This is a genomic window from Actinotalea fermentans, from assembly GCF_007991475.1.
Classification (GTDB): Bacteria; Actinomycetota; Actinomycetes; order Actinomycetales; family Cellulomonadaceae; genus Actinotalea; species Actinotalea fermentans.
The window spans coordinates 1-57,545 of the sequence record NZ_BJYK01000004.1; the positions used below are offsets into that span (position 1 = coordinate 1).

Consider the following 57,545-nt stretch of genomic DNA (forward strand, 5'->3'; position numbering starts at 1 on the left):
CCCGCCGGCGGGCCGCGACCGCCCGCGACGCCGCGGTCACGGCGAGGAAGACCGTCGCGTCGAGCGGGCCGACGACGCCGTCGCGCACCGCGCGCACGAGCGCACCGAGGCCGTTGCGGCCGGCGTCGCGGCCGCCGAGCGCGCCGTCGAGGTTGCGGTTCCCGTTGACGATGCGGGCGCGCCGGGCGACCAGGGCGTGCACCGACCGCGCCGCGTAGGACGTGAAGGTCTCGGGCACCACGACGCGCTCGTGGGGGGCGAACCGGCGGCGCACCCACCCGTCGTCGTTCGTCACCTCGGGGAGCTCGCCCAGGCGCTCGAGGGCGGGCGCGTTGAGCGCGAAGACGCCCGAGCCCACCATCGACCGCGCGACGTACGGGAGCGCCGTCCACGCGCGCACGTAGCGACGCACCACCCAGGACGCGGCGGACGCGTCCACCGCGAGCGTGGGGGCGGCGACCACGGGCCGGTCGGAGGCGAGCGCGGCCGCGACGGCGCGCAGGGCGCGGGTCGGCACCTCGACGTCGGCGTCCACGACGGCGACAGCCCCCTCGGCCCGGGCGACGCCCGCGCGGACGGCCGCGATCTTCGACGGCGCCGGCAGGTCGAGCGTCTCGACCTCGTGCCCGAGCGCCCGCCCGGCGGCGCGCGCGACCTCCAGCGTGCGGTCGGTGGTCCCGTTCGCCACGACGACGACCTTCAGCTCGCCCGGCTCGGCCTCCCGGAGCATCCGGTCCAGGCACCGGCCGATCACGGCCTCCTCGTCATGTGCGGGAACCACCACCGTCACGCTCATCGTTCGTCTCCTCGCGCGTCGCCTCGACCACCTCTGGCAGAGGGACGTCGGCCGGAGCGGCCATCGCGCCTGCGGCCATCGCCGCAGCGGCGACGGCCTGCGCCAACCCTGTCCGGAGCGGCGACCGCGCGTCCCCCTGGTCCGCCGTCGCACCGTGACCCCCGGCCGGCTCGTCTAGGACGAAGGTCCCGGTGATCGTGGCTCCAGCATGGGCGCTGACCACCTGATCGGCAACCCTGAGGCCGAGAGCGACGGCGGTGAGGGTGACGTTCGCGTACCCGCCACGCGGGAACGTGCTCGAGGAGGCGACGTACAGGTTGGGCACGCCGTGCACCGCGCCACGGGGGTCCACGACGCCGTCCGTCGGCCGCACGCTCATCCGCGTGGTGCCCATGAAGTGGTGCGAGGAGGAGGAGTCGACGAGCGGCCGCCCGTCGACCAGGGCGGGCTCGAACCGGCCCCACCCGGCGCGGGCGAGCGCCGCGGCGTAGACGTCCTGCGCGCGGCGGACTGCGGCGACGTCCTCGTCGTGCCAGCGCCACTCGACCCGGAGGCGGCGCTGACCGAGCGGGTCGCGCACCTGCGTCAGGCTGACCCGGTTGTCCGGGTGCGGCGCCTGCTCGGCCTGGTGGATGACGTCGAAGTACGTCAGTGCCGACGTGTCCCCCGCCGACCAGCCGCCGCGCCCCAGGCTCGAGCGCGGGTGCCGCGCCCCGGCGAGGGCCCGGACCACGACGCCGTCGAGCCCCCGCAGCGCGCGCCCGACCGCGCCGCGCTCCGGCCGGTGCCGCCGCAGCAGGGCCTCGCGGATCGCGAACGCCGCGTAGACGCCGTCCTGCCGGCGGGCGCTGAGGGCACGCTCGGCGGCGTGCGCGTCGGCGCGCGGGAGCAGGAGCATGCTGAGCCCGGCCAGGCCGTGGTCGCGCACCGCGGCGTCGGTCAGCGCCAGGTGCCCCATCACGGGTGCGCCGTCGACCACCCGCAGGTCGAACGGTGCCCGCCGCGCGATGTCGGCGGGCGAGGCGGGCCACAGCCGCCCGCCCGTGAGCAGCAGGTGGTCCATGAAGTGCCGGCCGAGCTGGTCGTGCCGGTTGCCGAGGCCGCCGGGACGGACCTGGTCGGACGCGAGCAGCAGCTGCGTGGAGCCCATGCCCCCCGACGCCACGACGACCGTCCGCGCGCGCACGGTGCCCGTTCGCCCCGGCGCGGTGGCGAACCGCACGCCCGTCGCCTGAGACCCCGCCTCGTCGGTGAGCACCTCGAGCGCGGTCGCGTGGTGGTAGCACCGCACCGAGCCCGCCTCGAGCGCCGGCGTGGCCCGGGCGGCGAGCGCGCCGCCGTCGGCAAAGAGGAACGCGGCACTGCGGACGGTGCCGTCGTCGAGGAGGTCACGCGCGTCCTCGCCGGGGGCGAGGCGGTCGGCCAGCGCGAACGACCCCGTCGGAAGCCCGAACCAGTCCTGCGCACGGGCCACGTAGCGGGCCAGCTCGTCGGCGGGGACCGGCCACGCGCTCGCCGGGTCGCCCGGCCACGCCTCGAGGTCGACGCCGGCGAGCGGGAGCAGCCGCACGCCGCGGTGCGTCGGCCCGGTGCGGATCTGCCACGCGTGGGCGTTGCCGCCCAGGCGCCGGGTGTGGCCGAGGCGGGTGACGGTGCCGAACGCGATCTCGGCGGGCTCGCCCAGGTCGTCGGCCTGGGCGTCGTGCTCCGGGCCGCCCGAGTCGAGCAGCACGACGTCGAGACCGGCCGCCGTGAGGGACTCGACGACGGCCAGGCCCACGGGGCCCGCGCCGACGACGCACACCTCCCCGGCCAGCTCGGCCCGGTCAGGGAGCAGTCGCGCGTCGACGATCATGGGCTACCTCGCGGAGATCGGACCTCGCCCGGTGGGGGTACCGGACGTGAGCAGCCGCGCCTGCGCGATCCGGAGCTCGTCGACCAGGCGGCCGGGCGGGAGCTCCACGTCGTCGTAGGTGAGCGGTGCGTCCTTGGGCAGGTCGCGGAGCAGGCGGCAGCCCTCCGCGACGCCGACGGGCAGCAGGCGGTCGCGCGCCGTGACGTCGACCCGCTCCGCCTCGCCGTAGTAGTGGTAGCCGCCCAGGCCGTCGAGCACGGTGCCGGCCGCGAGGTCGGTCTTGGCGGTGGTGACCACCTCGACGAACGGCGCGCCGAGCGGCTCGATCGTCGCCTCCCCCAGCAGGGCCGCGCGCGCGATCGTGTTCGGCACCTCGAAGTGGCACAGGTGGTAGGGCGTGTAGAACGAGTACAGGGGCCCGGTCCCGAGCTTGTACAGGTTGAGGTAGTGCTGCTGCTTGGGGTCGTCGTGCGTGGCGAAGACGTAGATGCCGGGCCCCGGCTGCGCGCCGACGACGTAGTCCACGGCGCCGCCCATCGCGCGCAGCTCGTCGACGTCGTACAGGCGGGTGGCGGTGTCGATGTGCTCGCGGTGGTCCGCGCCGAGCATCCCGCGCCGGTGCACGGACATGCCGGTCGCGTTGGCGACGACCGCCTGCTCGACGCTGACCTTCGTGCCGTCCGCGAAGCTCGTGACCATGTGCGGGTCCTGGCCCCACTGCGCGGCGAAGCCCGCCTGCGTGGTCGGGTTCCGGTACGGGTCCTGCAGGCCCTTGATGTTGCCGGCCACGAGCGGCGTGAGCCCGATGCCGCGGACGAAGCGCACGAGGTTCATCTGCACGCCCGGCTGGTCGCCGTCGCAGCCCGTGTAGACGACGCCGGCGGCCCGCGCGCGGCGGGCGAGCTCGGGCCCGACCGTCGCGTCGACCTCGGCGTTCATGAGCACCAGGTGCTTGCCGAACTCGAAGCAGTCGAGCGCGAGCCGGGCCCCGAACTCCACGGCGCCCGTGACGTCCACGACCACGTCGACGCCGTCGGCCCGCGCGAGCGCACCGGCGTCCGGGGTGACCACCGGGCTGCCGGCGCGGATCGCCGCGTCCACGCCCCGCGCGTCGTCCGCGTGGACGACGGCGGACGCGTCGATCCCGGCCTCGGTGAAGGCGCGCACGCCCTGCTCCGGGCGGCGGGCCGCGATCGCGACCACCTGCATGCCCGGCACCGAGTTGACGATCTGGTTCACCAGGCCGCGGCCCATGAAGCCGGCACCCGCGAGCGCCGCGCGGACCGGCCGGCCCTCGGCCGCCCGCTGGGCGAGCATCCGGTCGACGATGATCACGCGCCCGCCTCCCCCGCCGGCGCCTCGCCCACCAGGGGCCAGGCCGCGTCCTTGCCCGAGATCACGCTCACCGGCAGCGGCCACGCGAGGCCGAAGGCCGGGTCGTCGTACCGGAACCCCTGCTCGCCGCCGGGGGCGTACCGGCCGCTGACCTGGTAGGTCACCTCGGCGTCGTCGGTCAGCGTCTGGTAGCCGTGGGCCGCGTAGGGCGGGATCCACAGCGCGCGCCGGTTCGCGGCGCTCAGCTCGACCATGACGTGCCGGCCGTACGTCGGGGAGTCGGGGCGCACGTCCACCGCCACGTCCACGATCGCGCCGGCGGTGCAGCGGACGAGCTTGCCCTCCGCGTGCGGGGGCACCTGGCGGTGCAGGCCGCGCAGGGTGCCGGCCTTGTGGTTGAACGACAGGTTGGCCTGCGCGACGCCCGCGTCGATGCCGCGCGCGGCGAACTCCTCGGCGTCGAACGTGCGCGCGAAGAGACCGCGGTCGTCGGCGAACGGCTCGAGGTCGATGATCCAGGCGCCCTCGACGGCGGTGGGGGTGAAGATCACGGGGCGACCGTCCAGAACAGCTGGTCGTCGACCTGGCGCGTGCGCAGGAGGTACTCGATCTGCTTCAGGCGCGTGTGCCCGCGGCCGGTGAACGTGGCGGCGTCGAGGTCGATGCGCTCGAACACCTCGCGCAGCTGGGCCGCTCCCCGCTTGGCGTCCCAGTCCGTGTCGTAGCCGGGGAGGACCTCGCGGATCTTGTCGAAGGCGACGCGGTAGCTGCGGTTGTCGGCGCTGGGCGGGCCGAACGTCACCTCGCAGCCGGGGAACTCGGCGGCGACGATCTCGGCGATCTCGCGCACCGTGTAGTTGTTCTCCTCGCTACCCACGTTGAACACCTGGCCGTGTACGGCCTCGCGCGGCGAGGCGAGCGTCATCCGGATCGCCTTGGCGATGTCCAGACCGTGCACGAGGGGGCGCCACGGCGTGCCGTCGCTGGTCATCGCGATCTTCCGCTCGGTCCAGGCGAGCCCGGCGAGGTTGTTGAGCACGATGTCGAACCGCATCCGCGGCGAGGCGCCGAACGCCGTGGCGTTGCGCAGGAAGGTGGGCGAGAAGCCGTCGTCGGCCAGCGGGGCGACGTCGCGCTCCACCAGGGCCTTGCAGTGCGCGTAGGCCGTCTGCGGGTCGACCGGGCTGGACTCGTCGACGGTCCCGTCGGCGACGCCGTAGACCGAGCAGGAGGACATGTAGACGAACCGCTGCACGCCGGCGGCCTTGGCGACCTCCGCCAGGCGCAGCGACCCCTTGTGGTTGATGTCGTACGTGACGTCCCCGATGAGGTCGCCGATGGGGTCGTTGCTGAGCTCGGCCATGTGCACGACGGCGTCCACGCCGGCGAGGTCCCGCGGCGTGAGCTCGCGGATGTCGGCCGCGATCGTCTCGGGCGTGCGCGGCGAGCCGTGGTACAGCCAGCCGTACTTGTAGAAGCCGGTGTCCACGCCGACGACGTCGTGACCGTCGGCGAGCAGGAGCGGGGCGAGCAGGCTGCCGAGGTACCCCTCGGTGCCGGTGACCAGGACGCGCACGTCAGTCCTCCCAGATCTTCCAGGGCGCCGTGCCGGCGTCCCACAGGCCGTTGAGCTCGGTCCAGTCGCGGTAGGTGTCCATGCCCATCCAGAAGCCGTTGTGCTCGAACACCGAGAGCTGGCGGTCGCGGGCGAGCTGCTGCAGGGGGATCGACTCGAGCATCACGCCCGGGTCGTCCGGGACGTACTTCTCCACGAACTCGCGCTCGAAGAGGAAGAAGCCGCCGTTGACCCAGCCCTCGGCGAGCGTGGGCTTCTCGTTGAACTCCACGACCGTGGTGCCCTGGACGTGCATCTCGCCGTAGCGGCTGGAGGGGTGCACGCCGGTGAGCGTCCCCGTGAGGCCGGCCGCCAGGTGGTGCTCGACGAGCGAGGTGAGGTCCACCGCGCCGATGCCGTCGCCGTAGGTGAGGGCGAAGCGCGGGGCGTCGAGGTGCTGGGCCACGCGGGCGACGCGGGCGCCGGTCCCGGTCGTCAGCCCGGTCTCGACGAAGGTGATCTCCCAGTCCTCCTCGCCCACGCTGTTGTGGAAGACGGGTGCGTCGCCACCGGCCAGCCGCAGCGTGAAGTCGCTGGTCAGGTGCCGGTAGTCGAGGAAGTACTGCTTGATGAGCTCGGACTTGTAGCCGAGCGCGAGCACGAACCTCCGGAAGCCGTGCTCGCTGTAGGTCTTCATGATGTGCCACAGGATGGGGCGGCCACCGATGTCCACCAGCGGCTTGGGCAGCCGCTCGCTCGCCTCGCGCAGGCGCGTGCCCATGCCGCCGCAGAGGATCACCACCGGGATGTCACGTGCCTGCGGGTGTGCGTCCTGGCGCATGCGCCGCTCCTGTCTGCCGCTGGGTGCGCGGCGCCACTCGGGCCCGTCACGGTATAGGGACGAGATGACGAAAAAGGACAGATCGTGTGAAACTTTAGCCGCTCTCGATCGGAAGTATTAGTCGAGATGGGGCAGGATGACCATCTGGCCCGGCGATGTGCCTCGGTTTCACCCCCGACCGACGGATGGAGACCCATGGACATCTGGACTGTTCTGAAGGCGTGCGCGCGGCGCTGGTACGTCTTCGTGCCGGTGCTGGCCCTCACCATGGGCTTCGCCTACGCGCAGATGCAGGCCGCACCACCCGCCTACCTGGCCACCAGCACGGCCACGGTGACCGGCCCGGCCCTCGTGCCGGGCCAGCAGCCGGGCGAGGTCGTCGAGGTCAACCCCTTCGAGACGCTCGGCGGCTCGCTGACCCAGACCACCAAGGTGCTCGTCGCGCTGATGGACTCCACCCCCAAGCGCGACGCGTTCGTCGCCGAGGGGGTCACCGCGGACTTCGAGGTGACGCAGGACGAGTCGGTCGTGTACTTCGACGTCTCCGGCGACGACCCGGACGAGGTCGTGGCCAGCGCCACCCGTCTGGTCGAGCTGCTCGACGTCGAGATGGCCGCCCTCCAGGGCCGCGCGCTCCAGGCGCCCGAGAGCCGCATCCGCGCGATCGCCGTCTCCCTGCCCCAGACGGCGCAGGAGGACCCGATCGCCGGGATCCGCGTGTTCGCCGTCGTCGGCGCGCTCGGCCTGATCCTGTCCGTCGCGGCCGCCCTGGTCACCGACGCCGTCCTGCAGGGCCGCCGCCGCCGGGCCCGCCTGCGCGACGGCTCGCTGCCGGGCGCCGCCCCTGTCCCGAGCACGGCCGGCGCGGCGGCGCACCCACCGGCCCACGCCGCGGCGCACGCTCCGGCCCGGCCGGCGAGCGACGCCCCCGAGGCCGACCCGCACGCCGCGGACGGGACGCTCAGCCCCGCGGGCCGGACGCACGGGGCCGATGCCTGAGCCCACGCGTCTGGAGGCGAGCGACACGCGAACGCCCCCGCGCCTCGGCCGCGACCCGCTCATCGCCGTCTACGGCTTCCTCCTGGCCGCCTTCCTGATCCCAGGCCGGATGATCGTCGAGCCCCTCGGCGCGCTCGGGCACCCGGCGACGATCATCGCCCTCGGCGCGGCGCTGCTGTACGGCCTGGCCCGGCTGGTCGGCGGGCACCTCGCCGTCGGCCGCCAGCCGATGCGCACGATGTTCGTGGTGTTCGGCACCGTGGCGCTCATCGCCTTCCTCAGCGCGCACCTGCGCCCGCTCAGCGCGGGCGAGGCGGCCGGCTCCGAGCGCGCGATCTTCACGGTGATCGGGCTGCTCGGGCTCGGCCTGCTCACGGCCGACGCGGTGCGCGACAAGAACCACCTCGAGCGCCTGCTGAAGCTCGTGGTGACGGGCGCCGCGGTGTTCGCCGCGATGGGCGTGCTCCAGTGGGTCACCGGGCTCAGCCCGACGTCCTACGTGCTCGTCCCCGGCCTGACGCTGCAGGACGTCGACATCAACGTCGAGCGGTCAGACTTCACCCGGGTGCAGAGCACCGCGCTGCACCCGATCGAGTTCGGCGTGGTCCTGGCGGTGGCCCTGCCGCTCGCGCTGCACTTCGCGCTCGTCGGCCGCGACGGCCGTCGGCCCTCGGCGTGGAACTGGGTCCCGGTGTTCATGATCCTGTTCGCCATCCCGCTCGCGGTGTCCCGGGCCTCGGTGCTCGGGGTGGCCGTCGCGGGGCTCGTGGCCGGCGTGGCCTGGTCCTGGCGGGTCCGGCTGAACGCGCTGTTCGCGGCCGGCCTGATCCTCCTGGCGATGCGCGCGGCGTTCCCCGGCGTGCTCGGCACGCTGGTGTCCACGTTCCTGTTCTTCAACGAGGACCCGAGCATCGAGGGCCGCACGCAGGACTACCCGCGGGCCATCGAGTACATCAGCCAGCGCCCCTGGTTCGGGCGCGGCCTCGGCACGTTCACGCCGGAGCAGTACTTCTTCCTGGACAACGAGTACCTCAACCAGATCCTCACCGGCGGCGTCGTCGGCGTGCTGACGCTCGCCGCGCTCTTCCTCGTGGCGATGGGCCTGGGCCGGGGCATCTACCACCACTCGACGGACCCGTGGGCCCGCTCGCTCGGCCAGTCCCTCACCGCGGCCACCGCGGTGAGCGCGGTGACCTGGTTCACCTACGACGGCATGGCCTTCCGGCTCAACGCCGGGCTGGCCTTCGTCCTCATGGGCGCGACGGCGGCGCTGTGGCGCCTCGAGGTCGGCCGGCTGCGCTGGGGCACCGGGGCGAACCGCGCCCGGCCGGTGCAGTTCGAGGAGGACCCCGACGTGCGCGCCTGGAGCGAGCCGTCGCCCGCGTACGCGGGGGCCCCCGCCGCCCACGACGACGGCGCGCCTCGCCCGACATGACCACCGCACCCCCCGGACCGCACGAGCGGGGCACGCCTCCGGAGCGCGCCCCGGAGGACCCACCGCGGCGCGCGCCCGCGTGGACCCGGACGCTCGGCTCCGAGCAGGTCGGGCGGCGCACGGTCGCGCTCGTCCTCGCCCTGGTGGCCGTCCTCGCCGTCGGTCTCATGGTGAACGAGATCACGGGCCGCGAGGAGCGCGCCGGGACGCCGGTGACGACGCCGACGGCGACGCCGTCGCCCACCCCCTCGGACCCGCCCGTCGACACCAGCGTCGAGGCGGGCCCGGACACCACCGGGGTGCCCGACGGCACGCAGCTCACCCCGTTCCAGCCGGGCGTGCTCAACGAGGACGGCCTCGTGCTCGACGGTGTGCTCATCCAGGGCGACGTGGAACTCGTCGGCGAGCACCAGGTGCTGCGCAACAGCCGCGTGGAGGGTCACCTGGTCGTGCGTGGCACGGACGTGACGGTCGAGGACAGCGAGCTGGGCGCGCTCTCGGTGTCCAGCGCCACCCAGGTGGTCGCCCGCCGCCTCGACATCTTCGGCAACCTGGGCGACGACGGGATCCACGTGACCTCGGGCGACGGCCCCCGCGCCACCGACGTCGTCATCGAGGGTTGCTGGGTGCACTCCCCCCAGGTCGAGGCCGAGAGCCACTACGACGGCATCCAGGTGCGCGGCGTGGAGGGGCTGGTCCTGCGCGGCAACACGTTCGACCTCGGCCCGTGGATGGACAGGTACAACGCGGCGGTCTTCCTCGAGGAGGCCAACGGCGGCAACGTCGACGTGCTCGTGGAGGGCAACCTCATCAACGGCGGCGGGTACTCGGTCTACGCCAACGGCCGGGACGTCCGCTTCGTCGACAACCGCTTCGGCAACGACGCGAACTGGGGCCTGCTGCACCCGGACCACTCGCCGTTCGAGGAGTCGGGCAGCACGTGGGCCGACGACGGCACCCCCGTCTCGATGCTCGACGAGGCGGGCGGCTAGCTAGCGGCTGCCCGCGGCCGGAGCCGTCCCGAACACGAACCGGCGGGCCGCCCCGAAGGACGACCCGCCGGTCTTCGTGCTGCTCAGCCGAGCAGGTCAGCCGATGGCCCCGGGGCGCAGCGCGAGGCCCCGGCCGGCGTCGTCGGTGTTGCCGCGGAACTCCGTCACCTCGCCGGTCCGCGAGCTGGGGAAGAGGATCCCCCACTCACCGCTGCCGAGGACGGTGTCGGTGATGCGGACGTCGCTGGCGAAGCTGTACAGCGTGTAGCCGCCGCCCTCGAGCACCGACCGCGTCACCGTCACGTTCCGGTTCCCGCCGTTCGCGTCCTCGAGGAAGAGGGCGGCGTTGTGCTGCGGCACGAAGGCGCCGAGGTCGATCCGGATGCCGTCGAGCGTCAACCCGTCGACGCCGCGCACCTGGATGCCGTCGTAGTGCGAGGTCGCGGTGACCTGCGGGTTGTGGATGAGCGAGTCACGGATGACGACGTTCGTCACGGGCCCGGTGTCGGACGTGATGTGGACGCCGTCCCGCCCGGTGAGGCCGAACACCTCGGTGCCGGCGATCGTCACGGCGTCCGAGCCGGAGATCGAGAGGGCGGCGAACTCGCTCGAGGCGACCTGGACGCGGTCGCCGCGGATGATCGCCTCGCCGTTCACGCGCACGTTGCGCAGCGTCAGGTCGGAGCCGGTGAACACCACGTCGGAGTCGATCACGACGTTCGCGATCTCGCCGCTCGCGTCGATGGTCCCGCCGGCCATCGGCGCGAGGGCCGTGCCGTCGGGGATGCCGACGGCGCCCGGTGCGGACGACGGGGCGGCGGGCGTGGCGCTGGGGGCGGGCGCCGGCGTCGAGGTGGGTGCGGGCGTGCCGACGGGCGCTGCGGTGGCCTCGGCCAGCGCGGGGTCGGGCGGCAGGGTGCGGGCCTCGCTGCGGGAGGCGGCGTCGCCGCGCACGACGGCGGGGGCGGCCACCGGATCGGCGGGCGGGTCGACGTCGGCGCGCGGGCAGGCAGCGGCGCTGACGGAGGTGAGGGTCACGAGCGCGACGGCGCTCGCGACGGCGGAGCGGGTGATGCTGCGGGAAGTCATCGTCCTCCTGGGGGATTTTGCACGGTCGTCGTTATCGGATCGTGACATACCCACGGGAGCGGTGTCGACCCTCTGCTCGATGTTCGTCGGACCCGGCGTCACGGCCGGGCGGCCCCGCCCGGACCGGCCCCGGTCGCCGTCGGGGCCCCCTCCACCGCCGCGGCACGCCGCTCCAGGTGCGCGAGCCGCTCCGCGAGCTGCGGGCGGGGCGCGATCCCGGCCGTGTCGAGCACCTGACGCCACCGGTGCGCCCAGTCGTGGCGACGCAGCGACTGCGCGATCGCGGTCCGGCGCGCGCGCTCCAGGCGCGCCGGGTCCGCGTCGAGCTCCGCCACGACGTCGGCCACCCGCGGGTCGGGCGCGGCGATCGGCACGATGGCGTCGGGCCAGTCGAAGCACGCCTCGAAGTCCGGCGTCTGCGCGGCCGAGCCGAGCATCGTCGCGCCTGCCGCGAGCACCTCGAAGTACCGGTTGGTCAGTGACTCCTCGCCGCCCGTGCGCTCCACCCGCTCCGGCTCGTCGTTGTTGCGGTAGACGATCGAGTAGCGGCTGCGCTGCAGCGTCGACGCGAGCACCTCCCGGTGCTCGACGTGGTCCGCGACGTCGAAGGCCCCCCGCACGGTGTCGTAGTGGTAGAACAGCTCACCCGCCGCGGAGGCGCGGCGCAGCGCCTCGTGGGTGGGCCCGAGCCGCCGGCCGTAGCTCATCACGTCGATGACGCGCGCCGGCGCCGGGGAGCGCGGGGCGAACCGGTCGGCGTCGACCGCCGTGGCGAGGTAGGACACCTGCGCCCCGGTGAGCGCCGCGACGTCGTCCATCGCCCAGCGGTTGAACAGGAAGACGTGGTCGAACCCGCGCAGCTGACGCAGGTAGTCCGCGACCGATGGCACCTGGGGCCGCCACAGCTCGACGATGAACGCGACCTTGACCGCCGAGCGCGCGAGCTGGGGCCCCACGAGCGGCAGCATGCCGATCTCGTGCGGCGCGGCGAACACGGCGAAGAAGAGCTCGGCGTCGATCGCCTCCGTGGTCGCCGCGATCGGTCGCCGTCTCGGGCGGCCGACCGCGCGTCGGGCACGGTTCGCCGCGCCGTGCAGGGCCAGGCCCGCGGGCGAGACCGCCCGGCCCGGCGGCGCGAGCAGGTGCACGTCGTCGACCGCGGCGACGACGTCCTCGAGCTCGAACTGCGAGGCCTGCCAGACGTGGTGCGAGGCGGCGCGCGAGGACAGCAGCACGGTCCGCGCCTGCTCCATCGTGTCTCCCGTCCTCCGGCGCCTCGGGGTCGTCACGCCCATAGCGTATTCTCGGTCATGACCGTGACAAACGCGACAGTCGTCGCTCGTCGGACGGGAGCACCGGTGGGAAGCCAGCCCGACGCGTCTCGGCGCTCCCTACGCTCCGCCATCCGGCGCGGTCTGCGCGACCGCTACGGTCTCTGGCCGCTGCACGAGCTGCGCAACAAGGCCCTGGACTGGCCCGGCGCCGTCCGCCTGCGCGCCTTCGAGCGTGCCGAGGCCCGCCGGCTCGCCGGGGCCACCGACGCGCGGATCCCCTCCGCCACCGTCACGACCGTCATCCCCACCTACCGCCGCCCGGAGAGCCTGCTCGCCGCCGTGCACAGCGCCCTCGCGCAGGACGTCGCCGAGCACACCGTGATCGTGGTGGACGACGGCGCCGGCCTGCCCGAGCTGCCGGCGGACCCGCGGCTCGTCGCCGTCTCGCTGCGCCGCAACAGCGGCTCCGTCGCCGTCGTGCGCAACGTCGGCCTGCGGCTCGCCCGCTCCCCCTACGTCGCTTTCCTCGACGACGACAACACCTGGCGCCCCGACCACCTGCGGATCGCGCTGGCGGCCCTCGCCGACGGCGCCGACCTCGTCTACACGGCCGTCCGGCGCCTGCGTCCCGACGGCAGCACGCTCGACGTCCTCTCGACGCCGTTCGACCGTCGCACGCTGCGCGAGGACTGCTACGTCGACACGAACGCGATCGTGACCAGGCTCGACCGCGACGTGCACTTCAGCCGCCTGCCGCGACCGCGCGGGCAGTTCCCGCGCGAGGACTGGGAGCTGGTCTGGCGCCTGAGCCGCTCCCGCCGCGTCGTGCACGTGCCCGAGCCCACGGTGGCCTACGCCGTGAACCCCGCGAGCTACTACACGCGCTGGCAGGCGCACGACACCGCCGCCGGCGAGGAGCAGAGCCGGGCGTGACGTGCGCGGACGCCCGACCGGTGGCGGAACCCGGACCGATGCGTAGTCTCGAAGACCTCATCTCCTCCACGCCAGGGGGCGCCGTGCGGGGCGAGGACGGGTGCCTCGCGGCCTCGCGGCCCGACGAGGAAGGTCACCACATGCCTGCAGCACACCTGCTCCGGCCGCTGCGCCGCGCCGTCCGTGCCAGGTTCGGCGTCTGGCCCGTGTACGAGTCGTTCAACAAGGTCGTCCGCTCTCCCGGCGCGGCGCGCGCCTTCGTCACCGAGCGTCGCGAGATCGCCCGGCTCCGCCGCGAGCTGGGCCCGCGCCGCGCGGAGGTCGTCACCGTGGTGCCGACGTACCGTCGGCCCGAGTCGCTGGTCCGCGCGGTGGACAGTGCGCTGGCCCAGGACGTCGCTGACCACGTCGTCGTGGTGGTCGACGACGGCGCCGGCACCCCGCCGCTGCCCGACGACGACCGCGTGGTCGTCGCGTCGCTCTCGCGACACACCGGCCACTCCGGCCTGGTGCGCAACGTCGGCCTCGGGATCGTGGACTCGACCTACGCGTCGTTCCTCGACGACGACAACACCTGGCGGCCCGACCACCTGCGCACCGCGCTCGTGGCGCTGGACGAGGCCGACGTCGTCTACACGGCCGTCGACCGCGTGCTGCCGGACGGCCGGCTCATGGACGTGCTCTCCCAGCCCTTCGACCGCGACCTCATGCGCGACAAGGCGTTCGTCGACACCAACGCGATCGTCGCCCGGCGCGACCGCGGCGTGCGGTTCAGCCGGATCCGCCGCCGCCGCGGCGTGCGGCCGCCGGTCGACTGGGAGTTCGTCTGGCGGCTGAGCCGGCGCCGCACGACGGTGCACGTGCCGGAACGGACCGTCCGCTACGCCGTCAACCCGGGGAGCTACTTCACCTCCTGGGACGTGCCCCGGCAGCGCTCGGCCGCCGACCGGGGCCCCGCCCACGCCGCGAGCGCCGGCACACCCCTGCCCGCCGAGAGGAACGGATGAGCGACTCCCCCCGACACCGGACGGCCGAGCCCGCCTCGTCTGCGCCGTCGCCCGCGACGGTGCAGACGGGCCTGAGCCCCGACCCTGCCGACGCCGTCGACAGCGGCGAGCCGCCGACCCGGGACAGCGCCTTCACGCCCGACGCGTCGGGCCTGGTGAGCGCACGGGGGCTGGCGTCGGCCACCCGGTGGATGGTCGTCGGCCGGCTGGTCACCCAGGGCTCGCGCTTCCTCGTGTCGGTCATCCTCGCCCGCCTCCTGTCGCCGGAGGCGTTCGGCGTGGTCGCCGTCGCGATGACGACGATCGTCGCGCTCGAGATCGTCAAGGACCTCGGCACGGGCGCGGCCCTCATCCAGCGCCAGCAGGTCGACCAGCGGCTCCTGAGCAGCGTGTTCTACCTCAACGTGGTGGCGGGCTTCGTCGCGGCCGGGCTCATGGCCGTGGGCGCGCCCCTCATCGCCGACTTCTTCGCCACCCCCGACGCGACGACCGTCGTGCAGGCCTTCTCCCTCGTGCTGGCCGTCGGCGGGCTCACCCAGGTGCACCACGCGCTGCTGCGGCGGCGGATGCGGTTCGGCGGCGTTGCCGCCGTCGAGATGGTCGCGGCGCTGACCAACGGGGTCGTGAGCATCGTCCTGGCGCTGCTCGGCGCCGGCGTGTGGTCGATGGTGTGGGGCAACCTCGCGGGGACCGTGACCGGCTCGGCGGTGGCCTGGGTGGCCTCCGGCTGGCGCCCGTCGCGCCAGCTGCGCCGCGCGGACCTGCGCGCGATCGCGGGGTTCTCGCTGAACACCGCGGCGTACAACGTCACGACGTTCGCGCTCGAGAACACCGACAAGATCCTTGTCGGCCGATGGCTCGGCACCGCGCCCCTGGGCGTCTACACGCTCGCCCAGCGGACGATCAGCTACCCGCTGGAGTCGATCTCCAAGGTGCTCATGCAGGTGCTCTTCCCCGCGTTCGCGCGCGCGCAGGACGACAACGCCACCCTGCGCAAGGGCTACTCGCGGGCGGTCGGGGCGATCGCCTTCGTCACGCTCCCGGTGATGGTCGGGGCCGCCGTCGTCGCCGAGCCGATGGTCCACGCCGTGCTCGGCGAGAAGTGGGTGGGGCTCATCCCGCTGCTGTGGTTCATGGCACCCGCGGGGGCCCTCGGCGCCCTGGTGAGCGCGGTGAACACCATCTACAGCGCGAAGGGCCGCGCGGACTGGATGTTCCGCTGGGGCCTGGCCAGCGGCGCCGTCAGGCTCGCAGCGTTCGCCATCGGTCTCCAGTGGGACCTCCAGGGCCTGGCGATCGCGTACCTCGTCGTGATGGTCGTCGAGACACCGGTGGGCTACGCCATCGTGCTGCGGCTCATCGAGATGCCGCTGCGGGCGATGGCGCGCGTCCTCGCGCCCTACTTCGTGATGACAGCCGCGATGGCCGCCGGGGCGTGGCTCACGGTCCGGCTCCTCGAGTCGACCGGCGCGACGCCCTGGGCGCAGCTGGGTGCGGCGGTCGGCGTCGGCGCGCTCGTCTACGGCGGCCTGGCCCTGTGGATCCGCCCGCCGGCCCTGCGCGACGTCCGCACCCTGGCGACCAGCCGCGGCTGAGGGCGACTCAGCCGCGGACCGTCCGCAGGCGGCTCGGGGCCTTGCCGGCCAGGCGCTCGAACACCGCGACGTACGGGCCCTCCTGCGCGCTCCAGCGCAGCGAGTCCTCGACGCGCTTGCGGCCGATCGCACCCATCCGGCTGCGCCGCTCCGGGTCGTCCAGGAGCTCGGCGATGGCGCGGGCGAGGGCGGCGTCGTCGTCGGGCGTGCCCGTGGTCCGCACGGTGACCGCGGCGTCGGCGGCCGAGCGCGCGTTCTCCGTGAGGTCGAAGCCGACGACGGGCAGCTCGTAGGCCATGTACTCGAGCGTCTTGTTCATCGTGGACTTGTCGTTGAACGGGTTCTTGGGGTCGGGGGTGACGCCGAGGTCCGCCGCCGACAGCCACCGGCCGATCTCCGCCGGGCCGACCTTGCCGGTGAACGTCACGTAGTCGTCCAGGCCCTGGCGGTGCGCCTGGGCGCGCAGGTCCTCCAGGCAGTCCCCGAAGCCCATCAGGCCCACGTGGACGTCCGTGCGGCCCATCCGGTGCACCAGGTGGTCGACGGCGTTCAGCAGCCGGTCGACGCCGTCCTGCGGGCCCATGATGCCCAGGTAGCAGATCAGGTGCTCGCGCCCGTGCCGCAGCGCGGGGTCGGGCGCCTCGCGGCGCATCCGGTCCGGGTCGGGCGCGGAGCGCACGATCGTGGTGTGCTCCAGCGGCACGCGGCCGCGCGTCGTCGCGACCTCCCGGTAGGACTCGTTGGTCGAGATGACGTGGTCGGCCGTGGCGAACGTGGCCCGCTCGAGCGCGAGCAGCCCGCGGTGCAGCAGCCCGCGGCGCCCGAAGCGCGCCTCGTAGACCTCCGGGTTGAGGTCGTGGTGGTCGAACACGAACCGCTTGCGGGCGAGCAGCCGCCACAGGCGCCCCAGCAGCCAGTACGTGTCCGGCGGGTTGCAGGCCTGGAGCACGTCGAAGCCCTCGTGGCGGGCGACGTGGAAGGAGAGCCCGGCGGTCCGCAGCCAGGAGTAGGCGAACTCCACGAGGTAGCCGGCCACCCCCGAGCGCGCTGGCGCCGGCCGGTATGTGTGGATCCGGACGCCGTCGAGCGTGCGGTGGGGCGGCTGCCCCTCGTCGCGCGGGCAGATGACGGAGACCTGGTGCCCCGCCGCGACCAGCGCCTGGCACTCGAGCCACACCCGCCGGTCCAGCGGCACCGAGAGGTTCTGCACGACGATGAGGACGCGCGGCCGGCGGGCGCCGGTCCGGTCGGTCGGCTGGTCGGTCGGCTGGTCGGTCGGCACGGTCTGTCTCCTCGGGAACGGGGCGCCTGGTGGGCGCCGTGCGGGCCGTCTCACGCGCCGGTGGGCGCGCCGGTCGGGTCGTTCAGTCGCGGGCGGGGACGACGAGCGAGGCGTCCAGGTCGGCGAGGCTCGGCGCCCCGGCGAGGGCCATGGCGTGCGCGAGGTCGTCGCGCAGCGCGGCGAGGGCTTCGTGCACGCCGGCCTGCCCACCCGTCGCCAGGCCCCACACCACGGGCCGGCCGACGAGGACCGCGTCGGCGCCGAGCGCCAGGCCGACCAGGGCGTCGACGCCCGACCGCACACCGCCGTCGACGAGCACGGCCGGCCGGGGCTCGCCCGCGGCGCGCGGCCGCTCGCGCACGGCCCGGACCACCTCGGCCAGCGCGAACGGCGTCGCGACCGAGCGGTCCAGCTGCCGTCCCCCGTGGTTGCTCACGACGACGCCGGCCGCGCCCGCGTCGAGGCACGCCACCGCGTCGTCGCCGCGGAGCACGCCCTTGACGAGCACCGGCAGGCCGGACATCCGCGCGAGCCAGCCGATCGCCTCGAGCGTGGCGGTCGGGTCCTGCTCCGCGCCGGCGCGGCCGACGGCGGCGTCGCCGGTCAGGTGCCGGGCGAGGTTGACGAGGAACGTCTCGTCGGGGATGGCGATCCGCTGGCTGCCGACGCGGCGCTTGATGCCCACGAACGGGGTGTCCCCGGTCAGGACCAGGGCCCTGGCCCCCGCCGCCACGGCGCGCTCGACGAGCCGCTCGGTGAGCTCACGGTGGCGCATCACGTAGACCTGGAACCACCACGGCCCGGCGACGGCGGCGATGTCCTCCAGGGCCGTCGACGCGCGCGTGGACGCCACGTAGAGGGCGCCCTGCTCGCGTGCCGCGGCGGCGACCGCCGGCTCGGCGTCCGGGTGGGCCAGGCCGAGGTACCCGACGGGCGCGACCCCGATCGGGTGGTTCAGCCCGCAGCCCAGCAGCGTCGAGGTGAGGTCGACCTCGCCGACGTCCCGGAGCACCCGCGGGCGCAGCCGGTGCCGCGCCCACGCCGCCGTCGCCTCGTCGAGCGCCACCTCGTCGCCGGAGCCCGAGGCGAAGAACTCGTGCGCCGCGGCAGGCAGGACCGCGACGGCGTCGCGCTCGTGCTTCTCGAGCGCCGTCAGCGCCATGGGCACGCCCGTCCGCCGGCGCGGTCGCCGCGCTCAGTACGCACCCGAGCCCCCGACGACGGCGCGGAAGGTCTTCCAGAGGATGAGCAGGTCCATCGCGAGCGACCAGTTGTCGACGTAGCGCAGGTCGAGGCGGACCGACTCCTCCCACGACAGGTCGGCGCGCCCGCTGACCTGCCACAGCCCGGTGAGCCCCGGGCGCACGTGCAGGCGGCGGTGCACGTGGTCGGCGTACGTCGCCACCTCCGACTCCAGCGGCGGGCGCGGTCCGACGAGCGACATGTCGCCCGTGACGACGTTCCACAGCTGGGGGAGCTCGTCGATCGAGTACCGGCGCAGGAAGCGGCCGACGGGCGTCACGCGGGGGTCGCGGCGCATCTTGAACATGGGCCCGTCGCGGTCGGTGAGCGCGAGGTAGGCGTCGCGCCGCGCGTCGGCGTCCAGGTACATGCTGCGCAGCTTCCACAGCGTGAAGGTGCGCCCGTCCACGCCGACCCGCGTCTGGCGGTAGAACGCCGGGCCGGGCGAGGTGGCGCGCACGGCCAGGGCCGCGGCGCCGATGACGGGGGCGGCCAGCAGGAGGAGGCAGGTGCCGAGCCCGCGGTCGAGGGCGGCCTTCGCGAGCATCCGGCTCGGCGGGGCACCCGTCTGGACCTCGAGCAGGACGAGGCCGGCGGTCGGGCGCAGGTTCAGGCGGGGGCCGGTCACCTCGACCAGGTCCGGCGCGACGACGAGCTGCGCGCCGGCCCGGGCCAGGGCCCAGCTCATGCGGCGCAGCGCCTCCCCGCTCATGTGCGAGCCGGCGACGACGACCGTCTCGATCGCGCGGTCGGCGACCACCTGGGGCACGTCCGCGACAGCGCCGACGACGGGCACCCCGGGCACGGGCGGGGCGTCGTCGACGCTCGGCAGGCAGACGCCGGCGACCTGGAAGCCGTGCGAGGGGTCGCGGACGAGGTCGCCGACCACCCTGGCGACCGCGGCCGGGTCGCCGACCACCAGGGTGCGCATCATGGCGACCCCGCGCGCCCGGTGCCGGTGCAGGAACTGCCGCTGGAGGTACCTGCCCGCCAGGGCGAGCAGCACGATCGTCGGGATACCGGCGAAGACGACCAGTCGCGAGACCTCGGCCTTCGTCGTGTAGCTGAGGGCCATGAGGGCCGTCGCGCCGACGAAGCCGGCGCGCAGGAGGGCGGAGACCTCGGTCGATCCGTCGCCGAGCGTGCGCGCGTCGTACCCGCGGAACATGGCCACCAGGGCCAGGAAGCCGAGGAGCGCGACCGTGACCCGGCCGGCCGTGACGAGGTTCGCGCCGTAGACGGGGACCACGAGGAGGAGCCCGACGGCGACGACCGCGAGGGCGTCGAGGGCCACAGCACGCCACTGGTAGCCGGTGGAGACCTCGGCCCAGCGCAGGGACCGCGCGACGCTGCTGTTGAACGGCGTGGGGCGCGGTTCGAAGGGTTGGGCCGAGGCCCAGGAACGCCGCGGGCCGGAACTGCGGCCGCGGCGCTCTTCGTCTGTTCTCACCAGCCGATCGGCAGGCAGAGTCACGTCACCAACCCCCGCATCATTGGGTTTCGCAGGAGTCGACGGTAAGCACGCACCGTCCGGGGCCGCACCCGGGCGTACGTCGTTTTACCGGCCAACACCGAAGAATTAACTGCGAGGTTACCCGCGGCCGACGCCGTATGCACGGGCCCGAACGGGTGAAGTGCGCCGAAGTGCCCGAAACAGCCGGGATGGGGCGACTCGGGGTGTTGGTCGCCCCGCTCAGGAGGCGGCGTCGGGGCTGTGGAAGCGCCGCTGGGCGGCCTCCAGCCCCTGCAGCACGATCATCTCCACCGCGTCGGCGGCGGAGTCCAGGAGCCACGGGAGCTCCTTGCGCTGGGCACCCGAGAAGTCGCCCAGGACGTAGTCGGCCGGGTCCTGCCGGCCCGGCGGGCGGTCGATCCCCACCCGCACGCGCAGGTAGTCGCGCGTGCCCACCGCGGAGGTGATGCTGCGCAGGCCGTTGTGGCCACCCTCGCCGCCGCCGGACTTCAGCCGCACCTGGCCGAACGGGATGTCCAGCTCGTCGTGCACCACGACGAGCCGGTCGGGCGCACCGCCCTGCATGGCGAGCACCGAGGCGACGGGCCCACCCGAGACGTTCATGTAGCTGGTCGTGCGGACCAGCAGCACGCGCGGGCCCGGGGCGCCACCGGGGAGCGTGCCCAGCCGCGCGTCGGCCACCTGCGCCTTGCCCCGGAACCCGCGGAACGAGGCGCCCGTCCGGTGCGCGAGCTCGTCGAGGACCATGTGGCCGACGTTGTGCCGGTTGCCCGCGTACTGCGGGCCGGGGTTGCCGAGCCCGACGACCACCCAGGGCGCCGCCCCACCGGGGACCGACACGTCCGCCACCTCCCGTGCAGGCCCGGCTGCCGGGGGCCGCTCGCCGTCACGTGACCGTGCGTCGACGCGGCTCCCCCGCAGCAACCGGTGCAGGTCCAGCTCAGGCCTCCTCGGCGGCCTCCGCGGCCGCGGCGGGCTCCTCGGCCTCGGTCGCCTCCTCGTCGCCGGTCGCCTGCGGGACCGACACCGAGACGACGGGCTCCTCCGGGTCACCGGCGAGCTCGACACCGGCCGGCAGGGCGAGGTCCGCGGCGCGCAGCGTCGTGCCGGCCTCCAGGCCCTCGACCGAGACCTCGATGGCCTCGGGGATGTGCGTCGCCTCGGCGGTCACGTGCAGGCCCTGCGCCGCGTCGACGACGTGGATGGTGCCGGGGGCGGACTCGCCCACGACGTGCACGGCCACGGTGACGGCGATCTTCTCGCCCTTCTTCACCGTCAGGAGGTCGACGTGCTCGATGACGTTGCGGACGGCGTCGCGCTGGACGTCCTTGGCGATCGCCAGGTGGTCCTTGCCGTCGATCGTGATGGTGAGCAGCGCGTTCGCGTGCTTGAGCGCGAGCATCGTCTCGTGGCCCGGGAGCGCGATGTGCAGCGGCTCCGCGCCGTGGCCGTAGATGACGGCGGGGATCTGGTGCGCGCGGCGGATGCGGCGCGCGGCGCCCTTGCCGAACTCGGTGCGGGCGGCGGCAGCGAGCTTGAGCTCGGTCACGATGACACTCCTGGTGCTGGTGGCGGGCTGGTCATGAGGGGCTGGTCCGGGTTCCGGGGGCCCAGCTCGAGGCCTCGGCGCGGGACGCGGGACGGGCGCGCGCCCACCACCGCCGCGTCGATCACGGATCGCCGGTCAGAGGTGGTGGATGGTGCGCCACCGGCCGTCCGACGTCCCTCGCCGAGGCAACGCCGAGCATCCTACCGTGTGGCGGCAGGGGTCGGGAAACGCGTGGCTGACGCCGTTGCGAGGACGCTCAGACGTTCCCGTCGAACAGCGAGGTCACCGAGCCGTCGTCGAAGACCTCGCGGATCGCCCGCGCGAGGAGGGACGCGATCGAGAGCACGGTCAGCTTGTCGAACCGGCGCTCCTCCGGGATCGGCAGGGTGTCCGTGACGACCACCTCGCGCGCGCCGCACTCCTCGAGCCGGATGCGCGCCGGGTCGGACAGCACGCCGTGGGTCGCGGCGACGATGACGTCCTTCGCACCCGCGGCGAGCAGCACCCGGACCGCCTCGACGATCGTGCCGCCCGTGTCGATGAGGTCGTCGACGAGCACGCACGTGCGCCCCTCGACCTCGCCGACCACGCGGTTGGCGACCGACCGGTTCGGCGTCGTGATGTCGCGCGTCTTGTGGATGAAGGCCAGCGGGCAGTCGCCCAGCTTCGCGGCCCACTGCTCGGCGACGCGGATGCGGCCGGCGTCCGGCGAGACGACCGCGAGGTTCGTCGCGTCCACCCGCGTGCGGACGTAGTCCACCAGCAGCGGCATCGCCCACAGGTGGTCCACCGGGCCGTCGAAGAAGCCCTGGGTCTGCGCCGCGTGCAGGTCCACGCTCATGAGGCGGTCCGCGCCCGCCGTCTTGAACAGGTCGGCCATGAGGCGGGCCGAGATCGGCTCGCGCCCACGGTGCTTCTTGTCCTGCCGCGCGTAGCCGTAGAACGGCGCGATGACCGTGATGGTCTTGGCCGAGGCCCGCTTGAGGGCGTCGACCATGATGAGCTGCTCCATGATCGACCTGTTGATCGGCAGCGCGTGCGCCTGGAGCACGAAGGCGTCCGCCCCGCGCACGCTCTCGCCGAAGCGGACGTAGATCTCGCCGTTGGCGAAGTCGTACGCCGTCGTGGGGACGAGCTCGACGTCGAGCTCGCGGGCGACGTCCTCCGCGAGCTCGGGGTGCGCGCGTCCGGAGATGAGGACCAACCGCTTCTCGCCGTCGCGGGTGACGATGCCCGTCATGGTGCGTCAGTGCCCTTCAGTCGTCCCGGCCGCGGGGAGTCCGCCACCGTGTCCATCGTCGGCCGAGCCGGCCGTCCCGGCCGCCGCGTCGAGCGCGGCGTCGTCCCCCAGTGCCTCGGCCGCGGCCAGCGCGGAGGCCGTGCCCGGGCGGCGCCGCAGCACCCACTTGTCGATCGTGCGCTGGGGGGCGGTGTTCACGCCCAGCGCACCGGCCGGCACGTCCCGCCGGATGACCGAGCCCGCGCCGGTGTAGGCCCCGTCGCCGATCGTCACCGGGGCGACCAGCGCGTTGTCCGAGCCGATCCGCACGTGGTCGCCGATCACGGAGCTGTTCTTCGTCACGCCGTCGTAGTTGACGAAGATCGTTCCCGCACCGATGTTGGTGTGCCGCCCGACGACGGCGTCGCCGACGTAGGACAGGTGCGGCACCTTGGAGTGCTCGCCGATCCGGGCGTTCTTCGTCTCGACGAAGGCCCCGATCTTGCCGTCGGCGCCGAGGTCCGTCCCGGGCCGCAGGTAGGAGAAGGGCCCGACGACGGCGCCCGGCCCGATCCGCGAGGCGAAGCCGTGGCTGCGCACCACGTGCGCGCCGGCCTCGACCACCACGTCCGTGAGCGTCGTGTCCGGGCCGACGACCGCGCCCGAGGCGACGCGCGTCGCGCCGTACAGCTGGGTGCCGGGCAGCAGCGTCACGTCGCGCTCGAGCTCGACGTCGACGTCGACCCAGGTCGTGGCAGGGTCGACCACGCTGACCCCGGCGAGCATCCAGTCGGTCAGCAGCCGGCGGTTCATCTCGGCGGCGAGCTCGGCCAGCTGGGCGCGGTCGTTGACGCCGGCGACCACCATCGGGTCGTCGACGAGCAGCGCGCGCACCGCGCCCCGCTCCGACCGCGCGATGGCGATGACGTCGGTGAGGTACACCTCGCCCTGCGCGTTGCTGCGGCCCAGGCGCACCAGGGCGCCGCGCAGGACCTCGGCGTCGAACACGTAGACCGAGGAGTTCACCTCGTCGATCTCGAGCTCGGCCGGGTCCGCGTCCTTGTGCTCGACGATGCGCGCGACCTGCCCGGTGCCTGGGTCGCGGACGATCCGCCCGTACCCGGTCGGGTCCTCGACGCGCGTCGTGAGGACGGTCACCGCGTTGCGGTCAGCGACGTGCGCGGCCAGCAGCTCGTGCAGCGTCTCGCCGTCGAGCAGGGGTACGTCGCCGGCGATGACCACGACCGGGCCCTCCAGCTGCCGGTCCTCGCCGTGCGTCGCCTCGCCGGTGCGGGCGTGCGCGGCGTGCGCGGCGCCGTCGAGCACCGCGAGCGCGCACTGCACGGCCCGACCGGTCCCCGGGACCTCGTCCTGGTCCGCGACGAGGACGTCGGGCACCAGCTCCCGGGCGTGCCCGGCGACCCGGTCGCGGTCGTGGCGGACGACGACGCAGATCCGCTCCGGCGCGAGGTCGGCGGCGGCGGCGAGGGCGTGGCCCAGGAGGGACCGGCCGGCCATGGTGTGCAGCACCTTCGGCGTGGCGGAACGCATCCGGGTGCCCTCCCCTGCGGCGAGGACGACAACGGCGGCAGGGTGGGCAGTGGTCAACGCGGACTCCCGTCGGTCGGCTGGACTGCCCTCCGCCGCCGACGAGGCGACAGGGGCTCGCGGTGCCTGGAGTGCGGGGCACACTCTACCGTCGTCGCCGCACCCCTCGGCGCGGACGGTCGATCAGCGGGCTCGGGACGCCCGCCCGGTGGGCTCCGCCCCCAGGATTCGAACCTGGACCGCAAGGCTCCAAAGGCCTGCGTGCTGCCGTTACACCAGGGCGGACCGCGGCCCGGGCGGATCCCCGGACTGATCACCGGGGGGCGAGTCGGGACCGACGGTCGCCCAGTCTGCCAGCCCGGCGCGGCATGATGGCCCGGTGAGCGCCTCCACCAAGCGACCCGTGCGCGCCCGGATGACGGCGTCACAGCGCCGCGAGCAGCTCCTCGACGTGTCCCGGCGGCTCTTCGCCGAGAAGGGCTTCGAGGGCACGAGCGTCGAGGAGATCGCGGCCCGCGCCCAGGTGTCCAAGCCCGTCGTGTACGAGCACTTCGGCGGCAAGGAGGGCATGTACGCCGTCGTCGTCGACCGGGAGATCCAGGCGCTGACGCAGGCCCTGATCGGGGCGCTCGAGCGCGGCGGGCACCCGCAGGTGCTCGTCGAGCGGACGGCCCTGGCGCTGCTGGACTACATCGAGTCCTCCACCGACGGATTCCGCATCCTCGTCCGCGACTCCCCCGTGGCCCAGGCCACCGGCACGTTCTCCAGCCTCATCGGCGACGTCGCGATGCAGGTGGAGCACCTGCTCGCGGAGCAGTTCACCAAGCGCGGCCTCGACCCGCGGACGGCACCCATCTACGCACAGATGCTCGTGGGCATGGTGGCCCTGACCGGCCAGTACTGGCTCGACGCGCGCAACCCGAAGAAGGACGAGGTCGCCGCGCACCTGGTGAACCTGGCCTGGAACGGCCTGGCGGGCCTGCAGAAGAACCCGCAGCTGCGAGGGGAGACGGCGTGATCGACGAGGTGGACCGGATCGTCGAGGCGTGGCAGCGGGAGCGGCCGGACCTCGACGTCGCACCGCTGTCGATCCTGTCCCGGGTCACCCGGCTCGCCCGGCACCTCGACATCATGCGCCGCGCCGCGTTCGCGAAGCACCAGCTCGAGGTCTGGGAGTTCGACGTGCTGTCGGCGCTGCGCCGGGCGGGCAAGCCGTACGAGCTCTCGCCGGGCACGCTCGTCGCGCAGACGCTCGTCACGAGCGGCACCATGACCAACCGGATCGACCGCCTCGCGGAGCGCGGGCTCGTCGAGCGCCTGCCCGCCCCGGCCGACCGGCGCGGCGTCCTCGTCCACCTGACGGCCGAGGGCCGGGCGCGGGTCGACGGCGCCATGGAGGACCTGCTCCGGGTGGAGGGTGAGCTCCTGGCGGTCCTGAGCGAGGTGGACCGCGCGGCGCTCGCCGACCTGCTGCGCGTGGTGGTCACGCCGTTCGAGGCCTGAGCCCCGACGGGACCGGTCAGCCGCGCTCCGCGACGAGCCGGGCCCCGGGCACCGGGCCCACGGCCTGCCGCACCCCCGCGACCACGTGCGCGTCGAGCAGCGCCCGGCCGATGGCGACGGCGTGCCCCGGGCTCGCCGCGAGCGCGACGACCGTCGGGCCCGAACCGCTGACGACGACGCCGAGCGCGCCGGCGTCCTCGGCCACGGCCAGCGTCTCCGCGAGCTCCGGGGCCAGCTCGAGCGCCGCGTGCTGCAGGTCGTTGCTGAGGGCGGCGCCGACCGCCTCCGCGTCGCCCGCCAGCAGCGCCCGCAGCAGCGCGTCGTCGACCACGGGGTCCGGGTCCACCGCCGCGCCGACGAGGGCGTCGAAGGCGCCGAAGACCTCCGGCGTGGACAGCCCACGGGGCGAGAGACCGACGGTCCAGTGGTACTCGCCGCGGCTGAGCACCGGGCTGAGCAGGTGCCCGCGCCCCGTGCCGACCGCCGTGCCGCCCTGCAGCGCGAACGGCACGTCCGAGCCGAGATCGGCCGCGAGCCGGGCGAGCTCGCTGCGGGGCAGTCCGGTGCCCCAGAGCGCGTCGCACGCGACGAGCGCCGCCGCGGCGTCCGCCGACCCACCGGCCATGCCGCCGGCGACGGGCACGTCCTTGCGGATCGCCAGGTGCACCCCGGCCTCGACGCCCGTGGCGTCGGCGAGCAGGCGCGCCGCCCGGACGGCGAGGTTGGACCCGTCGGTGGGCACCAGGCCGGCCTGCGGTCCCGTGACCTCGACCGTGACGTCGTCGGCCGGCGTCGCGACGAGCTCCTCCACGAGCGAGACGGCCTGGAAGACCGTGGCGAGCGGGTGGAAGCCGTCCTCCTGGCGCCGCCCCACGGCGAGGGACAGGTTGACCTTGCCGGGCGCTCGGACGCGGATGCTCATGTCCCCACCCTCCCGGACCCGCCGCGCCGCGGCTCCGTGGCCCAGGTGAGGCGCTCGGCCACGCGGGCGAACTCGCCGATGGCGAGGCGCTCGCCCCGCACGGCCGGGTCCAGGCCCGCGCCGACGAGGGCCGCCTCGGCGGCCTCGCCCGAGCCGGCGAGCCCTGCCAGGGCGGCCCGCATCGTCTTGCGTCGCTGCGCGAAGGCCGCGTCGACGACGGCGAAGACCTGCGCTCGCGTCGCCGTCGTCGGCGGCGGGTCGCGGCGCTCGAGCGCGACGAGCGCCGAGTCGACGCGCGGCACGGGCCAGAAGACGGCGCGGCCCACCGAGCCGGCGCGCCGCGCGTCGGCGTACCAGGCGGCCTTCGCCGACGGCACGCCGTAGGTGCGGCTGCCCGGGGGCGCGACCAGGCGGTCCGCGACCTCGGCCTGGACCATGACCAGGACGCGCTCGAGCGTCGGGAACCGGGCCAGGAACGTCAGCAGCACCGGCACGGCGACGTTGTAGGGGAGGTTGGCGACCAGCGCCGTCGGCGGCCCCGCCGGCCCGGGCAGGTCCGTGACCGTCAGCGCGTCGGCCGTCACGACCGTCAGCCGGTCCGCCCAGCCGGGCGCGACGGTGCCGACGGTCCCGGGCAACGCGCCCGCGAGCAGCGGGTCGATCTCGACGGCCGTGACCTGGGCGCCGGCCTCGAGCAGGCCGAGCGTCAGCGAGCCCAGCCCGGGGCCTACCTCGACGACGGACTCCCCGGCCTGCACGCCCGCCACGCGGACGATGCGGCGGATGGTGCCGGCGTCGACGACGAAGTTCTGGCCGCGAGCCTTGGTCGGCCGCACGCCGAGCCCCTCGGCGAGGTCGCGCACCTGCGCCGGGCCGAGCAGGGCGTCACTCATGCGGCCAGCGTAGGGGCACGCCGAGCGGGCCCGTGGCCGGGGAGCACCCGGACCACGGGCCGCGCGTCGGGCCGCTCAGAGCAGGCCGAGGCTGCGCGCGCAGGCCGGCCACTGGCCCCAGCCCGACCGCGCCTGCAGGGCCTGGGCCCGCTGGAGCTGCTCGCTCGCCGGGGCGTCGCTGGGCAGGCCGGAGCCGCCCATGGCCTGCCACGTCGACAGCGAGAACTGGAACAGGCCGTAGTACTTCCCGCTCGCCGAGATCGCGCCCGGGTTGCCGCCGGACTCGCAGCGGGCCAGCGCGTCCCAGACCCCGCCGTCGAGCACGACGGCGCCGCCGCCGGTGCTCGTGCGCGCAGGGCGGGCACGCGTGCCCTCGTGCACGACGGCCGTCACCGGCTCGCGCGTCAGGCGCTCCTCGAGCAGCTGACGGGACTCCTCGACGCCGTCGACCATCACCACGCGGTGCACTCTGCGCAGCTCGCCCGGGACGCCGGTGGTCACGGTGCGGCTCTCGCCGCGGTACAGCTCCGCGGAGGCCTGCGTCACGGTGTCGAACGGCACCTCGCTGGTGGACGGCACCTCGCGCACGACGACGCGCTGCACGAGGACGGTCATCGCGGCGCCCGGCGTCGCGGCCGGGGAGATCGTGACGCGGTCCCGGGCCGCGAGGCTGATGCCGAGGTCGGCGAACATCGCCTCGACGCCGACGGAGCCGTCGGCCACCCGCTCGGTGCGACCGTCGACGACGACGTCCACGGGGCCGTCGGGCCGCAGGCGCAGGGACAGGTCGGGCCGGGTGCCGCCGGTCGACCGCGAGGGCACCAGCCGGACGTCCGAGCCACGCGCCGCGAGCGCCTCGAGGGCCTCGTCCGCGGTGAGGGCGGTCGTCCAGACGGTCGTCTCCTCGCCGTCGGCGAGCACCCGCAGCGCGTGCGCGTGGCGCACCACGATCTCGTCGCCGGAGTCGAGCTCGGCGCCCAGGTCGGGCGCGACGACGTCGCGGCTGCCGACGTCGACGCCGCGGTCGTCGAGGAGGCCCTCGACGCTGCCGGCGAACGTGCCGACCTGGACCACCTCGCCGTCGATGTCGAGGGTCACGGTCTTGTGGGCGCGGGCGACGGCGACCGATCCGGTCACCAGCACCACCGCGGCCGCCGCGAGCGCGCCGAGGCGGACGACGGACCGTCCCCGGCCGGGCGCGGTCGGGGCCGCTGCGGCGGGCCCTGGTGCGTTCTGGAGCTCGACGTCGGCGACGGGGTCGGCCGGGGTCTGCGAGGTGGAGCGACGGAGGGCGCGAGGCAGCGAGAAGGTCACGTGGGTCCTGGGGTCGGTCGTCCCGGGCACGGGGGGCGGGCGCGCGCTGCGCGCCGTGGAGGGGTGAGGCCCCCGATCCGGCCGTCACGGCCTGCCCCGTGGGCCGGCCGGTCTGCTCCGTCAACGCAACGCCGACGGCGCGAGGCCGGGCGCTGTCAAGAGCGACACGCGACCGTAACCTATTCGTGATCGAGAAGCGAATCGGTGACGCGCGAACCCGCACCCGGCGTCCCGGCTGCGACCGGGATGCCGGTCAGTACCAGTGCTTGGTCTGGAAGAAGGCCCAGGCGTCGCAGGGGGTGCCGTACCGACCCTGGATGTAGTTCAGGCCCCAGGTGATCTGGGTGGCCGGGTTGGTCTGCCAGTCCGCGCCCACGCTCGCCATCTTCGAGCCGGGCAGGGCCTGCGGGATGCCGTAGGCGCCCGAGCTGGAGTTGGACGCGTTGACGCGCCACCCGCTCTCCGCGCTCCACAGCGCGTCCAGGCACGCGAACTGCGTCTCGTCCCAGCCGCGGGCGAGCGTCAGCTCGAGCCCGACGGCGCGCGCGGTGCCCGCCTCGACCGGTGCCGCCGCGGGGGCCGTGAAGGTCCCGACGCGGACGACCTCGTCGACGGGCGCCTGGATGACCGACTCCGCGAGCACCATCCGGCCCAGCTCGACGCCGTCGGCCTCGTAGGACAGGTAGGTCACGGCCTTCGTGCCGGGGCGGCCGGCGGTGGCGACGACCTCACGGCCGGCGGCCAGCTGCGGGTCCTCCTGCCGCACCGTCGTGTACGGCTGCTCCGTCGTCTCCGTGCGCGTGACGCCCTGCACCCGGGTGACCAGCACCACGAGCCCGTCGACCGCGGCCGCGTCGAGCGAGACCGAGACCCGGTCGTACTCCCCGAGCACGACGCCGAGCTCGCGCAGCACCTCGCGCACCGTGGAGGCCGAGGTCACCACGTCCTGCGTGCCGCCGTCGACGCTCACGTGCACGGTCTTGGTGGTGGAGATCCGCAGGAGGTCCCGTCCCAGGTCGGAGGCCCGCGAGGCCGATGCGCGGACCTGCCCGCGCATGCCCATCTCGGCCACGAGCTCGTCCACGGTGAGCGCGGTGGTCCACACCAGCTGCTCCTCGCCGTCGATCTCGACGGAGAGCTGGCGGGCGTGCCGGACGACGATCTCCGCACCCTCCGGGGCGCCGCTGCCGACGGCGGGCACGACCAGGTCGCGCTCCCCGACCTCGACACCCTGGGCCGCGAGGACGTCCCCGACCGTGCGCCCGAAGGCCGACACGGTGGTGACCTGGCCGTCCACGTCGAGCGTCACCGTCTTGTGCAGGGTCGCGAACGCCGTCGTGCCGGCGACGAGGACCGCGAGCACCGCCGCCTGAGCGGCGAGCCGACCTCGCTCGACGCGCGCGTGGCGGACCTCCCGATGACCGTGCACGTAGCTCCGAACCTCGCCCGACAGGATCCGTCCGGGGCCGCCTGGGCACCACGGGACCCGACGACGGTAACGGAAAGGACACGACGACCGGTAGTCGAGGGGGTGGAATCCGCCCGGGTGACGTCCGTCGGACCGCGCCCCAGCACGTCGCGCCGGGTGCCTACCAGGGCCCGTAGACCTGCTCCGCGGTGCGGTCCAGCGCGCGGCACAGCTCGGCCAGGTCCAGCCCCAGCTCCGCCGCGATCGCCCGCACAGTGGCCGCCAGCAGGTACGGCGCGTTCGGCCGCCCGCGCGCCGGGTGCGGCGCGAGGTACGGGGCGTCCGTCTCCACGAGCAGCTGTGACAGCGGCACCTCGTGCAGCGCGGCCCGCAGCGCGGCCGACGACGCGAACGTCACCGGCCCGGCGAACGACAGGTACCACCCCTGCCCGACCGCGAACCGCGCGAGGGCCGCGTCCCCCGAGAAGCAGTGGAAGACCGTCCGCTCCGGCGCACCGTCGCGGGCGAGGACGTCCAGGACCGCCTCGTGCGCGTCCCGGTCGTGGATCTGCACCGGCAGGCCGAGCTCCTTGGCCAGCGCCAGGTGGGCGCGGAAGGCCTCGCGCTGGACGGCTCGGCCACCCTCGCCGGCCCGGAAGTGGTCGAGCCCGGTCTCGCCGATGGCGCGGATCCGCGCCTGCGAGCGCGCGGCCGCCGCGACGCGCGCGACCGCCTCGTCGAGCGGCACGTCGTGGTGCGGCCGGGGGTCGGGGTCCAGGCCGTCCGGCGCGACCTCGCGCACGCCGGCGTGCAGCACCGCCTCGTTCGGGTGGATCGCCACGGCGCCGAGCACCGGGTGGGCCCGCACCGCGGCGAGCGTCCAGTCGACGGCGGGCAGGTCGCAGCCCACGGTGAGCACGCGGTCCACGCCGACGGCGGCCGCGCGGGCCAGCACGTCGGCGACGGTCAGCTCGGGAGCGCCGCCGTCGGCTGCGCCGCCATCGGGAGCACCGGCGTCGGGAGCGGCCGGGGCGGCGCCGTCCGACGCGCGGACGCGCCAGCCCGCCGCATCGGTCTCCGCAAGGACCGCGTCGAGGTGCGTGTGGTTGTCGGGGACGGGGTGGGGCAGCGGCTCCGGGTCCGGCGGCCAGCTCGTGTCCCGCGGTCGCCGCGCCACTCAGCCCTCCCCGGCGGCGCCCCGCAGGCGGTCGAGCTCCGTGGCGACGACCGCGTCGTCGAGCTTGGTGAAGACCGGCGTGGGCTTGTCCACCGGCGTGCCGACGACGACTGGGCGCGACTCCCAGCGCGGCGTCGTGGAGTAGTCGCCGGTGATGACCGGGTACGTCTCCAAGCCGGCACCCGAACCCGGGTCCAGCTCCGTGACGTGCTCGATGCGCGGCATCGGCATGAACTCGCCCTCGCCGCCCAGCACCTGGTGCACCTTGTTCGCCGAGTGCGGCAGGAACGGGGCGAGGAGCGTGTTGCAGTCGCTCACGCACTGGGCGGCGACGTGCAGCACCGTGGCCAGGCGCTCGCGCTGCGACTCGTCCTTCATCTTGTACGGCTCGGTGGTGGACACGTACTTGTTCACCTCGCCGACGACGCGCATCGCCTCGGCGATCGCGGCCCGCTGGCGGTGCCGCCCGATGAGGCCGCCGACGGTGTCGAAGCCGGCCCGGACGGTCGCGAGCACGGCCTCGTCGACGGGCTCGAGGGCCCCCGCCGCCGGGATCTCGCCGAAGCTCTTGGCGATCATCGTCGCCGTGCGGTTGACCAGGTTCCCCCAGCCCGCGACGAGCTCGGAGTTGGTGCGCTGGACGAACTCCGACCAGGTGAAGTCCGAGTCCGAGGTCTCCGGCCCGGCCGCGGAGATGAAGTACCGCAGGGCGTCGGGCTGGTAGCGCGCCAGCACGTCGCCCACGTAGATGACGACGCCGCGGGACGAGGAGAACTGCTTGCCCTCCATGGTGAGGAACTCGCTCGAGACCACCTCGGTGGGCAGGTTGAGCACGCCGTACTCCCCCGGCTCGCCGCCGCGCTCGCCCTGCCCGTTGTAGGCGAGGAGCTCGGCCGGCCAGATCTGGGAGTGGAAGACGATGTTGTCCTTGCCCATGAAGTAGTACGACAGCGCCTCGCTGTCGTTCCACCACTCCCGCCAGCGCTCCGGCTCGCCGGTGCGACGCGCCCACTCGATGCTCGCCGACAGGTAGCCGATCACGGCGTCGAACCACACGTAGAGGCGCTTGGTCGGCTGCTCGCGCCAGCCCTCGAGCGGGATCGGGATGCCCCAGTCGATGTCCCGGGTCATCGCGCGCGGGCGGATGTCCTGGAGGATGTTCTGGCTGAACTTGATGACGTTCGGCCGCCACAGCCCCGTGGCCTCGCGCTCGTCCAACCAGGCGCCCAGGGCCTCGGCGAGCGCCGGCAGGTCGAGGAAGAAGTGCTCGGTCTCCACGAACTGCGGCGTCTCGCCGTTGATCTTGCTGCGCGGGTCGATGAGGTCCGTCGGGTCGAGCTGGTTGCCGCAGTTGTCGCACTGGTCGCCGCGGGCGTCGGTGTACCCGCAGATGGGACAGGTGCCCTCGATGTAGCGGTCGGGCAGGGTGCGGCCCGTCGACGGGCTGATCGCCGCCTGCGTGGTCTGCTCGACCATGTACCCGTTGCGGTGCACGGTCGAGAAGAGCTCCTGGACGGTGCGGTAGTGGTTGCCCGTCGTCGTGCGCGTGAACAGGTCGTAGGACAGGCCGAGGTCCACCAGGTCCTGCACGATGATCGCGTTGTTCTTGTCGGCGAGCTCCTTGGCGGTGACGCCCTCCTTGTCCGCCTGGACCAGGATCGGCGTGCCGTGCTCGTCGGTGCCCGAGACCATGAGGACGTCATGGCCCGCCATCCGCATGTACCGGCTGAAGACGTCCGAGGGGACGCCGAAGCCGGCGACGTGTCCGATGTGACGGGGTCCGTTGGCGTAGGGCCAGGCGACCGCCGAGAGGATGTGGGCCATGGGCCCCGATCCTAGTGAGCGCCGGCGCGGGCTCCCGGGACCGGGTCTCTCGCGTCAGCATCGTCGCCGTTCATGGACCGCCGCACCTGTGACAGGCGTGACCGTTGCGGCGCGTGTGACAGCACTCGTGCCACTCCAGCCCCCAGGAGTCACAGGCGCGGCGGTCCGTGCACGGCTGCGCGGGATGACAGGCCTGCGCGGACCGCACGGACGACCACCTGCGGGTCGCCCACGACATCCCCATAGGTGAAGCGCAGCACCAGGAACCCCCGCGCCACGAGTTCTCGGTCCCGGCGACGGTCAGCGGCGAACTCCCGACGCCCGGAGTGGTACGCGAACCCGTCCAGCTCGACGACCACCCTGCCCTCGACGAGCAGGTCGACGAAGCCGACGTCGGTGATCGGCACGCCCACCTCGACGTGCAGGCCCGCAGCCCGCAGAGCCAGGCGTGCGAGCGTCTCGGTGGGCGACGCGGCACGCCCGTCGGCGAGCCGCAGGACGAGCCGGCAGCCGGCCGGCGCCGTCGCGGGCAGTGCTCGGGCGACCGCCGCCAGCGTGGCCCGGCCCTGGTTCAGCGCGGAGTCGATGCTGACCATCGCCTCCGCAGCCGGAACGCAGAGCAGCATCCGCGCGAGCGCCTCGGGGACGGTCGCGATGACCCTGCCGACGTGCCCACCGCACCGATGACGGACAGCCGGGTAGTCGTCGCGGATCGGCGACGGCCTGTCCCCGCGCGGCCGGGGTACCGCGACGTGTGGCACGTCCGGCGGGACGAGGACCGCGAGTCGGCGGTGCTGCACCGCCGAGACGCAGGTGAGGGCTCCGTTGTGGACCACCGCGGTGACCACCGGGAGCGGCGTCCCCGGCAGCACGTGCACCCCACCGGGCAGTCGCTCGACGGCCCCGCGGCTCACCGCATCGGCCACGCGACGGCGGGGAAAACGCGCCGTCAGATCCGCCAGCCGCGCGGCTCCGTGCCGCGCGGCGAGGAAGCTCACGACGTCGTCGGGCACCCGTCGACCATGACCTCTCCCACCCGGGCCCCCTCGGTCGGCCCTCCGCGGATGTGGACCCCTCGCCATCCACAGGCCTGACCTTCTCCCACGAGGCGCCGTTCCCCTGGGCGCCGCCCGAACGCGGACACCTCCCACGCAGCCACTGCCCCCTGCGCGAGCCCCCATGGGTCCCGGCAGCCCCGTGAGCTGGCGCGGAGCGCCGCACTTGGTACTGATGTGCCCGCTGAGACGCAGGAGCCGTCACTCCGGTCCCGTTGGCCACATCTGTCACAAGAGCGGCGGTGCGTGTACGCGAGGAGAGGAAACCAGTGCGCGGCGGCAGGGTCAGAACGCCGGTGCTCAGAACGGCAGGTAGTAGGAGAGCACGTCCGCGGTCACGGGCGGGAAGAGGGCGCCGAACAGCTCCTCGTCGCCGGCGGCGGTCACGTCCGGCCGTAGCCGCTCCAGGCCCTCGATGCCCCACGGCCCGAAGAGCAGCGCGGGCAGCCAGTCCGGCGCCACCCCGGCCCCGCCGTTGTCCACCGGGTCCTGCAGCGGCCCGCCGACGACGGCCGTCCCCAGCCCGTCCGGCCCCACCGGGAACCGGTAGTGCCGCCGGTAGGTGGACAGCAGGACCTCCTCGCGCTCCAGGCCGGCCGCCGCGAGCCGCGCGGAGAGCACCGGGCGCAGGGCGTCGAGCACCGCCGCGTCGTCCGGGATCCGCACGTAGTACTGCTCGGCGCGGTTCCCGGCCGCCTCCATGAGCGGCTCGCACACCGTGTGCACGCACGTCCCCAGCCGCTCGACGACGCCGACCCGGCCGCTCTCGGACTGGCGCGCCACGGCGCCGAGCAGGTCGGCCACCGCGTCGGCGTCCTGCGCCGTGGCCTCCGCGACGAGCCCGCTGCCGGGGCTGATCCGGCCCGAGCCGACCACGCGCCCGTCCCGCTCGACGACGAGCGTGCGGGTCGCCTCGTGCGCCACGAGCCAGCGCCAGCGCGCCGCCGGGTGCGGCACGGCGAGGTCGAAGCCCGCCTGCGCGACCTCCTGGAGCGCGGCGAGCGCGGGGATGTCGGCCGCCGTCGCCGGCCGCACGACGTCGCCCCGCCCGCCCGCGGGGACGCCCGTCAGCCGGCGCGCGCGCGGCTGCCCGATGGCGTACTCGTAGCCGAAGAGCCGGTAGAAGTACGGGATCCCCACCATCTCCTGGACCAGGTGCCCGCGGCGCGCGGACTCCGCATGCGCCCAGCCCATGAGGGCCCGGACGAGCCCGCGACCCTCGTACGCGGCGTCGGTAGCCACGAGCTCGACCTGCCCCGCGGGCAGCACGACGTCGCCGAGCCGCAGCGTCTCGTCCAGCAGCGTCGCGGTGCTCACCACCCTGTCGCCGTCGACGACGACCGCGGTGGACCGCCAGCCCTCGTCCGGGTCGAGAGCGACGAGCCGCTGGTCGCAGGCGTCGCCGGGCTCGCCGCGACGCTCGAGCAGCTCCCCGATCTGGTCGAGGTCGGCCGGACACGCGGTCCGCAGGACGAGCCCACCGGGCAGGTCGGCGGTCGGTTCAGGGGTCTGCTCGGTGGACACCGGACAACCCTGACATCCCCGACCCGCGGCGACGAGCCTTTTCGATCATCGGTCACGGCGGCAGCATCCGGACCAGCCGGTCGTCGCCGTCGCGCGGGTCACCCCGGCCGTCGGTGTTGTTCGTGAGCAGCCACAGGGCGCCGTCAGGCCCGATGGCGGCGGCGCGCAGGCGCCCGAGCGCGTCGACGAGCACCGCCCGCGGCTCACCCGCGCCGTCGGCCGTCAGGGGGACCACCCACAGCCGCCGGCCGCGCAGAGCCGCGAGGTACACGGCGTCGTCGGTCACCGCGATCCCGCTCGGCGAAGCGTCGTCGGTCGGCCAGACGGCGAGGGGGTCGACGAAGCCCGCGACACCGCCCGCGCCCTCCACCTGCGGCCACCCGTAGTTGCTGCCGGGCGTGATCTCGTTCAGCTCGTCCCACGTGTTCTGGCCGAACTCGCTCGCGAACATCCGCCCGGCCCCGTCCCAGCCGATCCCCTGCACGTTGCGGTGGCCGAGGCTCCACACCGGGCTCCCGGGCGTCGGGTTGCCCGGGGCGGGCGCGCCGTCGGGCGTCAGGCGCAGGATCTTGCCGGCGAGCGAGGCGGGGTCCTGCGAGGCGGGGCGCTCCGTGGCGTCGCCGGTCGTGACGTAGAGCATCCCGTCCGGGCCGAAGGCGAGCCGCCCACCGTTGTGGTTCTCGGCCGCGGGGATCCCGGTGAGCACCGGCGTGAGCGGGCCGAGCGAGCCCGCCAGGCTGTCGAGCTCGCCGCGCACCACCTGGTTGCCGTCCGGGGCCGTCCGGTAGAGGTACACGAGCCCGTCGACGGCGAACTCGGGCGACACCGCGACCCCCAGCAGGCCGCCCTCGCCGCGGGTCACGGTCCCGGACGCCAGCTCGCCCGCGCCCGGCCCGGTCAGCTCGCGCACCCCGCCGGCGTCCAGGAGAAGGACGACCGCCCGGTCGCGCAACGTGACCAGCACCGCGCCCGACGGCAGGAACGCCAGGCCCCACGGCGCGTCCAGCCCCACCAGCACGTCCTGGGGATCGGCGGTGGCGGCGGCCAGCGCGGGCGGCTGCGCCATCGACGGCGGGTCCGGCGGGGCGGCGCGCGTCTCGGCCGGCTCGGGCGTCACCAGCACCACCGACGGCGTCGGCGCGGGCTCCGGCGTCGCGCAGCCCGCCACGAGCGCCGCCGTCGCGAGCGCGGACCACCCACCCGCCCAGCGGACGCGGCGTGCCCTTCGGGTCGCAGCCATGTCGCCATGGTGCGTCGGACCGGACGGCCTGGCCAGGGGTCAGCCCCGGCGCCTGCCGAGGGCTGCCTCGTAGAGCGCGCGCTTGGGCACGCCCGCGCGCTCGGCCACGACGGCGACGGCGTCCTTGAGCCGCTCCCCCTGGTCCGCGCGGACGAGCACCTCGGTCACGAGGTCCGCCACGTCCGCAGGCGGGGCCGGCTGCGCCCCGCCCACGACGACGACGATCTCCCCGCGCACCTCCTCGGCGGCCGCCCAGGCGGCGAGCTCGGCCAGCGGCGCCCGCAGGACCTCCTCGTAGGTCTTCGTCAGCTCGCGGCAGACGGCGGCGGGGCGGTCGGCGCCGAGGCCGTCGGCGAGGCTCGCGAGCGCTGCAGCGAGGCGGTGCGGCGCCTCGAAGAACACCATCGTGCGCCGCTCGCCGGCGAGCTCGGCGACCGCGCGCGACCGCTCCCCCGGCTTGCGCGGCAGGAACCCCTCGAAGGTGAACCGGTCGGTGGGCAGCCCGGCCACGGCGAGCGCCGCCAGGACCGCGCTCGGGCCGGGGACGACGGTCACCGGCAGGCCTTCGGCCGCCGCGGCGCGCACCAGGCCGTAGCCCGGGTCGGACACGGTCGGCATGCCCGCGTCGGACACCACGAGCACCGTGCCGCCGTCGCGCACCACCGCCAGCAGCTCCGCCAGGCGCCCGCCCTCGTTGTGCTCGTGGAAGCTCAGCACCCGCCCGGTGGGCGTCACGCCGAGCCGCCGGCACAGGCCGAGCAGGCGCCGCGTGTCCTCGGCCGCGACGACGTCGGCGCTCGCCAGGGCCGCGAGCAGCCGCGGCGAGGCGTCGTCGGGATTGCCGATCGGCGTGGCCGCCAGCACGACGCGCCCGGAAGTCATGCCCGCCAGGCTAGCGACACCCGTCGACAGCCCTTCGCCACGACCGGCCCCCTACGATGACCGGCGTGACCACCGAGGCACCGCCGGCAGCCGTGGGGGCGCGACTGACGGCGGCGCTCGAGCGGGGCGCCGGCTGGCCGCTCACCCTCGCGGTGACAGCGCTCGCGGCGGCGGTCCGGCTCCCTGCCCTCGACCGCCCCTACCCGCTGGTCTTCGACGAGACGTACTACGTCAAGGACGGCTGGACGCTGGCGACGCTCGGCTACGAGGCCCAGTGGCCGCCCGAGCCGAACCCGGCGTTCGAGGCGGGCCTGTACGACAGCCACCTCGACACCGCGGCGTTCGTCGTGCACCCGCCGGTCGGCAAGTGGCTGATCGGCCTCGGCATGCGCCTGCTCGGGGGCGACGACCGGGTCGGGTGGCGCATCGCCGTCGCCCTGGCCGGGATCCTCACCGTGCTGCTGGTGGTGCGGGCGGGCCGGCGCCTGCTCGGCTCGACGCTCCTGGGCGGTGTCGCCGGCACCCTCGTGGCGCTCGACGGGACGGCCATCGTCGAGTCCCGGGTCGCCCTGCTCGACGGCATCCTGGCCATGTTCCTCATCGCCGCGTTCGCCGCGCTGCTCGTCGACCGCGACCACGCCGCGGCGCACCTGACCAGGCTCGCCGCGGGTCCACCGGGCGCTCCGCCCGGCACGGAGATCATGGACGGCACGCAGGCCGGCTCCGGGTTCGGACCACGGCTCGGTCTGCGGCCGTGGCGTCTGCTCGCCGGCGTGCTGCTCGGCCTGGCCCTGGGCACCAAGTGGTCGGCCCTGTACTTCGTCGCGGCCTTCGGCCTGCTGTCCGTCGGGTGGGACGCGGCGGCGCGGCGACGCGCGGGGGTGCGCCGGTGGTGGCAGGGCACCCTGCTGCGCGACGCGCTGCCCGCCTTCGCCTCGCTGGTCGGCGTGGCCGCCGCCGTGTACGTCGCCACCTGGACGTCGTGGTTCGCCAGCGCCGGCTCCTACGGTCGGCAGTGGGCCGCGAGCCAGCCCGGCGGCAACGCGGTGACGGACGCCATCGGGTCCTGGTGGCACTTCCACGCCCAGATCTGGAACTTCCACACGACGCTCGAGGCGGAGCACCCGTACTCCGCCTCTCCGCTCGGCTGGATCGTGCAGTGGCGGCCGACGTCGTTCTTCTACGAGTCCCCCGAGCCGGCCGGCACCCTGTGCGGCGCGGAGCGGTGCGCCCAGGCGGTGACGTCGCTCGGCAACCCGTTCGTGTGGTGGCTCGCCGCGATCGCCCTGGTCGCCGCCATCGTGCTCGTGGTGCGCCGGCGCGACCTGACGCCCGTGCCGCTCCTCGTCGGCGTCGCGGCCGGGTGGCTCCCCTGGTTCGCCTACGCGGACCGCCCGATCTTCGCGTTCTACGCGGTGGCGTTCCTGCCGTTCCTGGCGCTCCTGCTCGCGTGGGCCGCCACAGCGCTGTGGCGGTGGTCCCGCGACGACGACGGGCTGCGCCGGTTCGTCGTGCTCGGCTACGTGGTGGCCGCGGTGCTCGTGGTCGGCGCGGCGGTGTTCTTCTACCCGGTCTGGACGGGCCAGGTCATCACGTTCGAGCAGTGGCAGCTGCGCCAGTGGCTGCAGAGCTGGGTCTAGGCCCCCTCAGCCGTCCGAGCCGTCCGAGCCGTCTGAACCGTCCGAGCCGCGTCAGCCCGGCCCGGGCCGCTCCGCGAGTGCCCCGCGGTGCCACGGCAGCCCCTGGGCGTCCCACCGCGGCGTGATGTGCCGCAGGCGGGCCGTGAAGCCGTGGAAGGCGGTCCTGGCGCCCGGTGACCACGCGACCTCGGCGACCGCGGCCAGCCTGGGCAGGAGCAGCCCGAACAGGTCCTTGGGCGTGCGCACGTTCTCGGTCCAGATCGCCGCCTCGACGCCCGCCACGGCCGACTCGGGGACCCCCAGGAGCGCCACCGGGTCCCACTCGTAGGCGCGGCGCAGGTCGATGAAGCCCGCCCAGTCGCTGCCCACGGGCGTGCTGGGGTCGTAGCGCATGTCCAGGTAGAGGCGGGACGCGGGCGAGAAGACCAGCCGGATGCCGGCGTCGAGCGCGGCCGTGAGCGACGCGTCGGCCGGGCGCTCGTCCCAGTACTGCACGAGCGACCCGGGCGGCAGCGACGTCCGCAGGGCCTCCTGCCAGCCGACGACCGTCTTGCCGGCGGCGGCGACGACGCGGGCCGCGTGCCCGACGAGGTGGTCGTACTCGGCGGCGTGCATCGTCAGGGCCTCGTCCCCGCCGATGTGCACGTACGGCCCGGGCGTCATCTCCGCGATGTCGGCGAGGACGTCGGACACGAACGGGATGGTCGCGGGCAGCTCGGCGTGCAGGCGGGAGAACCCCACCCCGACCCCCGTGTAGGCCGGCCTGCCCTCCCCGCCCGGCGTCAGCTCGGCGCACGCGTGCAGCGCCGCGTTGACGTGCCCCGGCAGGTCGATCTCGGGCACCACGGTGATCCCGCGGGCCTCGGCGAACGTCACCAGCGCGGCGAACTGGCCCGCGGTGAGGAAGCCACCGGGGTCGCCCCCGACGGCGGTCCGGCCCGAGACCTCCGCGAGCGAGGGGTGCGACGGCGACTCGATCCGCCAGCCCTGGTCGTCGGTCAGGTGCAGGTGCAGCACGTTGAGCTTGAGGGAGTAGAGCAGCCCCACGATGGTCCGCAGGGTCTCCGGGCCGAACCAGTGCCGGGCGACGTCGACGCACAGGCCCCGCCACGCGAAGCGCGGGTGGTCGACCACGAGCACCGGCGGCACGAGGACGCCGTCGTCGACCGGGTGGGCGAGCTGCTCGAGGGTCGCCAGGCCGCGCAGCAGGCCGCGCGCGTCGAGCGCGCTGACGACGACGCGGTCGGCGTCCACCTCGAGCCGGTACGCCTCCGCGGCCAGCTCGGGTGCGAGGTCGCGCGGCACCGGCAGCTCGGCCGGGTCGACGACGATCCGCAGCTCGACGACGTCGGTGTCACCCTCGCGCCCCACGCCGATGGGCGCGCCGAGGTCGTAGCCGATCCGCGCCGCCAGCAGCACCGCCGTCTCGACCGCCGCCGGGTCGTCGCCGACCACGACCCGCGTCGTCGCGGTCGCACGGAAGGGCCTGCCCCTGCGGCGCTCACCGCGCACGGGCACAGGTACCACTGGCAGGTCCATGGAACAGGCCTCCGGCGACGGCGGAGGAGGGGTTCCGTCGTCAGGGCCAGGCTATCCACCGCCGCGCCGCCCACGGCCCAGACATGACGAAGGCCCCCGAAGGGGCCTTCACCTGGTGGAGCTGAGGGGATTCGAACCCCTGACCTTCTCATTGCGAACGAGACGCGCTACCAACTGCGCCACAGCCCCAGGAAGCGGGTACAAGGGTAGCACCCGCAAGACGGTGGTCGAACCCGTGCGGCACGGCCCCGAGGCCGGCCTGCTGCACCGGCCTCGCCGGCCCTCGGGCCGTCCGGACCTGCTACTCGCCCGACGCGCGGCGCCGGGCCAGCACGGCGTCGAGGTCGAACCCGGCGGTGACCGCCGCCGGCTCCTCGGCCACCTCGCGGCCGGTCTCCTCCCGGCCGGTCTCCCCCATGGCTGCGGCAGCCTCCGCGACGTCCTGCTCGTCCAGCACGAGCGGGGCCGGGTCCGGACGACGGACCGCGGGCTTGAGGGAGTACGTCGGGCGCGGGACCGGGACCGGCGCCCACGTCGGCGTCTCCTCGACGTCCGTCGCGACCTCGGCCACGGGCGCCTTCTCGGCGGCCCTCTCGGCCGGCACCCGGGCAATGACCTCGGTCGACGCCTCGGACGGACGGTGCGCGTGCCCGACGGCCGTCGGACGCGTCGAGCGCGGCACCGCGGCCCGCGCGGCCGCACCGGCCGCCCACGCGGCGTCCGCGCGCCGCCCCGCGACGACCGCCTGCCGGCCGAGCCCGAGCACGCTCACGAACAGCGCGGAGGGCACCAGGCCGAGGGCGATCAGCCCGCCCGCGACGACGCCGGCCCAGCCCGCGACCGCGAGCACGAGGAGCGTGGTGGCCAGGATCGCCCGACGGCGCGCTCCCGCGCGTCGGCGAGCCAGGTAGGCAGCGCGGGCCGCGCGCTCCGCCGCGGTGCGGCGAACGGCGTCGGCCACGACCCTGTCGGCAAGCCCGTGCGGCCGGTCCACTGACCCACCTCCTCGTCGCGGCGGGTGCAGGAGCACCCGTCCCTGGTTCGCGGCGACGTGCCGCCGTGCCCCCGGTTCCGTCCCCGCCACCCGCACCACCCGCAGCCGCTCGGAGAACCTGTCCTCGGTCCGGCACTCGGCGAGCTGCTGGCGGTACCGCAGGCGGTGCGGCACCAGGTATGCGATCCACAGGACCGCCACGGCGACCAGGAGGACGCCGGCGGTCTGGCTCACGTCACGACGGTAGGTGGCCGGACGAGCCCGGGGGCGGACCGGGCGCGGCGTGTCGGACGCGCGAACTACACCTGTGTGGTTCTGGTGCGCCGCCAGCGCGCCACCAGCCCGCCCGGCACCTCCTCGGCGGTCACCGCGAAGGTCCGGTGGTCCCGCCACCCGCCCTGGATGTGCAGGTAGCGCTCGCGCACGCCCTCCTCGCGCAGCCCCAGCTTCGCGACGACGCGCAGGCTCGCCGCGTTCTCCGGGCGGATCGCGATCTCCACCCGGTGCAGCCCGACGGGCCCGAGGCAGTGGTCGACGGCGAGCGCGACGGCCGTCGGGATGATGCCGCGGCCGGCCACGTGCTCGCTGACCCAGTAGCCGACGCTCGCCGAGCAGAGCGACCCGCGCGTGACGGACGCGACGGTGAGCTGCCCCACGAGCTCGCCGGCGTGCACGACGGCGAACGGCAGCGTCTCGCCCGCGCGCGCCTGCCGGGCGAGGACCCGGGCGTACGCCGCGAACGTGGGTGGGCGCCCGCGCGGCGGTTCCGGCGCGGTGGCCTCCCACGGGCGCAGCCACTCCTCGTTGCGGGCGCGCAGGGAGAGCCAGTCCGGGCCGTCGGAGCGGCGCAGCGGCCGCAGGAGGACGTCGCCCTCCCGCAGCTCCACGGGCCACCCGCGCGCCACGTCAGCCCTCCAGCACCAGGCAGGAGACGAGGTCACCCGCCGCGACCATCGTGGTGTCCTCGGGGACCACGACGAGCGCGTTCGCGCGGGCCAGCGCCGCCAGCGACTCCACGCCGGGCTCCAGCGGCGTCGCCGTGTAGCCCTCCCCCGGTGAGCCGACGACCGTCGCGGGGACCACCTGCGTCAGGCCCGCGGGCGACGCCCAGGCACGCGCCACCGCCGCGCGGACGTTCGGCCGGTACAGCGTGACCTGCCCGGCCATCGCGCGGAGCGCGGGGCGCAGGAACATCTCGAAGGTGAGCAGCGCGTCCACGGGGTGCCCGGGCAGCGCCGCCACGATGACGCCGGGCGCGCCGTCGTCCACCGGCAGGACGGCGCCCGGCACGACGCCGAAGCCCATCCGTCCGCCGGGCGTCATCGCCACCTGGTCCACGCGCACGTCCGGCAGGCCGGCGAGGACGTCCCCCACGGTGTCCCACGGCCCCGCGGACAGGCCGCCGACGAGCACCAGCAGGTCCGCGCGGACGAGCTGGTCGGCGACCACCTCGCGCAGCACCGCGCGGTCGTCGGGCACCGGGCCGACGCGGACCGCGGCGGCACCCGCCTCGCGCGCCGCCGCGACCAGGGCGTGCGCGTCGGCGTCGTGCACCGTGCCGTCCCGGAGGCGGCGGCCGGCCTCGACGAGCTCGTCGCCGATCGTCACCACCACGACGCGCGGCGTCGGTCGCACCCACAGGCGGCTCCGCCCGACGGCGGCGGCCAGCGCCAGGTGCCGCGGTCCGACGCGGGTCCCCGCGGCCAGCACCGTGCTCCCGGCCCGGGCGTCCTGGCCGGCCTGCCGCACGCCCTCCCCGGGCGCGACGGCGGCCCGCAGGGCGACCTTGGCGCGGCCCCGGTCCGACGCCTCGAGCGGCACGACGGCGTCCGCCCCCACGGGCAGCGGCGCGCCGGCGGCGACGAGGACCGCCGTCCCCGGCACGTGCCGCAACCGGCTGCCGGTCACCGGCACGTCGTCCACGACGGGCAGCTCGCCGGCCCCGCGGGCGTCCGCCGCGAGCACGGCGTAGCCGTCCCGGTCGGCCATCGGCACGACCGGGACGTCCGCCTCGGCCACCACGTCGCGGGCCACGATGCAGCCGTCCGCGTCCGAGAGCACGACGTCCAGCGGGGGCATCGGCGCGGCGGCCGCCAGGACCGCCGCGAGCTGGTCCGCGACGGACCTCACTGCCAGCTGTCCACGTACTCCACGAGCCAGTCCCGCAGGTCCGGACCGAGGTCGGGGCGCTCGCACGCGATCTGCACGACGGCCTTGAGGTAGTCCAGGCGGTCGCCGGTGTCGTAGCGACGGCCCCGGAAGATGACGCCGTGCACCCCGCCGCCCTGCTCGGCGGGCAGGCCCGCGAGCGTCGCCAGCGCGTCGGTCAGCTGGATCTCGCCGGCGCGCCCCGGCTCCGTCGTCTCGAGGATGTCGAAGACCGCGGGGTGCAGCACGTACCGGCCGATGACCGCGAGGTTGCTGGGCGCACGCGCGGGGTCCGGCTTCTCGACGAGCCCGGTCACGCGCACGTGGTCCTCGACGTCGCCGGCGAGCGGCGCGATCTCCGCGCACCCGTACGCACCGACCTGCTCCGGCTCGACCTCCAGCAGCGCCACGACGGAGCCGCCGACCCGCTCCTGCAGCTCGATCATCTCGGTGAGCAGCGGGTCGCGCTCGTCGATGAGGTCGTCACCCAGCAGCACCGCGAACGGCTCGTCGCCGACGTGGTGGCGGGCGCACAGCACCGCGTGCCCGAGTCCCTTGGGCTGACCCTGACGCACGAAGTGCACGTTGGCGAGCTCGGTCGACCGGCGCACCTGGGCGAGGCGGTACTCGTCGCCCTTCGCCTCCAGGATGCTCTCCAGCTCCGGCACCGCGTCGAAGTGGTCGTCGAGGCTGCGCTTGGAGCGGCCCGTGATCATCAGGACGTCGGCCAGACCAGCGCGGGCGGCCTCCTCGACCACGTACTGGATCGCCGGCTTGTCGACGATCGGGAGCATCTCCTTGGGCGTGGACTTGGTGGCGGGCAGGAACCGCGTGCCCAGGCCCGCGGCGGGGATCACGGCTTTGCGGATGGTCATGTCTGGCAGGCTAGCGGCCCGGCGCGCCGCGGGCCCCACCAAGGGCGGAGATGTCGCGCATCGGCGCGCCGACGGCCGTCTCACCCGCACCCCCGGGTGCGCCCTGGAGCCGAGCCGACGAACTCTTTGCCATGATGTGACCATGAGCACGTCCGACCAGCCGTACCCCGAGCACCAGTCCGGGCTCGAGGTCTACGAGGTCAAGGAGGAGCTCCGGCGGGCGCTGCGCGCGCGGCGCGCCAAGCTGACGCCGCGCGCTCTCGAGGCGGCGGGCCTGGGCCTGGCGAAGGTGGTCGCGGGCGTGCCCGCCGTCGCCGAGGCGACGTGCGTGGCCGCCTACGTCTCGCGGCCGACCGAGCCGCCCACCACCCCGCTGCTCGACCGGCTCGCCGCGCGCGGCACCCAGATCATGCTCCCCGTGCTCGGCGCCGGCCTGCGCCGCGACTGGGCGTGGTACCGCGGACCCGGCGACCTGCAGGTCCGCGCACCCGGGCGGCCCGCCGAACCGGCCGGCCCGACGCTCGGCGCCGACGCGCTCACCGAGGTCCGCGCCGTCATCGCGCCGGCGCTGGCGGTCGACACCGACGGCGGCCGGCTGGGCCAGGGCGGCGGCTGGTACGACCGCGTGCTGCGGCACGCCCCCGCGGACGCCCTCGTCGTCGCCGTCGTCTTCGACGAGGAGGTCTACGACGCCGTGGTCCGGCCGCTCCCGCGCGAGCCGCACGACCGCCTCGTCGACATCGTCGCGACCCCGTCCGGGTGGCGCTGGCTCAGGACGCCGGCCGGAGCGTGAGCTCGCGGCCCGCGGCGTCGCGGACGGCGTCGGGCGTGAACGGCCAGGGGAAGGTGTCGCCGTGCGCCCAGGCGTCGAACTGGTCCGTGTAGTGCACGCTGCCGGGGTGCCCTGAGGTCCCGGTCACCGTGACCCAGGTGGACGCGTCGAGGTCGCCCAGGTCCACGACCATGCGCATCGCCGGACCCGCCGTGACCGCGAAGGAGCCGCTCGCCGCGTCCCACGCCGTGGCGTTCACGATGGACGACCCGCCGGGCACCGCGAGGGGCTGCGGGTTGACGAGTTCGCGCACGGGTGCGGGGATCCCGCCGCCGCCGAGGACGGCGTGCTGCGGCGCGGCCGTGTGCAGCCGCCCCCACTCCCAGTCCCGCACGTCCTTGCCCAGCTGCACGGTCAGCTCGAGGCGCGCCGTCTCGAGCGCGCGGGACAGCAGCTCGTCCCGGCTCTCGACGACGTTCACCGTCGTGCGGTCGTCCCACCAGGGGTTGTCGGGGTCGCCGAGGAGGTTCACCACCACCTGGAGCCACCGGCTGCCGCCGTTCGGCCAGACGCTCTCGGGCAGGTCGTCCTGGAAGGTGAGCTCCAGCAGCGTCGACCAGACCGCCGCGAAGTAGGCGGCCGCCGACGAGTCCGCCGTCTGCCGGCCGTCCCAGTCGCGCAGCAGGTCCACGGCCTCCTCGGTGAACTCGTCCGCGACCGGCGCACCGAGCAGCGCCGGCACCAGCTCGTCGGCGAACGGGCTCCAGGTGTCGAGCTGCATCTGGTTCGTGAGCTCGACGTCGATCGGCGTGCCCGCCTCGATCGCCTCGTCCAGCAGGGTCCGGATGCGCTGGGACCGGTAGCCGTAGTCCCAGTCGTTCGTCAGGAACGGGCCGGAGCCCGCCACGGCCTGGTTCGCGGCGACGACGTAGCCCTCGGGCGGGTCCTGAACGGCAGGCAGGTCCTGCGGGGTCACGAAGCCCTGCCAGTCGTAGCGCGAGTCCCAGCCGGGCCGCGGCCAGGAGCCGTCGGACGGCACCGGGCCGTCGGTGACCCGCTGGCGGATCGGGATCAGCCCCGGCGCCTGGTAGCCGATGTGGCCGTCGGTCGACGCCCAGACGATGTTCTGCGCGGGGACGGCGAACGCCGCGGCCGCCGCCGCGACGTCGGCGGCCCCGGCCGCGGTGTTGAGCCGGAACACGGCGTCCGCGGTCCGGCCGGGGGTCAGGGCGGTCCACGCGAGCGCGACCTCGGTGCGTCCGCCGCGCCCGCCGGTCGGCGTCGGCGACCCGGCCAGGGAGGCGATGTCGAGGACGTCGCTGACGAGGGGCCCGTGGTCGGTGGCGCGCACCTCGAGCTCGACGGGGTCGCCGCCGTTGACCTCGATCACCTCGGTGCGGACGTCGAGCGCCTTGCGCTCGCCGTCGTACAGGTAGGTGCCCGTCTCGTCGTCGACGCGCTCGAGGAAGAAGTCGGTGACGTCCGCGCCCATGTTCGTCAGACCCCAGGCGAGGTCGGCGTTGTGCCCGATGATGACGCCCGGGAACCCCGCGAACGTGAAGCCGGCCACGTCGAACGGGCACTGCGGGCCGACGTCGGCGCAGCGCAGGCCCATCTGCATGAAGACCCCCGGCGCGGAGATCGCCAGGTGCGGGTCGTTGGCGAGGATGGGCGCACCGCTCGCGGTCAGGTCGCCGGAGACGACCCACGAGTTGGAGCCGACGCCGTCGCCCTCCCCTACGAGGGTCGGGATCGCGTCGAGCGCCGCCTGGGCGTCGGCGAGCGCCCGCTCGAGGTCGGCCGGCAGCACGGCGTTGCCGGTCGACGCGACGTCGGACCCGTCCGCCTCCGCGGCCACGATCGACAGGTGCTCGTCCGCGGGGTAGCGCGGGAAGAGCTCGTCGACCCGGGCGACGTCGCGGACCGTCGTGTACGTGAGGCCGCGGGCGAGCTCGTCGTCGTAGTTGGCGCGCAGGTCCCAGGCCATGGCCTTGAGCCAGGCGAGGGAGTCGACCGCGTCCCACGGCTCGGGGTGCGCGACGTCGACCTGGAGCCCCAGCACCGTGTACTCGACGGCGAGCTCCTCGGCGCTCCTGCTGTCCAGGTAGGCGTTGACGCCCTCGGCGTAGGCCTGGAGGTAGCGGCGCGTCGACTCGTCGATCAGGCCCAGCTCCTGCTCGGCGACGTCGCGCCAGCCGAACGTGCGGATGACCTTGTCGGCCGCGAGCGCGTCCTCGTTCTCGCCGACCAGCTCCGACAGGCGACCGGCGGTGACGTGCCGGCGGTAGTCCATCTCGAAGAAGCGGTCCTGCGCGTGCACGTAGCCCTGCGCGCGGAACAGGTCCTCGGCCGTGGCCGCCTCGATGGTCGGCACGCCCCGCGCGTCGCGCAGCACCGACACCTCGGCGGTCAGGCCCGGCAGGTCGGCGCTGCCGGCGTGGTCGGGCAGGGGCCGGCGCACGACCGCGGCGGCCACGGCGACCAGCGCCACGAGGGCGAGCACCACGACCAGGGCGACGACGATGAGGACGCGCAGCGCACGGCTTCGGGGCACGCTGCGAGGGTAGCCGCTCGGGCCGCGCCCGGCCGGGCGGGTCCGGCCGACAGGCCCGGCCGGCGGGCCCGGTGAGCCGGCCCTGGCGGGTCGTCCGGCGGGTCGTCCGGCGGGTCGTCCCGGCGGACGGGAATGCGACGGGCCCCGCGAGCGTCGTACCATTGGCACTCGGATGAGCCGAGTGCCAGGCCGGGCGAGCACCCCGCCGGGCCGACCTGTCGAGCTGACCTGGAGGGACAGTGCCGACGTACTCCTACGCGTGCACCGCGTGCGGGCACCGCTTCGACGCCCAGCAGGCATTCACGGACGCCTCGCTGACCGAGTGCCCGGAGTGCTCCGGTCGCCTGCGCAAGCTCTTCGGTGCCGTGGGCGTCGTCTTCAAGGGCTCCGGCTTCTACCGGACCGACTCGCGGTCGTCGGGCAAGACGGCGTCGATCCCGGCCTCGTCCAGCAGCTCGTCCAGCAGCAGCTCGTCCAGCAGCAGCTCGTCCAGCACGCCGTCGACGTCGAGCACCTCGACGCCCGCCGCGAGCGCCCCGGCCGCGTCGGCCTGAGCCCCACCGGCAACCCGGCCACCTGAGGTCGCGGCCGCCACTCCACCGCGTCCGACTCTCCACCGCGTCCGGCGCCCCCTGCCCGTCCCCAGCCCCTCCGGGCCGCCACGCTCCCTGCCCGACGCCGGCCCTAGCGTCCCCGGGTGACCTCGCCCCGGCTGCCCCTCGCGCTCCGCGTCCTGGCCTGGCGCGTGCGCCCCGCGGTGCTCGCCCTCGGCCTCGTCGCCGCGTGCGCGCTCGCCGCGCGCGCCGCGGCACCGCCCCCCGCCCCCACGGTGCCCGTCGTCGTCGCCGACGACGACCTCAGCGCCGGCGACGTGCTCACCGCGGAGGACCTGCGGACCGTGCGGCTCCCCCGCTCCGCCGCGCCGACGGGGGCCGTGCCGCACGCCGACTCCCTCGTGGGCGAGGCGCTCGCGGTCGACGTGCCCCGCGGGCTGGTCGTCCTGCCCGCGCACCTGACGCGGTCCCGGTTCGCCACCGCGGCGCCGGACGGGACCGTCGCCGTCCCGGTGCACCTGGCCGACGCCGCGGTCGCCGCGTTGCTGCGGCCTGGGGACCGCGTCGACCTGGTCTCCGGCGGGCTCGACGGCTGGCCCGGCGAGGACGGACCCGCCGTCCTGGCCGCGTCAGCACTCGTCCTGGAGGTCCTCACCGAGGACGACGCGGGCGACGGCGGCGTCGGGCTGCTGGGCTCCGGGACCGCCGCAGACACGGACCCGCTCGTCGTCGTGGCGGTGCCGGCGGAGGACGGGCACCGCATCGCGGCCGCCGCAGGGGGCTCCCTCGGGGCCGTCCTGGTGCAAGGATCCTGACGAGTCAGGGCGAACCGCCCGGCTGGAGCACCGGAAGGGGTGGCGGGGATGATCAACGGCTTCAAGCAGTTCATCTTGCGGGGCAACGTGGTGGACCTGGCGGTGGCGGTCGTCATCGGCGCCGCCCTCGGCGCGGTCGTCACCTCGATCGTCGAGAACATCATCACGCCGCTCCTGGCGGCGCTCGGCGGGGTGCCCGACGTGTCGGGGCTGTGGACCTTCACGATCAACGAGGCGGTCTTCTCCCTCGGCGCGGTCATCGCCGCGATCGTCAACTTCCTCTTCATCGCGGCCGCCGTGTACTTCGTCATCGTCATGCCGATGAACAAGCTCGCCGAGCGTCGCAAGAAGGGCGTCGAGCCCGAGCCCAAGGCGCCGGCCGAGGACGTCCTGCTGCTGCAGGAGATCCGCGACCTCCTGGCTGCGCGCCGGGACGTCTGACGCCCGTCACTGGGGCGAGGGCGCACGGCGGTGGGCATCAGCCCCGCCGCGTCAGTCCTTGCCCCAGTGCGGCGGGACCTCGCGGCGCAGGCGCTCGCCGTCGTCGGGCTCGGGGCGGTCGCCCCAGCCGAGGTCCGCGTCGTCCGACGTCGGGGAGATCACCGGCTGCTCCCGGCCCGGGCGCACCGCCCGTCGGTGCCGGCGCGGCCGGCCGGCCGCGGGCGTGGGCGTGGGCGCGTCGGTCGCGGTGGGTTCCGCGGGCGGGACCGCCGCAGGGCTCTCGGTACCCGCCCGGTCCCAGTCGTCGCGGCCGTTCATCGCGACCGGCGGACCGCCGCGTCGACGGCCTGGTCGACCCTGCTGCCCCGGCGCTTGATGCCGAGCTCGGCGCGCAGTGCGGTCGCCAGCTCGACGTCGCCCCGCGGGACGCCGTCGGACGCGATCCACGCGACCATGTCGTCGAGCTGGTCGTCGGTGTAGGCGCTGATGGGAAGGCCGACCTCGACGTCGGGGCGCGGGCCGCGGGCCGGCGGGACGTCGAACAGTCCCGGCTGCTCGACGGCCGGCGCTGACGCGTCCCCGGACTCGTCCAGGGGCGACGATTCCTCTGCCGACGTCGCCTCAGCCGCCGCTGCCTCCTCGACGACCGGACCGGTGCCCGTGACGGGCAGGCCGACCTCGGCGGTGTCGCCGTCGTCCAGACCGATGGGCGCCGCCGGCAGCGGCGGGCGGGCGCCCGGCTTCGGCGTCGTCGCGGCAGCGACGCGGGCGGCCTCGGCCTCCCGGGCCAGCTCGGCGGCCGCGGCCGCCTGGGCCTGCGCCAGCGCGTGGCGCGCCTCGATCACCGTCGCGCACACGGCGTCGGCCTCGGCCTGCGGGTCCAGGAACGCGGCGGCGGACCACACCTGCGCCACGCTCCAGCCCAGCCGCTCGAGCCGCTGCGGCACCTGGCGGTCGCGCACCCGCACGCTCGGCTCGGCGACGTAGGCGTCGTCGTCGGTGAGCACCGCGACGAGCATGCGGTCGGGCACGTCGGGGTGGCCGACGACCAGCGGGATCCGGTAGCCGTCGCCGGGGCCGTGGTCGACGTCGACGAGCAGGCCGGCGCGCCACAGGCGCTCGGCGAGGTCCAGGACCAGCCGGTCCGGGTCGGCGCCGGCGTGCGGCGCGGGCCGACCGGCCGGGCCGCCCGCGGAGCGGCGCTCGACGAGCGCGAGCAGCTCGGCGAGCAGCAGCGCCCCGGGCGTCTTGAGCCGATCGACGTCCAGGTCGCCGGCAGCGAAGCAGCTCACGAGGGTCAGCCGCTCCCGCACCGTGGTGAGGGCGTCGACCAGAGCGGCGTCGCCGCCGTCGTCGGTGAGCGGACCGAACCGGTGCAGCACCCGGCCGTGCGGCGTGCGGCCGAAGCCGACCGAGAGGATGACGTCGTCGCGCAGCAGCCCCTGGGTCGCGCCCACGAGGGCGACCGTGAAGGGCTCGGGCCGCTCGGGCGCCACCAGCCGCATGACGGCCGGGTCCTCCGTGGCCAGCGAGGCGACGGCGTCGCGCACCCGCTCCGCGTGCGCCCGCGACGCGGTGACGACGGCGAGGGACGCCGACGGGCGGGTCCGCGCGTGCTCGGCCACGAGCTCGACCACGCGCGCCACCTCGGCGGCCGTGCCCTCGACGAGGCCGGCGTCGTCGGGCATGCCCGTGCCGTCGACGACCTCCAGCCGCAGCAGCCCTGCGTCGGACGGCAGCGGCGTCGGGCGCAGCCGGTCGCCGTAGCCGTGGGCGGCCAGGAAAGCGGTGAGCGCGGGGTCGCGGCGCGCCGCGTCGGCGCGCAGGGCGACGGTCGGCAGCAGGGGCGCGAGGGCGGCCAGGGCGCTGCCGGCGGGGCACCGGCTGTCGCCGACGACGAGCACCTGCCGGCCGCGGGCCAGGGCCGGGACCACCTCCTCCAGCGGGAGGTGGCCCGCCGCGTCGACGACGACGAGGTCGGTGTCGCGGCGGGGCGGCAGCAGGTGCGGCACCATCATCGGCGACGCGACGATGCACGGGCGCAGGTGGCGGGCGACCGCCGGGTAGCGCTCCACGGCCTGACGCAGGGTGCCGAAGCGTCCCTCGACGATCTCGGCGAACAGGTCCTGGGTCGCCGTCTCGGCGAGCGCCATCCGCGCGAGCACCGACGACCGGGCCGACGCGCGGGCCAGCACGGCCCGGTCGGCGAGCAGCCGCTCGTCGAGCGCGCGGAACTCCGCGACCAGCCGGGCCAGCGTGACGCCGTCGTGCCCCGCGAGGGCCGGGTCCTCGGTGAGGATGAGCTCGAAGACGGTGCTCCACCAGGCGAGCTCGAGCTCCGCGGCGACCACCCCGGCCGTCACGCGGCGCGCGGCCAGGTCGGCGAGCAGCCCCCCGAGGCCCCGCTGCTGGAGGCTGCGCAGGAGCGCCGTCCGCTCGGGCAGCGTGTCGAGGGCCTCACGGTCGGCGCGCAGCCGGCCGAGCCGCAGCTCCAGCTCGTCCCACGTGAGGCTGGGCAGGTCGCCGCCGCCGGCCGTGGGCGCGAGGACGTCCGAGAGCGCGTCGAGGTCCGCGCGCGTCTCCCGCTCCTCGAGCTCCAGCGCCGCGAGGCCCTCCGGGATGCGGGGCCAGCCCCCGGCGGGGCAGTGCGCCCGCCAGATCTCGCGCTGCTCGGCCGCCTCCAGGAGCGCACCGTGCAGGTCGGCCACCGGCCGTCCCGGGCGCAGCATGTCCTTGGCCTGCTTGCGCAGGCGCCGCCGCACGGAGCCGCTCATCGCGATGCCGCGCTCGGCCCGCCAGGCCGGCGTGGCCGTCGCGGCGACGAGGTCGGCGGCCGACCGCTCGAAGACGACCGGGCGGAAGACGTCGAGGGCGGCGCGCACGCCCTCGAGCATCGAGAGCTGCTCGGTCCACGCGGCCGGCGTCGCCGCCGGCACGAGACCGGTCTCCTCGGCCACCCGCGTCGCCTCGGCGCGCATCTGCGGGAGCGACTGGTTGAGCAGGTGGTCCAGGCGGCGCAGCGCGGCCTTGGCCCGGTCGGGCGTCGGCAGGTCCGCGCCGTACCAGGGCGAGGCCTGGGCGGCCGGCGAGAACGCGCCGAGGGTGGCGACCCGCACGAGGTCGGTGCCCGCCTGCGCCCGGATCTCCCCACCGAGCGCCTCGGCCACCGGCGGTGTGAGCCGCACGCGCGTCGCCGGCGCAGGCCGGGTCGAGGTCAGCCGCGCGAGCGCCTGGAGCGCGTCGTACGCGGAGCAGTCCCACGGTGCCCGCACGCGGTGCAGCGCGGCGATGTAGCGCTGCAGGCGCGAGCGGCGGTCGAGCAGCTCGCGCTCGACGATGGCCACCTTCTCGGCATCCACCGCCACGGGCTCGGTGGTCATCGCGCCCAGCAGGCGCTGACCGGCCTGCTCGCGCCAGCCGGAGCGCGGGGCGACGTCGAGCACGACGTCGTCCAGGCCGAGCGCGCGCAGCCGCTCGGTGACCGCCTCGGCCGCGCGCCGGTGGCCCGCGACGTACAGCACGGTGCGCCCCGCCGCGGTGGCGTCGGCGACGACGGCGGCGACCGTCCCGGCGACGTCGCTGCCCGGCGGGGCGTCGACGAGCACGTGGTGGCCGGCGCCCAGCGCCTCGAGGACGTGCAGCTGCGCGGGGTCGAGGTCGCCGACGCCCTCCTCGTCGGGGGCGCGGTCGCCGGACGGGCGCGGCGGGAGCGGGTGGGCGAGCGCCGCCGCGGCCCGCTCGTCGCCGGCGAGCGCGGCGACGACCTCGTGCTCGGTCAGCTGGGGCGCGAGGGCGTCGAGGTCGTCGACGAGGCTCTGCTCGGGGTGCACGAACGTGCCGACCAGCAGGCGGTCGTCGAGCTGGAAGTCCTCCAGGAGGGTCTCGCCGAGGCCGCGCAGGCGGTCGAGCGCCGGCCGCGGGTCGAATCCCGAGGGTCCGAAGGCGCCGCGGGCGAGCGCGAGCGGGTCGAGCAGCGCGCCGCGCTGCCGCAGCGCCACCGCGAGCAGCGGGTTCACCTCGAGCGACGGCTCGAGGGCGAGGTCGATGTCCGGCTCACCGGGGTGCGGGGCGACGGTGACGGGCCGCAGGAGGACCGGGGCGTGCAGGGTCCGCGTACGCCGCCGGCCGGGGCGCGGCGTGGTGCGGGCGCCGGTGCGTACCGCCGGCGGTGCGACGAGCGGGATGGGCGCGGTCGTGGCGTCGGGCTCGGTGATCCGCGGCCCGCGCGCGTTCCCGGACACGAGCACGGCGGGACCGTCCGCCCGTTCCGCGGCCGGCCCGGCCCCGGCGGCCGCCGCCGCGGGCGCGGTCCGCTCCCCCGTCCGCGGGGTCGTGGACTCGTCGGGGACGACGGCGTCGGCCTCGGCCTCGGGCACGTCGTCGACGAGCTCCTCCACCCACGTCGCGACGCCGATGGCGAGGAAGGTCGAGGCGATGCCGTAGCGCTGGGCGTGCTCGTCCGCGCGTCCGGCGACCGAGCGGGCACGGCGGCGCGCCGCGGTGAGCGCGGAGCCCTCGCGCACGAGGTTGGACAGCCGCGTGGTGCGCCCGGCGAAGAGCTGGGCGATGCCCGAGGGGTGCGCCGCGGTGAGGTCGAGGACCGCCGCGCCCAGCCGCCCGACGTCGGCGAGGGCCGAGTCGCCGGCCTCCGTCACGAGGGCGGCGCGCCATGCGGCGCACGCGCGCGCGACCAGCTCCTCGGGGCCGACGGGCCGGACGGCGACGGGTCCGGACGGGGCCGGCGTCGCGGTGTCCGGCTCGGCCCCCAGGGCGATGGAGCGCGCTCGAGCAGTCACATCAGCACGGTAACGAGCGCCTCGCGCGGGGCCGGGGAGCCGCGCCGCCGCGAGTTCGGGTGAACGCAGATCCGCGAGCGCAGGAAGGGCTCAGGGGCACGCACCGGGCGAGTCACGGGGTGCACCGGGCGACCGGGCCCGGACATGAGACAGTGCGCACCACGCAGGGGGCAGGCGGTGCGCACTGTCGAGATCGATTGTGTACCCCCTGGGGTTCACGGGTCAATCTGGAGGTCCATGATCGCAAGGCCTCCGGGCAACTTTCACCCGCTCGGCCGAGCGGCCCGGCGGAACCTGCCGCCGGGCGCGCTCTGGCGCGCTACAGCGCCGCCGGGTCAGCCCGCCGGGATCACCAGCACCCAGGGCGAGCCACCCGGCACCGGAGTGCCCGGCTCCTGACCCTGCGACCACCACTTCGCCTCGTACGGCACACCGTCGAGCAGCACCCGGTCGCCGGCGACGTACACGCCGTCGGCATCCCAGTCGGGGTAGGTCCCGGCCGGCAGGGTGGGCAGGGGCGCGGGTCTGTCGCCGGGCAGCACGGGCCCGATGAGCGTCCACGGCGAGTCCCACTCGTTGGCGACCGGCGTCCCGGGGACGACCCCGCTGGTCCAGAAGCGCGCCTGGTAGACCTGCTTGTGCCAGACGATCTTCGTCCCGGCCGGGTAGGTGCCGTACGGGTCCCAGATCGGGTACGGGCTGGTCTCCGGGTCGTCCACGACGTCCGCGGGGCTCGCCGCGGTCGCCGTCGGCGTCGGCGTCGACCGCGCGGTCCCGGCGGGGTCCGGCGTGACGGGCTGCAGGTCCAGGTCGGCCGCCAGCGTCTCCGCGAAGCTCTCGCCGCGCTGGTCGACGCCGCTGCAGCCGGTCTGCACCACCGTGAGCACCGACGGCAGCGGGGCCGTGCAGGTGGCGTCCCGGTTGAGCGACCACATCGACACCAGGCCGAGCCCGCGGTCCTTGGCGAACGCGTTCACCGCCGCCGCGTCGGCGAGGGTGAACCGCTCGGACTGGACGTCGCTCTGGCCGATCATCGGCGTGACGCCGACGCGCGCCCAGGAGTCGCTCGTCGACATGCGACGGCCCGCGTCCGCGAACGCGTCGGCGACCTGGTCGCGCAGTGCCTCGGCCGCCGAGACGACGACGTCGGCGAGGGGCTCGTGCGGCGAGGTGACCACGCCGAAGTTCATCGTCATGCCGTTGACGCCACCGACGTCGACCCCCGCCGCCAGGAACGTCTCCACCGTCGTCACGCCGCGGTCGGTGAGCCCGTCCGGGCCGACGGGCAGGGTCAGCCACACGTCGAGCGAGCGACCGGCGTCGGCTGCCTCGTCCTGCAGGTCCTTGAACGCGGCCGCCCGGCGGGCGGCGCCCGCCTCGTCCTCCAGCGCCGTGCCCTCGATGTCGAGGTCGACGCGGCTCAGGTCGTAGCGGTCGATGACGTCGCGGTACGCGGTGCGCAGCGCGTCGGGGTCGCTGCACGCGGCGGACAGCTCGGTCCCGAGCTGTCCCCCGAAGGAGACCCAGACGTCACCACCGGTCGCGCGCAGCTGCGCGATCCGACGGTCGAGCTCGAGGACGTCGGCGGCGTCCTGGAGCCCGTAGTAGCCGCCCCAGGTGGGGGTGCACGGCGACTGCGGGTCCGCGACCACGAAGGAGAGCGCCACCGTCGACTGGGCGGGGCCCGAGGGGGTCTCGAAGGCGAACGCCGGGGTGGCGGTGACGTCGACGTAGGCGGCGAACCGCGAGTCGCCCGGGTCGGGCGTCGGGGCGACGATGGCGGCGACGGTGCGGGTGCCCGTCCAGCCGAGGCCCCCGACGAGGGCGAGCACGACGAGCAGGCGCCACGGGGAGACCCGGGTCCGCTGGGAGCTGGGCGAAGTCATCAGGGTCACCTCTGGCGCGCGCGGGTGTCGCCGCGCCGGGTCGGGGGGAGGGTGGAGACGGCGCTGGCCGCGCGTCGGGCGAGCTCGCCCGTCCGGTCCGGGCCGTAGTAGAGGACGGCCTCCCAGTCGAGGTCGCCGGCGGGTGGGGGCGCCGCGGCGGGCTGCTTGGGACGGACCGGCACGCGGATCCAGTGCCAGGCGCCGAGCACCATGTCGACGAGAGAGTTCCGCAGCCCCATGAAGGCCACCACCGCGTAGGTCGTGAGCACGCCGTTGAAGGCCGCGAAGGCGGCGTTGTACCAGTTCTCCACGCGGATGTCGTGCGCCAGGGTGGCGAAGGAGAACCCGGCGATGAGGTAGGCCGCGAGCACGTAGAGCGCGGGCGCCGCGGTCCGGTTGGCCACCTTGGGCGTGCGGGCGAAGGCGATCTTCGACTTCGCCGCCGCCTGCTGGAGCGACTTGAGCGTGCCGCCGAGGTTCACCGCGAGGAGCACCAGGTTGAACGCGTACACGCGCAGCACGTCCGTGCGCTTGTAGCCGAGCTGGTGGAAGTCCGCGGCCATCGCGAGGAAGTACGGCAGGGCCGCCGTCAGCAGGATCGGGCTGAGCAGCTGGCTGTCGAACGGGAACACCAGGAGGAAGACGAGCCCGAGGCTCGCCCACGAGATCGAGGCCATGTAGGTCACGCGCAGCGCGACCGCCGTCCGCGGCACCCGCTGGCCCGCCTTGCGGGCCTGCCGCACGTGGCGCAGGAACTTGGGCAGGATCA

48 protein-coding genes, 2 tRNA genes and 1 pseudogene (1 of these 51 running past the window's edge) are annotated in these 57,545 nt (G+C 75.1%); 13 read left to right on the plus strand and 38 right to left on the minus strand.

What is annotated here, in order from left to right; genetic code table 11:
* The 6 genes from AFE02nite_RS07290 to AFE02nite_RS07315 form a co-directional block, all read right to left on the minus strand.
* Positions 1-796 (minus strand): glycosyltransferase (locus AFE02nite_RS07290; protein ID WP_146819358.1); only part of this gene is annotated, 796 nt, incomplete at its 3' end.
* Positions 765-2,651, minus strand: coding sequence for a GMC oxidoreductase (locus AFE02nite_RS07295; RefSeq protein ID WP_146819359.1), 1,887 nt, complete (start codon positions 2,649-2,651; stop codon positions 765-767). The genes AFE02nite_RS07295 and AFE02nite_RS07290, both read right to left, overlap by 32 nt.
* 3 nt (positions 2,652-2,654) lie before the next feature.
* On the minus strand, positions 2,655-3,986 hold the full coding sequence (locus tag AFE02nite_RS07300; RefSeq protein ID WP_146819360.1) for an NAD(P)H-dependent oxidoreductase: 1,332 nt from the start codon (positions 3,984-3,986) through the stop codon (positions 2,655-2,657).
* Positions 3,983-4,537, minus strand: coding sequence for a dTDP-4-dehydrorhamnose 3,5-epimerase (gene rfbC / locus AFE02nite_RS07305; protein WP_146819361.1), 555 nt, complete (start codon positions 4,535-4,537; stop codon positions 3,983-3,985). The genes AFE02nite_RS07300 and rfbC overlap by 4 nt, the downstream gene beginning before the upstream one ends.
* Positions 4,534-5,562, minus strand: coding sequence for an NAD-dependent epimerase/dehydratase family protein (locus tag AFE02nite_RS07310; RefSeq protein ID WP_034248452.1), 1,029 nt, complete (start codon positions 5,560-5,562; stop codon positions 4,534-4,536). Before AFE02nite_RS07310 ends, rfbC begins: the two co-directional genes overlap by 4 nt.
* 1 nt (position 5,563) lies before the next feature.
* Positions 5,564-6,382: a sugar phosphate nucleotidyltransferase gene (locus tag AFE02nite_RS07315; protein WP_034248450.1), complete on the minus strand. Its 819-nt coding sequence runs from the start codon at positions 6,380-6,382 to the stop codon at positions 5,564-5,566.
* 195 nt (positions 6,383-6,577) lie between these two features.
* On the opposite strand from AFE02nite_RS07315, the gene AFE02nite_RS07320 reads away from it, so the two are divergent.
* From AFE02nite_RS07320 to AFE02nite_RS07330, 3 genes are read left to right on the plus strand one after another with little or no spacing between them, the layout of a single operon-like run.
* Positions 6,578-7,381 (plus strand): hypothetical protein, encoded by an 804-nt coding sequence (locus tag AFE02nite_RS07320; RefSeq protein ID WP_146819362.1) that lies wholly within the window; start codon positions 6,578-6,580, stop codon positions 7,379-7,381.
* Complete coding sequence (locus AFE02nite_RS07325) at positions 7,374-8,816, plus strand: O-antigen ligase family protein (protein WP_052114076.1); 1,443 nt, start codon at positions 7,374-7,376, stop codon at positions 8,814-8,816. The genes AFE02nite_RS07320 and AFE02nite_RS07325 overlap by 8 nt, the downstream gene beginning before the upstream one ends.
* Positions 8,813-9,808 (plus strand): right-handed parallel beta-helix repeat-containing protein, encoded by a 996-nt coding sequence (locus AFE02nite_RS07330; RefSeq protein ID WP_034249107.1) that lies wholly within the window; start codon positions 8,813-8,815, stop codon positions 9,806-9,808. Before AFE02nite_RS07325 ends, AFE02nite_RS07330 begins: the two co-directional genes overlap by 4 nt.
* Positions 9,809-9,904: 96 nt before the next feature.
* Here the strand turns inward: AFE02nite_RS07330 and AFE02nite_RS07335 are convergent, their stop codons facing one another.
* On the minus strand, positions 9,905-10,897 hold the full coding sequence (locus AFE02nite_RS07335) for a right-handed parallel beta-helix repeat-containing protein (protein ID WP_146819363.1): 993 nt from the start codon (positions 10,895-10,897) through the stop codon (positions 9,905-9,907).
* Between the two features lie 98 nt (positions 10,898-10,995).
* Positions 10,996-12,186 carry a glycosyltransferase family protein gene (locus AFE02nite_RS07340; RefSeq protein ID WP_146819364.1) on the minus strand — a complete coding sequence of 397 codons (1,191 nt, stop codon included), beginning with the start codon at positions 12,184-12,186 and terminating at the stop codon, positions 10,996-10,998.
* 69 nt (positions 12,187-12,255) lie between these two features.
* On the opposite strand from AFE02nite_RS07340, the gene AFE02nite_RS07345 reads away from it, so the two are divergent.
* The 3 genes from AFE02nite_RS07345 (at position 12,256) to AFE02nite_RS07355 (ending at position 15,706) form a co-directional block, all read left to right on the plus strand.
* Positions 12,256-13,104 (plus strand): glycosyltransferase family 2 protein, encoded by an 849-nt coding sequence (locus AFE02nite_RS07345; RefSeq protein WP_052113976.1) that lies wholly within the window; start codon positions 12,256-12,258, stop codon positions 13,102-13,104.
* A gap of 140 nt (positions 13,105-13,244) precedes the next feature.
* On the plus strand, positions 13,245-14,111 hold the full coding sequence (locus AFE02nite_RS07350; protein ID WP_146819366.1) for a glycosyltransferase: 867 nt from the start codon (positions 13,245-13,247) through the stop codon (positions 14,109-14,111).
* Complete coding sequence (locus AFE02nite_RS07355) at positions 14,108-15,706, plus strand: lipopolysaccharide biosynthesis protein (RefSeq protein WP_146819367.1); 1,599 nt, start codon at positions 14,108-14,110, stop codon at positions 15,704-15,706. The genes AFE02nite_RS07350 and AFE02nite_RS07355 overlap by 4 nt, the downstream gene beginning before the upstream one ends.
* A gap of 7 nt (positions 15,707-15,713) precedes the next feature.
* On the opposite strand, the gene AFE02nite_RS07360 is transcribed toward AFE02nite_RS07355, so the two are convergent.
* From AFE02nite_RS07360 to AFE02nite_RS07395, 8 genes are all read right to left on the minus strand, one after another.
* Positions 15,714-16,988 carry a glycosyltransferase family 4 protein gene (locus tag AFE02nite_RS07360; protein ID WP_261765527.1) on the minus strand — a complete coding sequence of 425 codons (1,275 nt, stop codon included), beginning with the start codon at positions 16,986-16,988 and terminating at the stop codon, positions 15,714-15,716.
* 82 nt (positions 16,989-17,070) lie between these two features.
* On the minus strand, positions 17,071-18,150 hold the full coding sequence (locus AFE02nite_RS07365; RefSeq protein ID WP_146819480.1) for an alpha-hydroxy acid oxidase: 1,080 nt from the start codon (positions 18,148-18,150) through the stop codon (positions 17,071-17,073).
* Positions 18,151-18,183: 33 nt separating this feature from the next.
* Entirely contained in the window at positions 18,184-19,680 is a 1,497-nt protein-coding gene (locus tag AFE02nite_RS07370) for a sugar transferase (RefSeq protein WP_261765528.1), read from the minus strand.
* 243 nt (positions 19,681-19,923) lie between these two features.
* Positions 19,924-20,544 (minus strand): aminoacyl-tRNA hydrolase, encoded by a 621-nt coding sequence (pth, locus tag AFE02nite_RS07375; protein ID WP_034247688.1) that lies wholly within the window; start codon positions 20,542-20,544, stop codon positions 19,924-19,926.
* A 100-nt stretch (positions 20,545-20,644) separates the two neighbouring features.
* Positions 20,645-21,253 carry a 50S ribosomal protein L25/general stress protein Ctc gene (locus tag AFE02nite_RS07380; protein WP_034247686.1) on the minus strand — a complete coding sequence of 203 codons (609 nt, stop codon included), beginning with the start codon at positions 21,251-21,253 and terminating at the stop codon, positions 20,645-20,647.
* A gap of 256 nt (positions 21,254-21,509) precedes the next feature.
* Positions 21,510-22,493, minus strand: a complete 984-nt coding sequence (locus AFE02nite_RS07385) for a ribose-phosphate diphosphokinase (protein ID WP_034247684.1) — start codon at positions 22,491-22,493, stop codon at positions 21,510-21,512.
* A 6-nt stretch (positions 22,494-22,499) separates the two neighbouring features.
* The gene (glmU, locus tag AFE02nite_RS07390; protein ID WP_146819368.1) at positions 22,500-24,080 is read right to left on the minus strand and encodes a bifunctional UDP-N-acetylglucosamine diphosphorylase/glucosamine-1-phosphate N-acetyltransferase GlmU; all 1,581 of its coding nucleotides are present in this window, start codon (positions 24,078-24,080) and stop codon (positions 22,500-22,502) included.
* Positions 24,081-24,233: 153 nt separating this feature from the next.
* Positions 24,234-24,305 (minus strand) — tRNA-Gln (locus AFE02nite_RS07395).
* A gap of 130 nt (positions 24,306-24,435) precedes the next feature.
* Between AFE02nite_RS07395 and AFE02nite_RS07400 the strand changes: the two genes are divergently transcribed.
* Both AFE02nite_RS07400 and AFE02nite_RS07405 read left to right on the plus strand, forming a co-directional pair.
* Complete coding sequence (locus tag AFE02nite_RS07400) at positions 24,436-25,038, plus strand: TetR/AcrR family transcriptional regulator (protein WP_034247693.1); 603 nt, start codon at positions 24,436-24,438, stop codon at positions 25,036-25,038.
* Entirely contained in the window at positions 25,035-25,523 is a 489-nt protein-coding gene (locus AFE02nite_RS07405; RefSeq protein ID WP_034247681.1) for a MarR family winged helix-turn-helix transcriptional regulator, read from the plus strand. Before AFE02nite_RS07400 ends, AFE02nite_RS07405 begins: the two co-directional genes overlap by 4 nt.
* A gap of 16 nt (positions 25,524-25,539) precedes the next feature.
* On the opposite strand, the gene AFE02nite_RS07410 is transcribed toward AFE02nite_RS07405, so the two are convergent.
* The 10 genes from AFE02nite_RS07410 to rsmI form a co-directional block, all read right to left on the minus strand.
* Positions 25,540-26,445: a 4-(cytidine 5'-diphospho)-2-C-methyl-D-erythritol kinase gene (locus AFE02nite_RS07410; protein WP_146819369.1), complete on the minus strand. Its 906-nt coding sequence runs from the start codon at positions 26,443-26,445 to the stop codon at positions 25,540-25,542.
* A complete protein-coding gene (gene rsmA / locus AFE02nite_RS07415; RefSeq protein WP_146819370.1) occupies positions 26,442-27,338 on the minus strand; it encodes a 16S rRNA (adenine(1518)-N(6)/adenine(1519)-N(6))-dimethyltransferase RsmA in 897 nt (298 codons plus the stop codon). The genes AFE02nite_RS07410 and rsmA overlap by 4 nt, the downstream gene beginning before the upstream one ends.
* A gap of 75 nt (positions 27,339-27,413) precedes the next feature.
* Entirely contained in the window at positions 27,414-28,652 is a 1,239-nt protein-coding gene (locus tag AFE02nite_RS07420) for a resuscitation-promoting factor (RefSeq protein ID WP_052114036.1), read from the minus strand.
* A gap of 253 nt (positions 28,653-28,905) precedes the next feature.
* Positions 28,906-30,081, minus strand: a complete 1,176-nt coding sequence (locus AFE02nite_RS07425) for an aggregation-promoting factor C-terminal-like domain-containing protein (RefSeq protein WP_034248865.1) — start codon at positions 30,079-30,081, stop codon at positions 28,906-28,908.
* Positions 30,082-30,241: 160 nt separating this feature from the next.
* Positions 30,242-31,237 carry a TatD family hydrolase gene (locus AFE02nite_RS07430; protein WP_146819371.1) on the minus strand — a complete coding sequence of 332 codons (996 nt, stop codon included), beginning with the start codon at positions 31,235-31,237 and terminating at the stop codon, positions 30,242-30,244.
* Entirely contained in the window at positions 31,238-33,061 is a 1,824-nt protein-coding gene (gene metG / locus AFE02nite_RS07435; protein ID WP_146819372.1) for a methionine--tRNA ligase, read from the minus strand. It lies immediately after the preceding gene.
* Positions 33,062-33,210: 149 nt separating this feature from the next.
* Complete coding sequence (locus AFE02nite_RS07440; protein WP_052114042.1) at positions 33,211-34,074, minus strand: endonuclease domain-containing protein; 864 nt, start codon at positions 34,072-34,074, stop codon at positions 33,211-33,213.
* Positions 34,075-34,416: 342 nt separating this feature from the next.
* Positions 34,417-35,640 (minus strand): GNAT family N-acetyltransferase, encoded by a 1,224-nt coding sequence (locus AFE02nite_RS07445; protein WP_222594361.1) that lies wholly within the window; start codon positions 35,638-35,640, stop codon positions 34,417-34,419.
* A gap of 52 nt (positions 35,641-35,692) precedes the next feature.
* Positions 35,693-36,880 (minus strand): PQQ-dependent sugar dehydrogenase, encoded by a 1,188-nt coding sequence (locus AFE02nite_RS07450; protein WP_146819374.1) that lies wholly within the window; start codon positions 36,878-36,880, stop codon positions 35,693-35,695.
* Between the two features lie 39 nt (positions 36,881-36,919).
* Entirely contained in the window at positions 36,920-37,762 is an 843-nt protein-coding gene (gene rsmI / locus AFE02nite_RS07455) for a 16S rRNA (cytidine(1402)-2'-O)-methyltransferase (protein WP_034248605.1), read from the minus strand.
* Positions 37,763-37,818: 56 nt separating this feature from the next.
* Here rsmI and AFE02nite_RS07460 point away from each other — a divergent pair, with 56 nt between their 5' ends.
* Positions 37,819-39,402, plus strand: coding sequence for a dolichyl-phosphate-mannose--protein mannosyltransferase (locus tag AFE02nite_RS07460; protein WP_052114009.1), 1,584 nt, complete (start codon positions 37,819-37,821; stop codon positions 39,400-39,402).
* A gap of 51 nt (positions 39,403-39,453) precedes the next feature.
* Here the strand turns inward: AFE02nite_RS07460 and AFE02nite_RS07465 are convergent, their stop codons facing one another.
* From AFE02nite_RS07465 to galU, 6 genes are all read right to left on the minus strand, one after another.
* Positions 39,454-40,941 (minus strand): family 20 glycosylhydrolase, encoded by a 1,488-nt coding sequence (locus tag AFE02nite_RS07465; RefSeq protein ID WP_146819375.1) that lies wholly within the window; start codon positions 40,939-40,941, stop codon positions 39,454-39,456.
* A gap of 113 nt (positions 40,942-41,054) precedes the next feature.
* Positions 41,055-41,130: transfer RNA gene (locus AFE02nite_RS07470), tRNA-Ala, on the minus strand.
* 112 nt (positions 41,131-41,242) lie between these two features.
* Positions 41,243-42,169 carry a hypothetical protein gene (locus AFE02nite_RS07475; RefSeq protein ID WP_146819376.1) on the minus strand — a complete coding sequence of 309 codons (927 nt, stop codon included), beginning with the start codon at positions 42,167-42,169 and terminating at the stop codon, positions 41,243-41,245.
* Positions 42,170-42,234: 65 nt separating this feature from the next.
* Positions 42,235-42,840: a GNAT family N-acetyltransferase gene (locus AFE02nite_RS07480; protein WP_034249858.1), complete on the minus strand. Its 606-nt coding sequence runs from the start codon at positions 42,838-42,840 to the stop codon at positions 42,235-42,237.
* 1 nt (position 42,841) lies between these two features.
* On the minus strand, positions 42,842-44,065 hold the full coding sequence (locus AFE02nite_RS07485; RefSeq protein WP_146819377.1) for a molybdopterin molybdotransferase MoeA: 1,224 nt from the start codon (positions 44,063-44,065) through the stop codon (positions 42,842-42,844).
* The gene (gene galU, locus AFE02nite_RS07490; RefSeq protein WP_146819378.1) at positions 44,062-44,958 is read right to left on the minus strand and encodes a UTP--glucose-1-phosphate uridylyltransferase GalU; all 897 of its coding nucleotides are present in this window, start codon (positions 44,956-44,958) and stop codon (positions 44,062-44,064) included. The genes AFE02nite_RS07485 and galU overlap by 4 nt, the downstream gene beginning before the upstream one ends.
* A gap of 142 nt (positions 44,959-45,100) precedes the next feature.
* On the opposite strand from galU, the gene AFE02nite_RS07495 reads away from it, so the two are divergent.
* The gene (locus tag AFE02nite_RS07495; protein WP_146819379.1) at positions 45,101-45,751 is read left to right on the plus strand and encodes a 5-formyltetrahydrofolate cyclo-ligase; all 651 of its coding nucleotides are present in this window, start codon (positions 45,101-45,103) and stop codon (positions 45,749-45,751) included.
* On the opposite strand, the gene AFE02nite_RS07500 is transcribed toward AFE02nite_RS07495, so the two are convergent.
* Complete coding sequence (locus AFE02nite_RS07500) at positions 45,729-48,284, minus strand: penicillin acylase family protein (protein WP_052114103.1); 2,556 nt, start codon at positions 48,282-48,284, stop codon at positions 45,729-45,731. The two genes, AFE02nite_RS07495 and AFE02nite_RS07500, sit on opposite strands and share 23 nt — an antisense overlap.
* Positions 48,285-48,523: 239 nt before the next feature.
* On the opposite strand from AFE02nite_RS07500, the pseudogene AFE02nite_RS17915 reads away from it, so the two are divergent.
* Positions 48,524-48,616: pseudogene (locus tag AFE02nite_RS17915) on the plus strand (FmdB family zinc ribbon protein); the annotation flags it as partial.
* A 62-nt stretch (positions 48,617-48,678) separates the two neighbouring features.
* On the opposite strand, the gene AFE02nite_RS17920 reads toward AFE02nite_RS17915, so the two are convergent.
* The gene (locus AFE02nite_RS17920) at positions 48,679-48,879 is read right to left on the minus strand and encodes a hypothetical protein (RefSeq protein ID WP_034250437.1); all 201 of its coding nucleotides are present in this window, start codon (positions 48,877-48,879) and stop codon (positions 48,679-48,681) included.
* Between the two features lie 102 nt (positions 48,880-48,981).
* On the opposite strand from AFE02nite_RS17920, the gene AFE02nite_RS07510 reads away from it, so the two are divergent.
* Together AFE02nite_RS07510 and mscL are read left to right on the plus strand one after the other, a co-directional pair.
* Entirely contained in the window at positions 48,982-49,653 is a 672-nt protein-coding gene (locus tag AFE02nite_RS07510; protein WP_146819382.1) for an SAF domain-containing protein, read from the plus strand.
* Positions 49,654-49,701: 48 nt separating this feature from the next.
* Positions 49,702-50,094: a large conductance mechanosensitive channel protein MscL gene (gene mscL / locus AFE02nite_RS07515; protein ID WP_034250220.1), complete on the plus strand. Its 393-nt coding sequence runs from the start codon at positions 49,702-49,704 to the stop codon at positions 50,092-50,094.
* 51 nt (positions 50,095-50,145) lie between these two features.
* Here mscL and AFE02nite_RS07520 read toward each other — a convergent pair whose 3' ends face one another.
* From AFE02nite_RS07520 to AFE02nite_RS07535, 4 genes are all read right to left on the minus strand, one after another.
* A complete protein-coding gene (locus tag AFE02nite_RS07520) occupies positions 50,146-50,412 on the minus strand; it encodes a hypothetical protein (RefSeq protein ID WP_146819383.1) in 267 nt (88 codons plus the stop codon).
* Positions 50,409-54,890: a hypothetical protein gene (locus AFE02nite_RS07525; RefSeq protein WP_146819384.1), complete on the minus strand. Its 4,482-nt coding sequence runs from the start codon at positions 54,888-54,890 to the stop codon at positions 50,409-50,411. Before AFE02nite_RS07525 ends, AFE02nite_RS07520 begins: the two co-directional genes overlap by 4 nt.
* A gap of 335 nt (positions 54,891-55,225) precedes the next feature.
* Positions 55,226-56,776, minus strand: coding sequence for a carbohydrate-binding protein (locus AFE02nite_RS07530; protein ID WP_034248019.1), 1,551 nt, complete (start codon positions 56,774-56,776; stop codon positions 55,226-55,228).
* A gap of 5 nt (positions 56,777-56,781) precedes the next feature.
* On the minus strand, positions 56,782-57,545 hold the 3' portion of the coding sequence (locus AFE02nite_RS07535) for a glycosyltransferase family 2 protein (protein ID WP_146819385.1). Its footprint extends 1,669 nt past the window's final position; 764 of the gene's 2,433 nt are visible here — the last part of the coding sequence; its start codon lies beyond the right edge, outside the window; it ends in the stop codon at positions 56,782-56,784.

Coding starts and splice junctions, on each gene's coding strand:
- AFE02nite_RS07495 (WP_146819379.1), top strand. CDS start 45,101: ATGAGCACGTCCGACCAGCCGTACCCCGAGCACCAGTCCGGGCTCGAG.
- AFE02nite_RS07315 (WP_034248450.1), bottom strand. CDS start 6,382: ATGCGCCAGGACGCACACCCGCAGGCACGTGACATCCCGGTGGTGATC.
- AFE02nite_RS07465 (WP_146819375.1), bottom strand. CDS start 40,941: ATGGACCTGCCAGTGGTACCTGTGCCCGTGCGCGGTGAGCGCCGCAGG.
- AFE02nite_RS07400 (WP_034247693.1), top strand. CDS start 24,436: ATGACGGCGTCACAGCGCCGCGAGCAGCTCCTCGACGTGTCCCGGCGG.
- AFE02nite_RS07320 (WP_146819362.1), top strand. CDS start 6,578: ATGGACATCTGGACTGTTCTGAAGGCGTGCGCGCGGCGCTGGTACGTC.
- AFE02nite_RS07385 (WP_034247684.1), bottom strand. CDS start 22,493: ATGACGGGCATCGTCACCCGCGACGGCGAGAAGCGGTTGGTCCTCATC.
- mscL (WP_034250220.1), top strand. CDS start 49,702: ATGATCAACGGCTTCAAGCAGTTCATCTTGCGGGGCAACGTGGTGGAC.
- AFE02nite_RS07450 (WP_146819374.1), bottom strand. CDS start 36,880: ATGGCTGCGACCCGAAGGGCACGCCGCGTCCGCTGGGCGGGTGGGTGG.
- galU (WP_146819378.1), bottom strand. CDS start 44,958: ATGACCATCCGCAAAGCCGTGATCCCCGCCGCGGGCCTGGGCACGCGG.
- AFE02nite_RS07295 (WP_146819359.1), bottom strand. CDS start 2,651: ATGATCGTCGACGCGCGACTGCTCCCTGACCGGGCCGAGCTGGCCGGG.
- AFE02nite_RS07330 (WP_034249107.1), top strand. CDS start 8,813: ATGACCACCGCACCCCCCGGACCGCACGAGCGGGGCACGCCTCCGGAG.
- rsmA (WP_146819370.1), bottom strand. CDS start 27,338: ATGAGTGACGCCCTGCTCGGCCCGGCGCAGGTGCGCGACCTCGCCGAG.
- metG (WP_146819372.1), bottom strand. CDS start 33,061: ATGGCCCACATCCTCTCGGCGGTCGCCTGGCCCTACGCCAACGGACCC.
- AFE02nite_RS07325 (WP_052114076.1), top strand. CDS start 7,374: ATGCCTGAGCCCACGCGTCTGGAGGCGAGCGACACGCGAACGCCCCCG.
- AFE02nite_RS07355 (WP_146819367.1), top strand. CDS start 14,108: ATGAGCGACTCCCCCCGACACCGGACGGCCGAGCCCGCCTCGTCTGCG.
- AFE02nite_RS07365 (WP_146819480.1), bottom strand. CDS start 18,150: ATGGCGCTGACGGCGCTCGAGAAGCACGAGCGCGACGCCGTCGCGGTC.
- AFE02nite_RS07530 (WP_034248019.1), bottom strand. CDS start 56,776: ATGACTTCGCCCAGCTCCCAGCGGACCCGGGTCTCCCCGTGGCGCCTG.
- AFE02nite_RS07350 (WP_146819366.1), top strand. CDS start 13,245: ATGCCTGCAGCACACCTGCTCCGGCCGCTGCGCCGCGCCGTCCGTGCC.
- AFE02nite_RS07520 (WP_146819383.1), bottom strand. CDS start 50,412: ATGAACGGCCGCGACGACTGGGACCGGGCGGGTACCGAGAGCCCTGCG.
- rsmI (WP_034248605.1), bottom strand. CDS start 37,762: ATGACTTCCGGGCGCGTCGTGCTGGCGGCCACGCCGATCGGCAATCCC.
- AFE02nite_RS07460 (WP_052114009.1), top strand. CDS start 37,819: ATGACCGGCGTGACCACCGAGGCACCGCCGGCAGCCGTGGGGGCGCGA.
- AFE02nite_RS07410 (WP_146819369.1), bottom strand. CDS start 26,445: ATGAGCATCCGCGTCCGAGCGCCCGGCAAGGTCAACCTGTCCCTCGCC.
- AFE02nite_RS07335 (WP_146819363.1), bottom strand. CDS start 10,897: ATGACTTCCCGCAGCATCACCCGCTCCGCCGTCGCGAGCGCCGTCGCG.